Source organism: Lelliottia sp. RWM.1 (genome assembly GCF_016859735.1).
Lineage (GTDB): Bacteria > Pseudomonadota > Gammaproteobacteria > Enterobacterales > Enterobacteriaceae > Enterobacter.
The window spans coordinates 1-44,510 of the sequence record NZ_WLVC01000039.1; the positions used below are offsets into that span (position 1 = coordinate 1).

General features: G+C 51.1%; 63 protein-coding genes. 15 read left to right on the forward strand and 48 right to left on the reverse strand.

The window, feature by feature from the left end:
* Nucleotides 1-354 precede the first annotated feature (354 nt).
* Both GF617_RS20930 and GF617_RS20935 read left to right on the forward strand, forming a co-directional pair.
* The gene (locus tag GF617_RS20930; RefSeq protein WP_203452371.1) at nucleotides 355-663 is read left to right on the forward strand and encodes a hypothetical protein; all 309 of its coding nucleotides are present in this window, start codon (nucleotides 355-357) and stop codon (nucleotides 661-663) included.
* 2 nt (nucleotides 664-665) lie between these two features.
* Nucleotides 666-1,091: a tail fiber assembly protein gene (locus GF617_RS20935; protein WP_203452372.1), complete on the forward strand. Its 426-nt coding sequence runs from the start codon at nucleotides 666-668 to the stop codon at nucleotides 1,089-1,091.
* Here the strand turns inward: GF617_RS20935 and GF617_RS20940 are convergent.
* From GF617_RS20940 to GF617_RS20965, 6 genes are read right to left on the reverse strand one after another with little or no spacing between them, the layout of a single operon-like run.
* Complete coding sequence (locus tag GF617_RS20940) at nucleotides 1,078-1,302, reverse strand: hypothetical protein (protein ID WP_203452373.1); 225 nt, start codon at nucleotides 1,300-1,302, stop codon at nucleotides 1,078-1,080. The two genes, GF617_RS20935 and GF617_RS20940, sit on opposite strands and share 14 nt — an antisense overlap.
* A gap of 1 nt (nucleotide 1,303) precedes the next feature.
* Nucleotides 1,304-1,990 carry a carbohydrate-binding protein gene (locus GF617_RS27200; protein WP_239006564.1) on the reverse strand — a complete coding sequence of 229 codons (687 nt, stop codon included), beginning with the start codon at nucleotides 1,988-1,990 and terminating at the stop codon, nucleotides 1,304-1,306.
* Nucleotides 1,983-2,705: a DUF2612 domain-containing protein gene (locus GF617_RS20950; RefSeq protein WP_203452374.1), complete on the reverse strand. Its 723-nt coding sequence runs from the start codon at nucleotides 2,703-2,705 to the stop codon at nucleotides 1,983-1,985. The genes GF617_RS27200 and GF617_RS20950 overlap by 8 nt, the downstream gene beginning before the upstream one ends.
* Nucleotides 2,702-3,883: a baseplate J/gp47 family protein gene (locus GF617_RS20955; RefSeq protein WP_203452375.1), complete on the reverse strand. Its 1,182-nt coding sequence runs from the start codon at nucleotides 3,881-3,883 to the stop codon at nucleotides 2,702-2,704. The genes GF617_RS20950 and GF617_RS20955 overlap by 4 nt, the downstream gene beginning before the upstream one ends.
* Nucleotides 3,867-4,247 (reverse strand): hypothetical protein, encoded by a 381-nt coding sequence (locus GF617_RS20960; RefSeq protein ID WP_000637185.1) that lies wholly within the window; start codon nucleotides 4,245-4,247, stop codon nucleotides 3,867-3,869. Before GF617_RS20960 ends, GF617_RS20955 begins: the two co-directional genes overlap by 17 nt.
* On the reverse strand, nucleotides 4,244-4,861 hold the full coding sequence (locus GF617_RS20965) for a Gp138 family membrane-puncturing spike protein (protein WP_161623190.1): 618 nt from the start codon (nucleotides 4,859-4,861) through the stop codon (nucleotides 4,244-4,246). The genes GF617_RS20960 and GF617_RS20965 overlap by 4 nt, the downstream gene beginning before the upstream one ends.
* Nucleotides 4,862-4,976: 115 nt before the next feature.
* Here GF617_RS20965 and GF617_RS20970 point away from each other — a divergent pair, with 115 nt between their 5' ends.
* Nucleotides 4,977-5,510: a DUF4236 domain-containing protein gene (locus GF617_RS20970; protein ID WP_016156271.1), complete on the forward strand. Its 534-nt coding sequence runs from the start codon at nucleotides 4,977-4,979 to the stop codon at nucleotides 5,508-5,510.
* Here GF617_RS20970 and GF617_RS20975 read toward each other — a convergent pair.
* The 41 genes from GF617_RS20975 to GF617_RS21180 form a co-directional block, all read right to left on the reverse strand.
* Complete coding sequence (locus tag GF617_RS20975; RefSeq protein ID WP_016156270.1) at nucleotides 5,496-6,440, reverse strand: hypothetical protein; 945 nt, start codon at nucleotides 6,438-6,440, stop codon at nucleotides 5,496-5,498. The two genes, GF617_RS20970 and GF617_RS20975, sit on opposite strands and share 15 nt — an antisense overlap.
* Nucleotides 6,440-6,775 carry a hypothetical protein gene (locus GF617_RS20980; RefSeq protein ID WP_161623191.1) on the reverse strand — a complete coding sequence of 112 codons (336 nt, stop codon included), beginning with the start codon at nucleotides 6,773-6,775 and terminating at the stop codon, nucleotides 6,440-6,442. Before GF617_RS20980 ends, GF617_RS20975 begins: the two co-directional genes overlap by 1 nt.
* Nucleotides 6,776-6,778: 3 nt before the next feature.
* Nucleotides 6,779-7,582 (reverse strand): phage baseplate protein, encoded by an 804-nt coding sequence (locus GF617_RS20985; protein WP_203452376.1) that lies wholly within the window; start codon nucleotides 7,580-7,582, stop codon nucleotides 6,779-6,781.
* Entirely contained in the window at nucleotides 7,582-9,168 is a 1,587-nt protein-coding gene (locus tag GF617_RS20990) for a hypothetical protein (protein WP_203452377.1), read from the reverse strand. Before GF617_RS20990 ends, GF617_RS20985 begins: the two co-directional genes overlap by 1 nt.
* Nucleotides 9,155-9,313, reverse strand: coding sequence for a hypothetical protein (locus GF617_RS20995; RefSeq protein WP_172625554.1), 159 nt, complete (start codon nucleotides 9,311-9,313; stop codon nucleotides 9,155-9,157). Before GF617_RS20995 ends, GF617_RS20990 begins: the two co-directional genes overlap by 14 nt.
* An 8-nt stretch (nucleotides 9,314-9,321) precedes the next feature.
* A complete protein-coding gene (locus GF617_RS21000; RefSeq protein ID WP_203452378.1) occupies nucleotides 9,322-9,750 on the reverse strand; it encodes a hypothetical protein in 429 nt (142 codons plus the stop codon).
* 8 nt (nucleotides 9,751-9,758) lie between these two features.
* Entirely contained in the window at nucleotides 9,759-10,190 is a 432-nt protein-coding gene (locus GF617_RS21005) for a hypothetical protein (RefSeq protein ID WP_203452379.1), read from the reverse strand.
* Between the two features lie 10 nt (nucleotides 10,191-10,200).
* Nucleotides 10,201-11,703: a DUF3383 family protein gene (locus tag GF617_RS21010; RefSeq protein ID WP_203452380.1), complete on the reverse strand. Its 1,503-nt coding sequence runs from the start codon at nucleotides 11,701-11,703 to the stop codon at nucleotides 10,201-10,203.
* On the reverse strand, nucleotides 11,704-12,192 hold the full coding sequence (locus GF617_RS21015) for an LIC_12616 family protein (RefSeq protein ID WP_203452381.1): 489 nt from the start codon (nucleotides 12,190-12,192) through the stop codon (nucleotides 11,704-11,706).
* Nucleotides 12,189-12,545, reverse strand: a complete 357-nt coding sequence (locus tag GF617_RS21020) for a hypothetical protein (RefSeq protein ID WP_069721555.1) — start codon at nucleotides 12,543-12,545, stop codon at nucleotides 12,189-12,191. The genes GF617_RS21015 and GF617_RS21020 overlap by 4 nt, the downstream gene beginning before the upstream one ends.
* Nucleotides 12,542-13,114: a hypothetical protein gene (locus GF617_RS21025; protein ID WP_203452382.1), complete on the reverse strand. Its 573-nt coding sequence runs from the start codon at nucleotides 13,112-13,114 to the stop codon at nucleotides 12,542-12,544. The genes GF617_RS21020 and GF617_RS21025 overlap by 4 nt, the downstream gene beginning before the upstream one ends.
* 20 nt (nucleotides 13,115-13,134) lie before the next feature.
* The gene (locus GF617_RS21030; RefSeq protein WP_016156260.1) at nucleotides 13,135-13,497 is read right to left on the reverse strand and encodes a DUF4054 domain-containing protein; all 363 of its coding nucleotides are present in this window, start codon (nucleotides 13,495-13,497) and stop codon (nucleotides 13,135-13,137) included.
* Nucleotides 13,498-13,511: 14 nt separating this feature from the next.
* Nucleotides 13,512-14,480 (reverse strand): major capsid family protein, encoded by a 969-nt coding sequence (locus GF617_RS21035; RefSeq protein WP_001131969.1) that lies wholly within the window; start codon nucleotides 14,478-14,480, stop codon nucleotides 13,512-13,514.
* Nucleotides 14,481-14,483: 3 nt separating this feature from the next.
* Nucleotides 14,484-14,975, reverse strand: a complete 492-nt coding sequence (locus GF617_RS21040; RefSeq protein ID WP_032931181.1) for a hypothetical protein — start codon at nucleotides 14,973-14,975, stop codon at nucleotides 14,484-14,486.
* Nucleotides 14,972-16,120, reverse strand: a complete 1,149-nt coding sequence (locus GF617_RS21045) for a DUF2213 domain-containing protein (protein WP_174588382.1) — start codon at nucleotides 16,118-16,120, stop codon at nucleotides 14,972-14,974. Before GF617_RS21045 ends, GF617_RS21040 begins: the two co-directional genes overlap by 4 nt.
* Before the next feature lie 3 nt (nucleotides 16,121-16,123).
* On the reverse strand, nucleotides 16,124-16,975 hold the full coding sequence (locus GF617_RS21050; protein ID WP_203452383.1) for a phage minor head protein: 852 nt from the start codon (nucleotides 16,973-16,975) through the stop codon (nucleotides 16,124-16,126).
* A gap of 7 nt (nucleotides 16,976-16,982) precedes the next feature.
* The gene (locus tag GF617_RS21055; RefSeq protein ID WP_200011094.1) at nucleotides 16,983-18,275 is read right to left on the reverse strand and encodes a DUF1073 domain-containing protein; all 1,293 of its coding nucleotides are present in this window, start codon (nucleotides 18,273-18,275) and stop codon (nucleotides 16,983-16,985) included.
* Nucleotides 18,275-19,693 carry a phage terminase large subunit gene (terL, locus tag GF617_RS21060; RefSeq protein ID WP_203452384.1) on the reverse strand — a complete coding sequence of 473 codons (1,419 nt, stop codon included), beginning with the start codon at nucleotides 19,691-19,693 and terminating at the stop codon, nucleotides 18,275-18,277. The genes GF617_RS21055 and terL overlap by 1 nt, the downstream gene beginning before the upstream one ends.
* Nucleotides 19,659-20,657, reverse strand: coding sequence for a terminase small subunit (locus GF617_RS21065; RefSeq protein WP_203452385.1), 999 nt, complete (start codon nucleotides 20,655-20,657; stop codon nucleotides 19,659-19,661). The genes terL and GF617_RS21065 overlap by 35 nt, the downstream gene beginning before the upstream one ends.
* A gap of 276 nt (nucleotides 20,658-20,933) precedes the next feature.
* Nucleotides 20,934-21,389, reverse strand: coding sequence for a hypothetical protein (locus tag GF617_RS21070; protein ID WP_062778234.1), 456 nt, complete (start codon nucleotides 21,387-21,389; stop codon nucleotides 20,934-20,936).
* An 86-nt stretch (nucleotides 21,390-21,475) separates the two neighbouring features.
* Complete coding sequence (locus GF617_RS21075; protein ID WP_174588387.1) at nucleotides 21,476-21,994, reverse strand: DUF2514 domain-containing protein; 519 nt, start codon at nucleotides 21,992-21,994, stop codon at nucleotides 21,476-21,478.
* Nucleotides 21,991-22,539, reverse strand: a complete 549-nt coding sequence (locus GF617_RS21080) for a lysozyme (RefSeq protein ID WP_203452386.1) — start codon at nucleotides 22,537-22,539, stop codon at nucleotides 21,991-21,993. Before GF617_RS21080 ends, GF617_RS21075 begins: the two co-directional genes overlap by 4 nt.
* The gene (locus GF617_RS21085) at nucleotides 22,511-22,789 is read right to left on the reverse strand and encodes a phage holin (protein WP_001568784.1); all 279 of its coding nucleotides are present in this window, start codon (nucleotides 22,787-22,789) and stop codon (nucleotides 22,511-22,513) included. The genes GF617_RS21080 and GF617_RS21085 overlap by 29 nt, the downstream gene beginning before the upstream one ends.
* A 420-nt stretch (nucleotides 22,790-23,209) precedes the next feature.
* Nucleotides 23,210-24,040, reverse strand: a complete 831-nt coding sequence (locus tag GF617_RS21090) for an antitermination protein (protein WP_203452387.1) — start codon at nucleotides 24,038-24,040, stop codon at nucleotides 23,210-23,212.
* Nucleotides 24,037-24,177, reverse strand: a complete 141-nt coding sequence (locus GF617_RS21095; protein WP_176350150.1) for a YlcG family protein — start codon at nucleotides 24,175-24,177, stop codon at nucleotides 24,037-24,039. Before GF617_RS21095 ends, GF617_RS21090 begins: the two co-directional genes overlap by 4 nt.
* Complete coding sequence (locus tag GF617_RS21100; protein WP_103798105.1) at nucleotides 24,174-24,782, reverse strand: recombination protein NinG; 609 nt, start codon at nucleotides 24,780-24,782, stop codon at nucleotides 24,174-24,176. Before GF617_RS21100 ends, GF617_RS21095 begins: the two co-directional genes overlap by 4 nt.
* A 2-nt stretch (nucleotides 24,783-24,784) precedes the next feature.
* Nucleotides 24,785-24,991 (reverse strand): hypothetical protein, encoded by a 207-nt coding sequence (locus GF617_RS21105; protein WP_096321128.1) that lies wholly within the window; start codon nucleotides 24,989-24,991, stop codon nucleotides 24,785-24,787.
* The gene (locus GF617_RS21110; RefSeq protein WP_203452388.1) at nucleotides 24,991-25,587 is read right to left on the reverse strand and encodes a DUF1367 family protein; all 597 of its coding nucleotides are present in this window, start codon (nucleotides 25,585-25,587) and stop codon (nucleotides 24,991-24,993) included. Before GF617_RS21110 ends, GF617_RS21105 begins: the two co-directional genes overlap by 1 nt.
* A gap of 124 nt (nucleotides 25,588-25,711) precedes the next feature.
* Nucleotides 25,712-27,754, reverse strand: coding sequence for a DNA cytosine methyltransferase (locus GF617_RS21115; protein WP_203452389.1), 2,043 nt, complete (start codon nucleotides 27,752-27,754; stop codon nucleotides 25,712-25,714).
* Entirely contained in the window at nucleotides 27,751-28,008 is a 258-nt protein-coding gene (locus GF617_RS21120) for a hypothetical protein (protein ID WP_193146807.1), read from the reverse strand. Before GF617_RS21120 ends, GF617_RS21115 begins: the two co-directional genes overlap by 4 nt.
* 228 nt (nucleotides 28,009-28,236) lie before the next feature.
* Nucleotides 28,237-29,085, reverse strand: a complete 849-nt coding sequence (locus GF617_RS27205) for a DUF551 domain-containing protein (RefSeq protein WP_239006565.1) — start codon at nucleotides 29,083-29,085, stop codon at nucleotides 28,237-28,239.
* A gap of 10 nt (nucleotides 29,086-29,095) precedes the next feature.
* A complete protein-coding gene (locus tag GF617_RS21130; RefSeq protein ID WP_181219472.1) occupies nucleotides 29,096-29,851 on the reverse strand; it encodes a hypothetical protein in 756 nt (251 codons plus the stop codon).
* Nucleotide 29,852: 1 nt separating this feature from the next.
* On the reverse strand, nucleotides 29,853-30,203 hold the full coding sequence (locus GF617_RS27210) for an ead/Ea22-like family protein (RefSeq protein ID WP_239006566.1): 351 nt from the start codon (nucleotides 30,201-30,203) through the stop codon (nucleotides 29,853-29,855).
* A complete protein-coding gene (locus tag GF617_RS21140; RefSeq protein ID WP_200084537.1) occupies nucleotides 30,200-30,388 on the reverse strand; it encodes a hypothetical protein in 189 nt (62 codons plus the stop codon). The genes GF617_RS27210 and GF617_RS21140 overlap by 4 nt, the downstream gene beginning before the upstream one ends.
* Nucleotides 30,385-31,029, reverse strand: a complete 645-nt coding sequence (locus GF617_RS27215; protein ID WP_239006567.1) for a hypothetical protein — start codon at nucleotides 31,027-31,029, stop codon at nucleotides 30,385-30,387. The genes GF617_RS21140 and GF617_RS27215 overlap by 4 nt, the downstream gene beginning before the upstream one ends.
* The gene (locus GF617_RS21155) at nucleotides 31,026-31,337 is read right to left on the reverse strand and encodes a hypothetical protein (RefSeq protein WP_203452390.1); all 312 of its coding nucleotides are present in this window, start codon (nucleotides 31,335-31,337) and stop codon (nucleotides 31,026-31,028) included. The genes GF617_RS27215 and GF617_RS21155 overlap by 4 nt, the downstream gene beginning before the upstream one ends.
* 2 nt (nucleotides 31,338-31,339) lie before the next feature.
* Nucleotides 31,340-32,092, reverse strand: coding sequence for a DUF1627 domain-containing protein (locus GF617_RS21160; RefSeq protein WP_099531225.1), 753 nt, complete (start codon nucleotides 32,090-32,092; stop codon nucleotides 31,340-31,342).
* Nucleotides 32,093-32,103: 11 nt separating this feature from the next.
* Nucleotides 32,104-32,796 carry a replication protein P gene (locus tag GF617_RS21165; RefSeq protein WP_099531223.1) on the reverse strand — a complete coding sequence of 231 codons (693 nt, stop codon included), beginning with the start codon at nucleotides 32,794-32,796 and terminating at the stop codon, nucleotides 32,104-32,106.
* Nucleotides 32,780-33,772 carry a replication protein gene (locus tag GF617_RS21170; RefSeq protein WP_121581794.1) on the reverse strand — a complete coding sequence of 331 codons (993 nt, stop codon included), beginning with the start codon at nucleotides 33,770-33,772 and terminating at the stop codon, nucleotides 32,780-32,782. The genes GF617_RS21165 and GF617_RS21170 overlap by 17 nt, the downstream gene beginning before the upstream one ends.
* A gap of 184 nt (nucleotides 33,773-33,956) precedes the next feature.
* Entirely contained in the window at nucleotides 33,957-34,496 is a 540-nt protein-coding gene (locus tag GF617_RS21175; RefSeq protein ID WP_099531221.1) for a toxin YdaT domain-containing protein, read from the reverse strand.
* Between the two features lie 39 nt (nucleotides 34,497-34,535).
* Nucleotides 34,536-34,745 (reverse strand): helix-turn-helix domain-containing protein, encoded by a 210-nt coding sequence (locus GF617_RS21180; RefSeq protein WP_099531219.1) that lies wholly within the window; start codon nucleotides 34,743-34,745, stop codon nucleotides 34,536-34,538.
* A 109-nt stretch (nucleotides 34,746-34,854) separates the two neighbouring features.
* Here GF617_RS21180 and GF617_RS21185 point away from each other — a divergent pair, with 109 nt between their 5' ends.
* The 3 genes from GF617_RS21185 (at nucleotide 34,855) to GF617_RS27570 (ending at nucleotide 37,423) form a co-directional block, all read left to right on the forward strand.
* Nucleotides 34,855-35,556: a helix-turn-helix transcriptional regulator gene (locus GF617_RS21185; RefSeq protein ID WP_172751077.1), complete on the forward strand. Its 702-nt coding sequence runs from the start codon at nucleotides 34,855-34,857 to the stop codon at nucleotides 35,554-35,556.
* Nucleotides 35,557-35,577: 21 nt separating this feature from the next.
* Nucleotides 35,578-36,732, forward strand: a complete 1,155-nt coding sequence (locus tag GF617_RS21190) for a type I restriction endonuclease (protein ID WP_103285403.1) — start codon at nucleotides 35,578-35,580, stop codon at nucleotides 36,730-36,732.
* A 256-nt stretch (nucleotides 36,733-36,988) separates the two neighbouring features.
* On the forward strand, nucleotides 36,989-37,423 hold the full coding sequence (locus GF617_RS27570; protein ID WP_198579665.1) for a hypothetical protein: 435 nt from the start codon (nucleotides 36,989-36,991) through the stop codon (nucleotides 37,421-37,423).
* Here the strand turns inward: GF617_RS27570 and GF617_RS27575 are convergent.
* Nucleotides 37,359-37,634 carry a YdiH family protein gene (locus GF617_RS27575; protein ID WP_375290870.1) on the reverse strand — a complete coding sequence of 92 codons (276 nt, stop codon included), beginning with the start codon at nucleotides 37,632-37,634 and terminating at the stop codon, nucleotides 37,359-37,361. The two genes, GF617_RS27570 and GF617_RS27575, sit on opposite strands and share 65 nt — an antisense overlap.
* 106 nt (nucleotides 37,635-37,740) lie before the next feature.
* On the opposite strand from GF617_RS27575, the gene GF617_RS21205 reads away from it, so the two are divergent.
* The 9 genes from GF617_RS21205 to GF617_RS21240 all read left to right on the forward strand — a co-directional run bounded on the left by GF617_RS21205 (nucleotide 37,741) and on the right by GF617_RS21240 (nucleotide 44,407).
* Nucleotides 37,741-37,947, forward strand: a complete 207-nt coding sequence (locus tag GF617_RS21205) for a hypothetical protein (protein ID WP_016156718.1) — start codon at nucleotides 37,741-37,743, stop codon at nucleotides 37,945-37,947.
* An 11-nt stretch (nucleotides 37,948-37,958) separates the two neighbouring features.
* Nucleotides 37,959-38,120, forward strand: a complete 162-nt coding sequence (locus GF617_RS21210) for a YdaE family protein (RefSeq protein ID WP_057064861.1) — start codon at nucleotides 37,959-37,961, stop codon at nucleotides 38,118-38,120.
* A gap of 139 nt (nucleotides 38,121-38,259) precedes the next feature.
* Nucleotides 38,260-41,088, forward strand: a complete 2,829-nt coding sequence (locus GF617_RS21215; protein ID WP_203452391.1) for a RecE family exodeoxyribonuclease — start codon at nucleotides 38,260-38,262, stop codon at nucleotides 41,086-41,088.
* An 11-nt stretch (nucleotides 41,089-41,099) separates the two neighbouring features.
* Nucleotides 41,100-42,212: a RecT family recombinase gene (locus GF617_RS21220; RefSeq protein ID WP_203452392.1), complete on the forward strand. Its 1,113-nt coding sequence runs from the start codon at nucleotides 41,100-41,102 to the stop codon at nucleotides 42,210-42,212.
* A 34-nt stretch (nucleotides 42,213-42,246) separates the two neighbouring features.
* Entirely contained in the window at nucleotides 42,247-42,591 is a 345-nt protein-coding gene (locus GF617_RS21225) for a hypothetical protein (RefSeq protein ID WP_203452393.1), read from the forward strand.
* The gene (locus GF617_RS27225; protein ID WP_016156723.1) at nucleotides 42,584-42,778 is read left to right on the forward strand and encodes a hypothetical protein; all 195 of its coding nucleotides are present in this window, start codon (nucleotides 42,584-42,586) and stop codon (nucleotides 42,776-42,778) included. The genes GF617_RS21225 and GF617_RS27225 overlap by 8 nt, the downstream gene beginning before the upstream one ends.
* Nucleotides 42,775-43,017 carry a DUF4060 family protein gene (locus GF617_RS21230; RefSeq protein WP_016156724.1) on the forward strand — a complete coding sequence of 81 codons (243 nt, stop codon included), beginning with the start codon at nucleotides 42,775-42,777 and terminating at the stop codon, nucleotides 43,015-43,017. Before GF617_RS27225 ends, GF617_RS21230 begins: the two co-directional genes overlap by 4 nt.
* Nucleotides 43,018-43,080: 63 nt before the next feature.
* Nucleotides 43,081-43,353: an excisionase gene (locus GF617_RS21235; RefSeq protein WP_032170291.1), complete on the forward strand. Its 273-nt coding sequence runs from the start codon at nucleotides 43,081-43,083 to the stop codon at nucleotides 43,351-43,353.
* Entirely contained in the window at nucleotides 43,322-44,407 is a 1,086-nt protein-coding gene (locus GF617_RS21240) for a tyrosine-type recombinase/integrase (protein WP_203452394.1), read from the forward strand. Before GF617_RS21235 ends, GF617_RS21240 begins: the two co-directional genes overlap by 32 nt.
* The last annotated feature ends 103 nt before the right edge of the window (nucleotides 44,408-44,510 follow it).

Here is a 44,510-nt window from a genome sequence, read left to right on the forward strand (position 1 = left end):
ATAAAAAGAGACCGAATACGATTCCTGTTTACAATTCAAACCTCAATAATCCATATACTTCAGTAAGTTAACACCAAAAACCCACTAAAAAACACCTCCTGATACTTACTATTGCAATCATTCAAGATCAATCAGTTGCCATTGGTTTCGTGGCGCCGTCGGGAAATCTTCGGGATCAAAACTCCAGGACAGAAATTTCTACGGCACGCCGTTACGCATGCTATCTGTAATGTGAAAAATCAGGTGGCAGAGCTAATGCAACCAATATGACTGCACGCGCCCATTCCATCAAAGGTTGGTTTAAAAGAAGCAGCAGGGCGCGATGTCGGTACGGGTACAGATGAGATACCCGACATGGCTCTGTTTGGTGCCTCGCTGTCAGGCGCTGGCTGGCAAAAATTACCGAGTGGCCTGATTATTCAGTGGGGACAAGTTCTCTCAAATTCAGGCGGTTTTGCTCCGTGGACGTTTCCCATAGCTTTCCCAAATGCGTGTTTACAGATTTACGCAACTCCATTTGTAGGCGCATCAGCGCAAAACTTCGCGTTAACTATGATTGGTAATCCTACCAAAATTGGGGTAACGACAGCTTGCTACGTCAGCGGGGTGCAATCCAGTGTCAACGGTCAGGTTGGCGTACGTTATATGGCAATAGGGTACTGAGAATGCAAAATTATTTATGGTCACCAACTAATAATGCTTTTTTCCCTGCCGAAATGATTGACGATTATCGCGCCTCTGGCTGGGATTTTAATGATCTGATACCTGTTGAGGACGAAGTTTTTTATGAATATTCCGTGGCCCCTCCTGACGGAAAAATCAGGGGGATTTCGGCTGATGGATTACCCGATTGGATTAATGAACCTCCACTTGCAATGGAACAGCAAATCGGAATTGCGGAGCGACAAAAGTTGTCGTTAAAAATTGCCGCCGATTCTGAAATTACCTGGCGACAGGATGCGGTTGATGCTGATATCGCAACGGATAAGGAAGCCAGCGAGCTTGCAGAGTGGAAAAAATACCGGGTGCTTTTGATGCGGGTGGATACCGCGACAGCACCCGATATTAACTGGCCATTCAAGCCTGAATAGCGGGAACGTCAACATCATCCAGCGGTAGATCCATCCATGCCGGACGACCGTTAAATGCGCCAAGCATTTTCCCGTCCGGCGGTATGCGAAATGATGCAAATTCATCCTCAGTAATTTCTGTACCAGTTACCGGGAAATCATCACCATAATAATTTTTTAGTGCTTTCGGAAAAAACAGAAGGCGGTCAGCATCAAAAATATATTTGCTCATATTATTTCCCCAGTGCTCGCCACATAACCGGTTCTGTGACTAGGTTGCCAGTAGATACCGCGATAAATCCAGTTTTCGTAAAAGCTGGATTCACCCCCCATCCAATCGTCCCGTCACCTGGTGCCCCGCCAGAAACCTCAGTTAACTGAATACTTTCGCAGGCTGTCGGAAACGGGATCGGAAACGTTACAGTTACCCTGCCTGACACAGCACCGGCGGAGGTTCCCCACTGCTCTATATATCCATCGGCAGTTTTGCGCCAGTTTGCACCTGACATGGGTGTTACTAAACCAAGGTTTGCGAGACCGTTTTTTGACGTTAATACAGGAGTCCATTTTGCTGATGGCGGCTGGCTACCAATATTTGCATTTTGTAAGGACTGATAAGATTCACCGTTATGTGTGCAGATCGAACCGATATGATATTCCTGTTCTGCATGCCACTCTGGAACCCCCATTTGGTGCTGATACGCAATGAAATGACTCATTGCATACATTGCCGCATTGAAGTCCTCAAGCGAGGGGTGTTCAGAAGCGCCAACCATGCCCCATCCGCGAAGGAAAGATGCCGTGATCTGCGAGGTCAGGTCATCCGCCTGATTTGTTCCACCAAACACGGTTCTTTCCATTCCCTGTGCATCAGAGGCAAAAGCCCGAACATTTCCCTGATATCGTGCAATCTTAGACATGGATTTTCCTCGAAAAAAAACCGCCCTGGTAGGCGGTATTAAACTTGCTGGCGAATCCTCTGGCCGAAGGGTTTCGCGAGAAACCGAATGTCAGACCAGGAGTCACCTGATAAAAATAATCGCATCGAACGCCCGCAGGTTTCGGCAGCAGGCCAAGCTTCACAATCAGGCGTAACTCTTCAACTGATACCCGCGGCGAAACGTTCAGCGCAAGCGTCATGTCTTTTCTGTCGGTCACGTAAGCTTCGCCGTTGAATGCCGTCTGTATAACATCCTGCAGGCTGACCCGATCGTCTGACGCTATCGTTGAACCTGCGGCGTTTCGCGCAATTTTGACTCGGAGGAACCTGCGATACTCATTGTCAGCCAGTTGATAGTCGCCATATGCCGGCGAAAACTTGCTGTAGAAAGGTGCGCCGACATACGCCGCATTAGATTTACTATCGAAGCCTGCGGTATCCAGATGTCCGTCAAACCCGAAAAATACACGGGCAATTACAGCAGGCACGCTACGGGGAAGCCCAACTATCCGGCCAATCACATCAAGCCTGTATCCGGTAACCCGGTCGAGATCAAAGTTATCTGGGTTACGAATAAAATCGGCGATGATTTGCCAGTGCCGGAGCATGGCCTGTATCTCTGACCTTGCCCTTTTCTTTTCCCAGTACTGCTTAATCAGCATTAGCGTATAGCGGTTAATGATGTCGTCATTCACTGGAACACCTCATTAACGTCTATATTTTCCACACTCAATGTGAACTTCCCCTGAAAGCCCGGTGATAACTCAGCATCGGTGTAATCGACTCCATTGCTGCTAATTTGCAAATTAGTCAGCACGAAATTCACCCGTCCGACACCATAGCCATTCTCATAAAATTCGTTGGCATCCACAGACTCACCGATATGCATCGTGCGTGATACAAGCGATTTTTTGAGAGTATCGATATCTATAGGTTCGTTTTGTATTTTCCGGCGGGCAGTTAGTCTGATATGAAGCGGCTTGTAGATAGGCCGATCAAGCTGAAGTTCATGTGCTATAAGAAATGAAGTACCGTCAGGCCGAATCAGGGTTTCGGTGTAGCGCCCGGTTATGCTGCCTTTCGTTCCCGTACCACCGCCTTTTTGTTTGACCATGACCTCCACTATTTCTGAGATCGCACCACCTTCCACGACAAGCCATATAGAATTCGCAGGAATACCCGTTGTTTGATCATCGATTTTCGTATCGTTCTCACCGATATTTAGATCAATTACGCCTGGCAGTTGGGCAACTTTAGCGAAAACCGCACCAGTGCTACCTGTTGCAGGGTTCTCAAGTGACCGGTTCCGGCGTTGCCTGAATTCTTCAGGCGTTTCCTCATCCCGACCGACCACAACCGCGGAATCAGAGATAATGCTCACAATTCCTGGTTCTGGTGTGAGTTGAGTGAAGGTATCGTTCACAAGCCCAGTAACTTTCCCAAAGTTTTGAGCAAAAAAGGTAGCTGTTGTGACGCCCGCCGGAACAGTCACGTCCTGTCGGATAGCCCAGACCTGATTTGCCTGGTCCCGTATCTTGTACCCGCTATAGAGAAGCACCGGCCTGTCTGTTGTGACTTTAAGGTCGCGCTGAGAACGGGATCCAGGACGAAGGAAAAGCCCGTGGAGTTTGGCGATAATCTGCTGCATATCACCAGTATTAAAATCGGGGTCCATTTGGGAATAAAGCCATTGCAGCGCGGCTTCAATATCTGCCCGAGCCTGAGCTTCGATTGCCACGCGTTGACCGTCGGGAGATTCCTGGTCTAAATCGATATCCTGACCATAAATTCCCTTATATCCGTCGCTCAGTTCCTGAAATAACTCCCGGAGAGTGCTTGTCTCAAGGCCGTTGTCGCTAAACTGTAGTACCATTCTTCAACGCTCCGTTGACCGGGAAGGTGATCGTCTGCTGGTCATAGACGGTCTCAATGCTGAGTTCGATTTTTTGTGACCGGGTGGCCTTATTGACCTCCATCGCCAGGGCGGTAATGCGCATAACCCCATCCGTCGCCAGCGTCACACGCTCTATCTCCCGCAAAATCTCCTGCTCGGTGTTTTTCTCTGATAACAGGTAAAGCCAGTCGATGTTGTCATCCATGTTGAGAGGATTATCGTTTTTGAACGAGCGGATCCGGCATTTGGCTTTCTGCGCGATAGCAGCGCCGCCGGTTATATAGTTTGCCTTCCCGCGCCCAAATCCCCAGTCGTCATTTTTATCAAGTGCTGAAACAATCATGAGATCTCCGTGACAATACCGTTGGTAACTGTGATTGTTTTCCCGTCATCGCTTCGAAATGAACCAGACACCCCAGACTTACCGCCTGTCTTTACCTGTGAATATTGGAGTACATTTAGAACATCGCATTCTTCCAGAGTCGTCTTACCCTCTTTCTGGGTAATTTTTCCTGTGAGGTTTAAATCACCCTCGTGGTCAGAATCCCCCTTCATCATCCTGTTCTTCTTAGGGATATTGATCGCGGTAGCCTGTGGGTTAACCCCACACAGAGCGAAGCCATCTGAATAATCGTGCATACGCATTTCAAGTGGTGAAACAAAGTCGCTACCCGCATACCAGGCGTCATAACAACGCTCAGAGATAAGGACGAGGCAATAGTCACCAGCCGCAATTGGTTCGGCGATATAACTATCACCGCCTTGCAAAATTACCGGGGGGACTTCAATGAACTCTGGGAGTTGCTTGCTGCTCCCTTTCACAACCCGATTGATAACGGGAATGCAACTGATTGTTTTGTCATTTACAGACGTTATTTTTGCGACAACAATGGTGTGAACATCGGCCAGAGCAAATTCAACACCCAAGCCGATAGTGTCGTGAAGTTCTTCGATCATAAATTAAGCCCATAAAAAACCGCCAGAGTGGGTTCAATGGATGGCTAGATAAATACTCATACTAATCGCCGTAGAGCGAACCTGCGCCAGCGTTTAACACTAAGGAGAGACACTCATGGGATTCAAATTCAGACAGCGCATCAAAATTGCACCAGGCATTCATATAAACATAGGTAAAACAGGCATAACTAGCGCATCAATTGGTAAGGCTGGTGCTACCCTGAACGTTGGTAAAAAAGGGGTAAAGGCAACCGCAGGCATTCCCGGTACCGGTTTGTCTTACACGAGTGGAAACTTGCTCGCGGGTCAAAAGAACTCCACCGGGAAACACGCTGAGAACGTAGAGGAACAAGCACCTGAGCGGCTTGGTTTCTTTTCGGAGTCAACGTTGTTAGAGGATGGTCAGGAAGATATTCAACCACCTCGCCCATTGGTCATGGTATTAACCCATAAGCAATTTAGAAAACTATCAACCGAGGAGAAAACGGCATTTAAAAATGCAGGTGGTAAGGTGAAGTTTTCAATAGGCGAGAAAATTTTTATTCTCACAGTCATTATTTTTGCTCTTGGCTGGCTTTCAGATCGCCACCCACCAGAAAAAACCAATTCCAGCGCAACGCAAGAAGTAAAATCTTCAGTTAACAACTGAGTAATTTCCGGCAGGCTGGCATACCACCTTCTGATACCAGGCTGCCCCGTTGTTCTGCCCGCTGGTTTCAATCTGGTATATCTTATAAACCCCGTTTAACGCGGGGTTCGTCACGCTTTCAACAGCGCAAAGCCCACCGATCACCAGCATAGGATTCAGTTTCGTTTCGAATACGATCTGCCCTTTCGAGGATTTGGCTAAGGTACTCGAGTCAGTATCTTTTTTGCCTGCCGGATCCGTATCAGGCTCATTGGTTGGCATCTTGGCTTTCTTCCCCCCGTCATCCTGTGCGCTAATCTTCGTTGCCTGAGGCGTATTTAGAAGACCGCTACGCGCATTCACGACTGGAATGTTACCCGATGTAACCTCATTAGCCTTGAGGATGTGGACGCGCTCATCTTTGATGAAAAATGACTCGTCGGGCGCAAGGGTATCGGTAAGAATTTTACTGGAGCTACCTACCAGAACCTTCGGCCTGATGAGTGCTTGTTGCTTCGTCACAGAGCCTTTTTTCGTGTTTGGCATATCCTGCAAGACAGAATCGACGACCTGATCTTTCCCGCGTACCGTGCGCGATGTGAAGGCGTTGATATAGTCGTGGCCACCGTCTTCACATTCCAGGCTGACGATGTGGATCGCCCCCTCACGCTTTACTGCTCCGCTTTTAACCGAACCCTGAAATACCTGGCGCAGCTTGCCGTCGTAACCAACCTCGAGTCGAACGGGGATATACTTCTCTTCATCTTCGGACTTGAGCAATTGCAGACGCGTGGAAGGCTTTAGCCCGTTGATGGACACACTCAGCTTGCCGAGTGACTTCTTGTCCACCGTTTCCAGCGACTTGAATGACACGGTGATCGGTGGCTCGATAATCACTGCTTGATTGCCGATCCCCACCGTCAGCCGATAATCACGGTAAAAAGTATCCATCACGGCACGTCTCCCCCGCGAATATCAATCATCTCTTCCGGCGTGACCAGATACATTTCGATGCGACCACTGGCGAAGTCGTCAGCCCGATATGGGTCAATGCCGCTGCCGTCCGTCGCCTTGGTCATAATATCGAAAGGCCAGTTTTTGTGACGAAAATGCAGTGTAGCCAACGACAGCTTCACGCCGTCGATGTAGTCATCGTTGTATTCCACGCGCATTTTCCACATTTCAACCGTGGGCAGATAACGAATAGTGACCACAGCCTCACCACGGTCAAAAATCAGGATATGACGCTGGATGGGTTCATCAGTTATGTTTGCTATCAGATCCAAAGGCTACCTCCCATATAGTGATTTCACCGCATCGACTGTCGCCTTCCAAGCAGATTTCGATTGGCCGGTTTTCCTAGAGTTATCTGCCGGGGTCTGCGCCCCCTTATTTGCAACGCCCGCCGTTTTTGATTTAGCAGCTACCGAGGGGGATTTGAAGTGCTGCTCTATCGGTGCGGTAGTCAGTTGCGTGAAGGTGATTTTTGTAAAACTGGCTTCAAACTTAGTTTCCATCGTTTGATTGTCGGTACTGATGATAAGGCCGCTTAATGCCATATTTTCATGAGTGCGATAATCCACCTCCACAGAAATAAGCTGCTTGCCGTAGCACACCCCCTCAATGAAGTCGAGAAATTGCTCACGTATACCTTTAGCGCCACCAGTAGACGGGTTGCCCACCAGCCCAAACAGGTCGGCTCCTTTATCAGCCAGGCGTTTTGCCTTTAAGATGGCCTGCTCTGCGCGGTCGGCAATCTCATTCATTTTTTGCAACTGCTGCTGCGTCTTTGCGGGGATGTACTCCAGCACCTCACCATACTTCGAATAATCTGGCATCAGGCTAAAAGAAGAGTTTGGTTTCGCATCGACAAAAATATCGGCAACAACACCGCTGATTTTTATCGTCAGCGGGCCATTGATAATATCGTCAGACGCGTTACTACCGTCCTCCAGCACGTCTACCGGAACTTGAGATGGGTATTCAGTAGCGTCGCTAACTCGCGCAAACATTGAGAACCCGCCGATCCCTACCTTTTTAACAGTATCTTTGCCAGAAGATTGCGCCTGCATGAGGCCGTCTAGAATCCCCATTACCGACCTCCTCTGCCACTCAACCGGTTGGCATCCTTCATGTTTTGTTGCAGGCTATCTACCGCAGTATTCCCGGCGACAACCGGATCGGATGTGTTGATGTGAATAGTGTTCTGCTGGCTGACGCTTGAATTGCTTGTCACGCCACCACCAGCGATCCCCACCGCCGCATTCATGCCGTAAGGAATACCACCAGGACTCATGCCGCCGTTACCGCCGCCAGTTACACCCTGCTGCTGTTCATCCTCGCCGAATCCGAAGAATGACTTTGTCGCATTCCAGGCATTTGAAGCAGCGTTGTTGATCGTGTTTTTAATCGTCTCACCGAGGTTTGCGAACAGCCCCATTACCCACTGCATAAATTCATCAAACGGCTTTCTGAGCAGAGCGACACTTTCAGTGAAAGATTTCACAACATCATCCCACGCCCCCTGAAAATCGCCTGTGACCAGCTTACTCAGCGCGCTAAAGAGCAGTTTGATATTCTCAACACCCTGCTTGAATACATCGATGATGTAATCGACCACCACCATGACCGCGTCTTTGATCGCCAGCAAACCGGGGACGATATCTATCCCCCATGTGTCTTTAAAGAAATCAGCAATAACGCTTTGGCCGCCTTCCATAGCCGTTAACAGGTCATCTATGACAAGGATAACGCCCAGGATTGCTGCAGTGATAAGGACTACTGGAGACATCAGCACGCCCATTACTGTTGCAAGCCCGCCAGTGACAAGCCACCAGGCAGAGAAAGCGATAGTGATAGCAGCGACAATCGGCAGGAAGCGGCGGATCATACCCATAACGGAGAAGATAATTTCCCCAAGATGGGCCAGACCGTTCTTGATGAGATCCTTGTTAGCAATGAGAAAGTCTGTAAACCCATCCACCAGGTCTTTCAGCACCGGTACAAATCCGACGGCAACCTGAAACTTGATACCATCAAAGCCTTTCCCTAGCGTGGTAAGAGAATCGTTATAGGCAGCGAACTGATCTGCCTGGTCTTGCGTGACGACACCAAGCGCCTCAGCCTTGTTCTGCAACAAAGATATTTCTTCGCCAGTCATGGATAACAACTGAACCATGGAACGGTCGATACCCATCTTATCCAGAACGGAAAACTTCTCTGCCTGGCTCATGCCGTGCAGCTTGTCGGCCAGTTCACGAAATATCACATCGGAGTTTTTTACCTGCCCGTTCATATCCTTGAACTGAAGTCCCAGTCTTTCCGCAACGTCTTTAGCTTCCCCCTCTCCGGTAGAAACGAACTCTCCCACTCTTTTTGTCATCTCACCGAGCGAAGCCTGCAACGCATCGACACTTGAGCCATTTACGGATGCCGCATAGCCCAGTGTCTGAATGGTCTCGATTGCCACGCCCGTTTCCCGGGAGAACTGGACCAGCGGATCAATAGACTGACTGACAGACGTCACCCAGCCAGCAACTCCTGCAGCCGAACCGGCGATAGCAGCCCCAAGACCGGCAAGCAGACCAATAGACGCTTTCAGATTCGCATTGAAGGTTTCCTGTGGCGCCAGATCACCGATAAAACCGAATTTGGTAATAAGCTCGTTAACTATCGCCATTCCGGGCCTTCTCCATCTCGTGGTGTTGAATGTCTGCGCTGATATTCTCGAACTCAAGCATGTCAAACAGCTCTGGTGTGTCTAATTTAACAAGTTCGTGATAGGGGCCGTATCCGGCCTTTGACAGCGCCAGATACATGCTCATGTCGTCGCTTATGTTCGAGGATTTAACGTAAATTTCTGAACGTCTGGAGCTTCTGAACGTGAGTTCATATTGCTCCCGCCCATAAAAGGCAGGCTGATAACCTGAAGCGCTGTTGTGATTAGCATGACGTAATCACCAGGGTAGGATTCGAAATGATCGGCCTGCTTTGACAGCTGCACGCCGTCATACAGAACGTAATCGAACATCAGCCGCTCAATTTCTTCGAAGCGCTCAGTATCGAGGAACTCGAGCGACTGCCGCGAAAGCTCACTGGCAATGCCCGTGAAGAATGCAAAAACCTTGCGCCGCTTTTTGTGCGTCATCGCGGCAAAGTCGTAGCGGTTACCGTTAATCTCCGCAAAGCCGTCCTGGTACACGGCCTTGATCATATCAAGGGCTTTCTGCTGTTTTTCTTTCAGTTCTTTGTCGTTAACCATGGGATGCCTTACACGTTACGGACGACATTGCGGAACTCGATGGTGTACTCCATGAGCGCATTAACGTCCTGGTTGTTTTTGGTTTGTGTCGGCTGCGTGGTGATAGAGCCGACCTGCAGGTCGTAGGTTTCTTTCAGTGCAGCCCCATCGCGTACAAACGACTCTTTAACCGAACCGTCAAAGACAAACGGGATATCGGCATTGATCTTCTGGCTCAGCCACACATCATCGTTTGAGTATTTTTGGACGCGCAGCACCATGACATGCACACCAGCATCAACACGCTTTGCAATGGTCACGCCATTTTTCGCGCTGTTAGCCCTGCTGGTTAATGGATTTGAGGGGGTTAACGTGATGTAGTCACCCGCCGCGATATCCGTGATGATTCGCCCGTTTAACACGGTGGTCGCGGTATCTGCACTAATAAGAATCTGAGACATTTACCGCCCCTTATTTATTGAAATTGATAATAATGTCTTCGCTATGCACTGCACCTGCGTTCTTCACGGCGATTTGCAGAACCGGAGACTTGCGCGCCTGGCGATCAGCCGTTGATTGATCCGCAAGGTCACCGGCCAGAACGTAATACCCGTTTTGCTCGATGTTGCGCAGGAACATATCCCGATCACCGAAGAAGTCCGGAAGTGTCCAGGTGCCCGGGTTGAAGACGCCAGCCTTAACAAAGCCGCGAGTGGTTTTTTCTGCACAATCTTCTAACTGGTCCACGCCGTAATAGGTTTGCGGAACCTTAGTTGGCGTGGTTTTCAGGAGGTTGAAGGAGTCAGTTTGCACCGCGTCAACGTAAGCCATCAGGTTGTAAACGTTGTCCACGAAGTCATTCGCGTCGCTGGTCAGTACGCATGGCGCGTCTTTAATCGTGGTGTAAATATCCAGACCGACCGCTTTCGCCTTATCGATCTCAGTCTGAGAATATGACTCAGCCGCGACATTTAAGGTCTTCAAGTGCAGGGTTATGGCTGTGCGCTCACCGCTGAAATTCACGGTGTGAGTACGGGCCATATAGCTGACGCCGAACTTACGGTTGCCAGCCTTGCTGTACAACATGCGGAAATTTCCCTGACTGGCGAGAGTCACCGCCCAGGCGGGGTTTCCTGGATCAATTTCAAGCGCCGCCGCACCGGTGAACGTCTCGAAGACAAGAACCGAATTAGCTTTTGCCCAGGCTGCAATCAATGGCACCTGCGCGCTGAGGATCTTATCGATGAAGGCAACACCCTTAACGTTGACCTGCGCCTTGAGCTGGCTCAGGCAATCCAGTTGCTTTTCCGGATCGACTTGAGACTCAGCTTTACCGTTAACCTGCGTGGCGCCAGAGCCATCAGCAATTGCCAGAACATCCCCAATAAACGAGCCGCTTTCCAGCGCCACCGGGAAGCCCACAACCGAAGATGCCCCGGTTGTTTTGCTGGTGAATACGATTTGAGAACCATCAAACACGACCGACGCAACCGCCGGCGTAATAGCAGCCTGGATTTTAGCGACCACATCCGACAGCGTGGCCGCCGTGGTACCGTCAATCCCGGTGACTTCGTGGTCAGTGCCGTCGATAGTGATACCGAATGACCAGTCGGCTTTCTGGCGTAAAGCTGGCAGCGCTACAGCCTGGGAAATCTCAGCGCCGCGCAGCAAGCCAGCCGTTTCTGGCAGGGTTTCCCCGGCGGCGTTCCAGAAACCAATTACCAGCGTCCCGCCAGCAGAGATAGGGTTCGGACTGGTGCCAAAGAAGGCATTAGCAAAGGCGGCAGTTACCGATGATGCGCCCCAGTCTTGCTCTACTGCTGAGGCGCTTTTGTAGGAGCGCCAGCGCTCGACGGTGCTCAACACTCCGGTTTGACTGGTCACGATCGCGCAAACGTTGATGTTATCGCGCGCAGCAGCCTTTCCTTCTTCCAGAAGCGTCACATTAATAACGTTATTAATTGATGCTGACATTTACTTATCCTCTAAAAATTGAAACTGCGGCGTATCGATACGCAGCGTTTGAACATCGTGCGCCGGGGCATACTGAACGTTAAAACTGAGGTTGACGCGGTTACCGTGAGACTGACCAAGCAACTGGCCCACATCGATGATGTTTGATACCGCCATAATGGTTATTGCGTGCTGACGCCTCAGCTCGTTCGCTGCCTGGCTCTCACTCAACATCAGGAAGTTTTCAGCGTTGCTGTATGCCCCGTCCCCGTAGAACTCCAGCACAATCGCGTGGCTCACTGAGGCGGTATAAGTCATCACCTCCGCGTCACCGTTAAAGCGCAGGCCTCTGGCCAGCACTGATTGCGGTAGTGAGCCGTTTACCACGATATAACTGGTGGAAAAGTCGGACGCCTGCACGTTCCGACGGTCGAACTTGATCAGTTGCTCGTCGTAGTCCAGAAGGTCACGCACGAAACGCGCGACAGCTTTCAGATGGGGTTGTGTCATGGCGTTGGCACCAGTAGCGGGAGCCGGGTTTCCTCGGCGATGACAGCGCAGAATCCGTAATCCATAAAATCGGCCGGGGACACGACTTTGTAGTCCTTGCCTCCCTTCTCAATAAACTGACCGGTTTCAATTTTCAGCCGTGCATGAATCAGCAGATATTCTTTCGACCAGTCCAGGCTATCCAGCGTCAGATTCTCTTTGTTCGCACTTTGCACCACCGCCAGAATGTCCTGGCTGTTAACAGTCACGACCGGTTCAAAATCGATGGTGGTTTCAGTGCGGGTTTTGAGTTTTACAGGCTGTTCCCAGCCGATTAACGCTTCGCTCATATCAAGGTCTGATAAGTCGCTCACTTACGAACCTCCCACGTTATGGCACCACGCAGGGCGCCTGTATCAATTAACGGCGCAGACGATCCTTTAGCCTTTTTAGTTGCAGCAGTGATATCCGGCCACGTGCCATACCCGGCAGTCTCAAAGGCCTTCACGCTGATATTTCGCGCCGTCGCGCCTATCAAATTTAAAGCGGTGTCAGCATCCATACGCCCGGAGCCTACGGCTTCACAGGCCTTTTCGATTGCCCGATTAATTTCCGACTTTTTGAGGGTGAAAGGAGCGCGAAGAAAGGAGCGTTCGGGAATAGTTATCTTGTGGGCTGCCGTAAAGCCGCTAACCGGTCCCATGAAGGTCTTGCGGGTAAACGTAGCTTTTCCACCGGTTGCCATATACCCCGTCCCGCCAGGGTGATCGATTTCAGCACCGAACTCGTGAACCGCCCCGATCTCAATTATCGATGTCCCATCATCATTGGTTTTATTTCCCACCTTGCCCGCTGGCAAACCTACTGCAACGTAATGCGTTTTCATCGCCTGCAGGTTCTTCAGGTATTCGGTGGTAAGCTTTAGCGTTTCTTCCGGAGTCATAAAAAACCATTCCCTGATAACTACCGTATTGCCAGTACATGCACACCTACCAGCTTACGAAGCCTCAGGTACTCCTGACCGAATGAGCTTGAGCCGTATCCATCATGGCTGGTCCCAAACCCGGCATCGGGAGCGGAAAATCCCAAAGAGACCCCGGCGACTGAGCGGCTTGTCATGCTCTGGACAGGCTTGCCATTGCGGCTGCCGGAGGGAGTGAGCGCGCCAGCCGCATACAGCAGATGCGCCGCTAAAGCATGAAGCCCTTGCTCGTAGAGTTTGTTCCACACCTTGCGGCTCATCTGGTTAGCTGCATCCTGTAGCGCCCCCTCTATGCGTGCAGGGGCAACACTGGCGAACTCGGGGTAACGAACGGTGAATTCCATGCTACCCCCTGTGATTACTCTGCCGGAGAGGATTTGTAATCCACATACACCGCGGACTGCGGCTGTTTCCACATCGCGCCACCGAAGGCAGAACGATAGCCACACTCATAGGTCAGCAGATCACGCTGTCGTGCCGCCAGCAGCTCCGGCATATGAACTTCCATTTCGACGTAATCGGCTTCGTAGGTGTAGATTGCCAGGCGGGTTTTACCCGATTTGATACCTACCGCGTAATTGCTCGGGACTTTCACGAAAGTAATGTTGAAGGACTCATTACCAGAAGCCTTACGCAGCGCCGCCATAATGCGATCCATCGCCGCAATCGGAAGCAGGTCAGTACCCACAACAATCGGATTCGGGTCGAATTTCTGCATGGCGAGCATAAAGTCGCTGGCGTCCATGGCGATATGCGTTGGCTGAATACGGTAACTGGATTTGCGCCATGCCGCGTTGTAAGCATCCAGCACCAGTTTCACGAACCCATCAGAGGTCATTTCGGCAATGGTTTTGCCTGACGTGTCGGTGATAAGCTGAACCATCGTCCCTGTCAGCAACCCTTCCTGACCTTTAACGCCGCGATGGCCGACGTAACCCGCATACTGGATGGTTGCAAGGGCGTTGGCATACAGATCATCCTGCTTTTTGGTCTGCAGGTTGATGTTCAGACGTGCGATTTTCTCCAGTTCCTGTTGAGTCCAGGTAGCGGCTTTAGCCCACTGGCCGACAGGTGCTTTCAGCCATTCGATATCACTATCAATGGTTTTCAGGCTGTTTGTCTTGTTACCAATGATGCCGTCTTTAACCGAACCGACCACTTCGGATACACCGAAATCCACATAGTCCCGAGAGAAATCGAGGCCTTCTTTAACCGGGAGGGCTTCACCGATGTTGATCTCTGGCAGTTCTTTTTCCTGCAACTGCATATCACGCTCAGTTAGCGCTTCCTGCAGCACTTCTTCGAAATCTGCTGATTCCATAGGCATTGGTTATGCTCCTTCCGTCTGCTGAACTGCCTGTTGTACGTAGCCCAGGGTGATAGCCACGCAGTTATTACCCGCGCTTACATCTTCCACCCAGTAGCCTAAATCAATATTGCCGGCTGCTTCTGTCGTCACCTTTCCGGCATCGGCGCCCGTCGCCACGATGTATGCCGCCGCGCCACGAGTAAAATCAGCGTCATCGACTGTCAGCGCGCCAACACAATCGCCGTGGGAAAAATGCCCGACGTTGACCTGCTTGTTGTGCGGTGCACCATCACCGTAGATATCACGCACCACAATCCCATGAATGCGTTTGCCAGCTGCGAGAGGCATCACGCCGCCGTCCGGGTTGACAGCTACAAACGTGCCGTAGGGCAACTTCGTTTCGGTCAGGTTCTCTTCCCCCCAGACTTTGTCGTTAGAGCTGGAGGCGCGTTTGATTGAACCCGGTTTAATAGTGCCGTCGGCACCATCCCAGTCAGTAAAAGACATAGTTATTTACCCCCAAGGCGTTGAGTTGCGGTTTTAGTGCTTTTGTTCGCTGAGTCGTTAAACAGATGAGCGCCGATTTCACTGCGTGGCTTTGAGGTAGCCTGGATAGCTGCATAAGCCGCACGGACTTCACTGTCAGTCATTGCTTTGACCTCAGCATCATTAAATGCTTTAGTGCTCACCAGTACAGCGGCGCGCACGTCACGCGCTGATTTGGCATCATTGAAGCTGACTTTAGGGAAACGGGCTTTCGCGTCTGCCAGTGTGGTGCTGGTTTCATTGCCGGATTTCAGCTGCTCCAGTTCTTCTTCCAGCGTTTTAACTTTCGCTTTCAGATCGGCGTTTTCGGTTTCCAGCGCGGTGATTTTCGCGTCCTTGTCGTCACCACCACCGGCACCGGAATCTTCATCATTCGGCGCTGGTGTACTCGTCGCGCCTTCCAGTTGCTTTTTCAAGTCTGCGAGCTGCGCCAGCACTTCCTGTGCTTTAGCAGTGGCCTCTTCAGTCCCTTGCCCCTGTAGTTCTTCCAGCGCCTTTTCCAGCGCGGCAATCATGCCGACCAGCTCATCGGCAGTCAGCGCTACGCCTTCCGCATCCTTCAGTTTTTTGCCCTTCAGAAACGCCAGGGCGTCAGCTAATTTTGCAAACATTGGCTTACCTTTTTTGTCGTTTAACTTGCACTGAGGCCCGTAGCGCCCCTCTGCCACTCCCGCGACGTGATTGCCGCGAATGTTGATGTGGTAAAACTTCCCGCCTCTTTCCTCGAGTTCAGCAGGCTCATATCCAACGGACACTTCACGTATCCCCGTTTCTTCCAGCGTCTCGATTCCCGCGGCATCCGTCAGAAAAACGTCGCAGACCACTTCATCGCCCTCGATGCGAGTGTTGGCGATGTGTCCGGATGCTTTGTCTTTGTGGTCTGCTGCGGTGACCTCCCCGTCGTCGGGGTGCGTTATGGTGAACGGGAGGCCATTGAATGAAGCGAGGGTTTCGGGTTTTGATAGTTCGTCGAGGGTGCGAACAACGGTGATTTTTTTGTTGGCATCGCTGCCAGTTAGTCCCAGCTCATGACCGTAATACTCAATCGGTCCGGCGCGGGTGATCGTCGCAGTGGTAATCACATACCCCTGCGCTGTTCGTTTCCACTTCATTGATTAATCCCATGAGACGTAAGGGAGGGCCAAGCATCGGCATTGGTAATCCTCGCCGGGTTTACCGATGAATGCCCCGATGGTTGAGCGTTTCTTCCACGTTTTGCCGCCGTCGTCTGAGTAGACCGTCGGATCGGAGTATTTACAGAGCATGCCGTTTAACGCGGAATGGCTGTCTCGTTCCCGTTCATCGCCAGTGCCGCCCCACTCATACAGGTCAAGGCCAAGAGCCACATTGCGCGCTTCAGTCAGGTCTGCGTTCAGTTTTGAGGTCTGGTCGCGAGCGATGAACCTTGCACGATTGCGGGTGACGTTCCCGCGCTCCTTGATTATGTCGATCAGGTTTTCATGTCGGCCGCCGTCTTTCATGTTCTCGAAAACCGCCGCGCCGATATCGTGGATAAAGTCGGTATGGATGGAGGTAATCAGGTCAACGTTGTCACTGACTGCCTTTTCCATTTCTGGCTTTATCGCGCCATCGCCGAGCATCCCGGTCAGGTCAATCCCAAAAGCCTGAGAGAAAGTGCGCTGCGTCTGCTCTTTGTTCTGCTGGTTTGCCCTCGTAACGAATCCGGCAGAGAGTCGGGCGGCAACCTCCTGAATTGAAATGCTCGCCAGACGCTGCATGACAGCGGCAAGACGCGTCGTAATCGAGAGAGGCGTGCTATCAGGGGTATCGGCAAGCACAGGCTTACCCAACTCGTCAATAAACGCCTGGACCATGCTGTCGATAAAATCCGTCAACCTGTCCCGATACCATACCTCTGCTCGCTTACTGGCGGTCGGTGGACGCATTCGCCGACGGCGCGGTTTCAAACGTCCCTGCTTACGCTCAAGAAGCAGTTTTAATTCCATAATCCCCTCAGAAGCCAGCATTCGCCCCGGCGCTGACTATCGCCTTGATTTCAGATTCAGTAACAGTCTTCAGCACGCCGCGGTTTACCATCTCCCTGATGGCAACCTCTTCCGTCAGAATTGACGACGTTACCAGCGTATTGAAGCCCGTCGCATACTGGCTAAACCGGTTAGCTTCGTCAGCCTCATTAATGCTGTCGATTGTCGGGTATTCGTAGGTAAGGCTTTCCGTTATGGCGAGTTTGTCCAGTGTGAACTGGTCGGCGAAATCCTGCATAGGGCGAAGCCTGGACTCCTGCAGGCCGTTAATCGTCTCGTAATAGGATTTGTTATCTTCCTCGCCGCTGCTGAACCCGCTGGCCGACTCACCAAACAGAACCGTTATCGGTCTGTCCAGCGCCCCGGCCAGTACAATCGCCATTTTGCTGATCACATCCGACAGTCCGGTAAATTGCGCGTTTTTTTGCTCATAGCGCCCCTGCGCCTGAGTATCACCAGCATCAATCAATAACATCCCGGTTGAAGATTTGGTGTCCTTCATCACCCTGGCGTACTCGCGCACCTGTCCTTCCTGACCCGCTGCGATCTGGTTATTCATGCCGGGGATAAACAGAACATCGACATTCGCTTCCTGAATGGTGTCGCCGGTGCTCAGGATTGCAGTGTCGAACGTTTTGATGTGCTCGTAGGGCGCCTGAAGGTCTGACGTGCCAAACTTCGCGCGATCCTTAATACTGTGATTACCCAGTTTTGTCCGGCAGCAGCGGGAGTGGTGAAACCTGAGTTGCTTTGTCCCGACATCAAGTTGATACGTCAGCGGCTCACCAAAACAGTCCGAACGTATGTCGGTGATGACATTACTGTCCGGCGTGTACTCCCCTTTACGGAACACCAGGAATTTAACGATATCTTCGCTTTGCAAATTGAGCGGCAGGGCGATCTGGTCATCAGCACAATCAGTGATAGCCACGATTAGCGAATCTCCCAGCAGGGAGGCCCACCCCAGCGCGCTGTGAAAAACTGCGTTCAATTTCAGTTCTTTTTCGGCATCAGCGATGCGCTTGGTTATGGAGCTATCGACATCGCCAGAAAATTTACGGGGCAACTTCAGCATGTCGTCGGCGGTTTTGTTGATGTACTTTTTCACCACCCACGATTTTTTATACATCGCGAGCAGCTCTTTATCAGGTACGTCAGGCTTACGGCTGCTATACCGTACTGCGCCAATCTTCTCGCCGAGCGAGGTCATTAAGCTAACCAGGCCATCATTCAGACGACCAACGATATTTTTTCTCGTCATTACATGATGTCCAGTGGGCTGAGTGTTTTTCTCTGATACAAATCGCGTAACCCCTGCGTCATTGCATCGACAACGTCATCGTTCGCACCGACAGGGAACGTGGTAATTTCCTCGACCGTCTCGGTGATCCACGGTGCGATGTCTTTATGGGGAAGGAAAACGTTACCTGCTTCCCATACAGCGGTGATCGCATGCGCCCGGGCGACTTTGCTGCCGTCCGGTTCAACGGGAACGAGTCCTGCTACGGTGCTTTTCAGTGAATCAATAACCGCCGGGCCGTTGGCTTTATCCTCCACCAGCTTACGTAAGCCTTTGGGGTATTCGTCAGCCATGCGTTTAACGGCTTTCAGCGTTGCGGTAAAGCTCATGCGCGCGCGTACCTGGTGAAGCAGATAAGCATTGGCGCCCTTTTTACCCCACACCTGACCGACAACGTAGTCAGTGCCTTCGCTGTCTTTAAACGTCATATCCCAGCTGTGGATGACTATGTCGAAGTTGGTCGGCAAGTCTTTCGGGAGGTAATACTTGATCCACTCGTCTTTGAAGATTGAGCCGCCAGCCTGCTTCGGTGACTGCTGATACATCGCGGACCAGAAGTAATCCCCCAGGATAGCTTTTGTCTCTAACAGCTTGTCGATCGGGTGCAGGTCTGGCACCAGCGCTTCGCCCCGTTCGTTGATGGCGGGGAACGCCAGCACTTTAGCTTTCGGGGTTTTCTCCACCACTCGACCGGACAGGTCATCTGTCGCCCAGCGGGTCGCCATGATGATTTCGCCACTGTTTTTGGACAGACGCGTTTTGAACGTGGATACGTACCAGTTCCAGATCGATTTTTTGGTAGTCGGGGACAGCGCCTCTTTGGAGTTTTTTATCGGGTCATCGATGATACCGAGATCGATTTTCTTACCTGTTAACGGACCGCCTACGCCAGCACAAACATACGTTCCCTTATGGTTGGCTATACCGAATTCGTCAGTGTTACGCTTGACGGCAACACCATCGTCGGGTTTATTGCCCAGCCAGGCGTCAGGAAATATGTTGCGGTATTCAGGCGTAGACATAATGCGCTGAACGTCGGCGTTCATGTCCCCGGCAAGGTCAGCAGAGTACGACAGCGCACCTACGCGCATTTCAGGGTACTTGCCGAAGAAATACGCTGGCAAATAACGAGAGACAATATCCGATTTACCATGCTGCGGCGGCGCGCCGAGAATAAGTATCGGGCGCAGCCCGTTCATCATATCCAGCAGGAACTGATCCAGAGCATCGCAGACCGTCTGAGAGAACTTGCTGGTGATGTATTCGGGATTAATGTACTGAATGAAGTCGTGGAGGCTGGCCCGGGCGTTGCGCCGCTTGAGTAACTCTGCCGCTGCTTCCTGCTTACTTACCAGCGATAATTGCGGCGAGCTGCTCATCAGTCAGATCCTCCGCGCTTACTGTGTGATTATGCTGTATGGGCTCACCATTCGGGCCACTTAACTCAGTTTTGGTTTTCAGCATGCCGAGGTGCTGCGCGACCATCTTCATAGCCTCATCCTGATTGCGGGTGATCATTTCAAGACCAAATTTTCCCTCTTTAATCCCGGCAAAAAGGCGGCGCTCTGCCCCCTTCAAATCTCGCGTGTCGTGGAAAACAGGACGGCTCAGACCAACGCCATTGCAGCGGGGGCAATCCGGGTTCGGATCCAGTGTGCCGTCGTAGCCGTAGCCGCCTGTATCCTTAGGCAGTATGGCACCTTCCTTCCCCTTAACCTTTTCTTCCGCTTCCTCAAACTCAACTGCATCGCGCCACTGGTAGTTAAAACCTAGCCCCCAGCAGTAACGGCAACAGCCGCGGTGATGTTCAGTCAGTTGCGTAGCGTCTGCCGTCGCAATGTCCCACCACCATTTCAACACTTCGTCTTGTGTAACTTTCACTCTTCGCGAACGTTCATCCAGCGCGTCGCGAATTGCCTGGCTGACCTTAGCATTTCTTAGCAGGCGCGAGGCGTTAACGTAAGCCGTATTTCCTTCACCTTTATAGCCAGCTCGCTTGTATGCAGCGGTCCTGTTCAGATCGAGAAGATACTCTTCGACAAACCTGATCTGCATATCGTTAAGGCCGTAATTGCGCAGGTTGAAGGGTTGCGCACTTTCCGGTATATCGGTCTGCGCATCAGTTGGGGATTGCTCATACTGCGCAGTGGTAGGGGCTTGTTCAGTCTGCGCATTGCGCACTTTCTTTTGCGCAGTTTTTTGCGCAGTTGGCTTTTTGATGTAGCGCCGCGCAGATGTGTAATTCAGTCCCTGCGCTTCACACCAATCCTTTGGTGATACGCCGGTTGCGGCATGTTCGGACAGGAACCGTTGCTGAAGCTCGCCCCAGTCCGGTTTTGTCATTGCTTACTCCAATAAAAAAGCCACCAGCGGATGCCAGTGGCTTGGGTGTGGTAATCAGGAATGGATTCGGACCATTGAGCCAGAAGATATTGGTCGTCTGCACCATCCTCCAACTTATAGCAGCGTCACGCTTCGTCCGGACCGGTATTACCCGACACTCGCGCACCTGATTAATGAGTTTCGACATTATCACAGGAACTCGGTGAATGCCTGTTGTAAAATCTAAACTAATAGCAACTAACAGGAGGTGGTGATGAAATCATCACGCGAAAATAATCAATCCTGCAACGTATTAACTACGCTTCGCAAATCATTTTTAAGCTGCTTAGTTATGATTTCAATATTAGTATCGAACCAACCCGCATCCTGATCAGAAAACTCATAACCAGGTGAAATGAGCCCAAGCATACCTTTCTTAGACTCTAACGGGGAACGACCTTCCACCCCTTTCGTTATGGCAAGCACCTGATACGGAAGATAGCTTAAATCCTCTTCGGTCATGCCTGCTCTAGCCGCCACATCAGCAACACATGTCATGATTATGCCACTACAAACTTTTGCCTCAGTGATTGCAGTGCTAATAATAACAAGGCTAATTCTGTCTAAATCCTTCTGGTCAATATAATTTCCTGCCATAGAATTTCTGAATGTAAGCGACATAACTTCCATCCAGTGAGCTATATACTTTCTTACCTTTGCAGAAGCAATATTGCGCCTGAATTGCTTGAACATTAAATTCTCCATTTTATGAGAACTAATACTTTAACCTAAAGACAACAAAGTCAAAAGCCCAGTGGTCACCTCTGTTAAAACCCCTTCTATTGCGAGGCTATAGGGTTATTGTTTGACTCTCTCACCGAGTCGTAAATCCGCTCACACGTCATCCCGGCGCGGTAGCGTTCGTCAGCGATTCCAGCATATCGCTGAGCTTCTGCTGCAATATCTCCGAGCATGTTGGCGAACATTCTGGCGTCGGCGTCGGTTGTTTTGCTTCTGACGGCAGCGGCAAGATCTGCGGTATGCTTTGCGGCGTCCAGGCGGGTAGCGAGTTTTGTTGCTTCGGTGCGCAGCTGGCTAACAGTGGCAGACAGACCAGCAGCAGTGGCAGCAGATTTAGCGGCTTGCGCTTGTGCATCTTTTACAGCCTCATCACGGGCAATAATGCGCCCTTGTTCAATCATGCGGGCAGCGGTCTGTGCGTTCGCTGTTTGCGATGATTCCACGCTGTCACGTTCCGCCCACTTTTTTTCCCACCCGCGACTGCTCCATACACTGCCGGCGATAAATGCGACGGCCACCAGCACCGAAATGGCAATGAACTGATAGCGCAGGCTCACTGGTCTATCCCCCAGCACGTCAGCGCGCTTTCCTGGTCTCGTCGTTCTACCTGGCCATAGCAGCCATTTTTCTGGCCTTTGGTCAGACGACAGTCGCGGCCACCGTCTTTAATCCACCAGCGGATCGCTTCACAGGCTCCTTTACGGTCGCCAGCATTGATGCGCTTATAGAACGTAGACGGGAAACATTTCCCGGGGCCAATGTTGTAAGGGCAGAAAGAAGCGATACCAGCTTTCTGCGGCTCGGTCAGCGGAACTTTTATATTTCGCTCAACCCACGCCAGTGCCTTATCACGCTCAATGGCGTTTACCTGAGCGCATTTCTCAGCAGACAGCTTCATACCCTGAACTACTGGTTTGCCATCAACCATCGTGGCGCCACGGCAAATCGTCCAGAGCCCGCCGCCGTCACGATACGCCGTCAGGCTGTTACCCTCTTTCTCATCCAGAAACTGATCGAGAATCACGGGCGCTGAAGCCCCCGCAAGAATTAAACCAACGACCGCTGCACTCAGTTTATTCTTCAGCTTTGGTGGCATAGCCATTGCGCCGATCCTCCCGTTCTTTCCAGCGGAAATACCAGTTCACTGCACAGGTGATAACGGTGCATGCGATACCGACAATAATTGCCCAGTCGCTCAGGCTTAACCCTGCAATTCTGTCGGCCAACATCCAGGACACCTCTTTTGCTGTTTTAGCTGTTTCGGCATATGCCTTCGCTGATACACCGCAGCCGGTCAGCGTGGTTCCTGTTCCATATGAAAGTCTGCTGTAAATGGTGCTCATTCTGGTCATAGCCTCACCTCCGATTCTTCGGATGGCGCTGTGTGTGTGATGAAAAGGTCAGGCTTCACGGGCTGGATTTATCAACAAAGCACGTAGCGGATGATTCCCGTGAACCTGAAATGAAAAATGCCGCCAAGCGGCAGCCCTGTTTTAATGAAAAAAAACCGCTGACATCACGGGAAGCAGCGGCTAATAGGCACGGTCAAAGTTTTACTTATAGTTATTCGTCAAATATTGCATGAATGAAAAAACACATCAAACGCAAAAATTGAACACTTTTGGACAATGAGCTGAACACTCACGCTCCAGAAACGCAAAAGCCCCACGGTGTTATCCGCGGGGCTTGAAACGAAGGCATTAACCCATCGTTGGGATAAAATTAACACAGATTCGGGAAAAGTAAATAGCTGGAATTAACTTCCATAACCGTTATCGTGTTATTTGTTTCAGTTGGTTCTCTGCCCATGCCTCTTCAATATCGAATTTCGTAATCAGCTGATCATAGAACGGTTTAACGGACTTCTTCCACGTATCCAGGCTGATTACATCCGTAATCTGGCAAATAGCTGCGTGGGTCTCAGTTGACGGGATGCGCTCATATCCGCGACCGCCACAGCGCTTGCAGGTGCTGAATACTGGAACGCCTTGCTGCTTCGTTTCCTTCTGATTCACCGCTTTCCCACGGCCACGGCAATCACTACATGCGCAACTGATGGCTTTTTTCCCTTTGCACTGAGGACAGAGAACGCGCGTTATCTCTTTTACCTCACGCCTGTTTTGGTGCTGCGAAGGTATCACCTTCAAACCAAACGCTTTTGATGCCTTAATGATTTCTTTTGCATGTGCCGGCGTATTGGTTTTCATACTGAATACCTCAGCATCAATAAAGCCCTCACCGTTGCAGCAATCGCACCGTTTTACACTGGCTGCGCTGCGGGAATAATCCTCAAATGCGAAGGTGGCCAACTGGTGCATCACCTGAGGCTTAACCCCGAAATCCAACTTACGCAGTGCGGCAACCTTGTCACATTTGGTCATCGCGTACTCAGCCAGCAGTCCGATCGCCCGATCCCGGTCATTATTACTTATGCCCATCTTGCCGAGGAAGGCGCTGTAACCCATTGCGGCGCGTTCCTGCGTCATGCCCATGGCAGCCATTATGTCGGTACCGGTCAGTGAATCGGAGGCGGTAGAGCGCGGAGAATCGCTAATCAGTGTGGATTTAGCGAAGTGGTATTTCACTGTGTTTTCAAGGTTCATAGCGCTTCTCCAGCATAAGTTTTCACGTAATTCTTCAGTATTCGGTAGTCCGTCAGCACAGAGCCGGGAAAGTGATATAAGCGCAATCGTTGCCAACGAACGCGGAGGTGATCGGCAAAACAGGATTCAAATGTCATGCAGCCTCCCTTGCTTTGACGAGTTGTCGCCTCAGCGCGCTGTAATGCTTTCTGATGGCTTCGAGTTCTTCGATGGTGTATCGGTGCGGGGTGTTATTGTTTTCGAGCGCCTCAACGCGTTCAGCCCCAATTTTCTCTATAAGGCCAAGGCGGTACTGCTGCTGATTGCCCGACAGCTGAACGTTACAGTGGTGGCACTGTTTACTGATATTGTCTTCGTGATAGCGGAGATGTGACGCTTTCCCACGTGAGCGGTAATGCCCGGCTTCCCACTGGACGGTGTCGAACGTCCCACAACTGATGCATGGCAAATCATGGTCACGCTCGCGAATATAGTCATTGACGACGCGCTGGGTTAAATCCTCCCAGTGCTTCAGCGGCTTAACTGCAGCTTTACGCTGGCGCCAGGCGGCTCGCTCTTTCTTCTCAGTAGCGCGCTGTTTGGCGGACTCTTTGCGCTTAGCGTCTTCACGGGCTTTTCTGGTCTGCTCTTTCCCGACGGCGCTGGCGCACTCATAACCGCAGACAGTCTGCGTGTCGCGAACCGGGTGGAACCACTGCCGGCATTCTTTGTTGGCACACTTGCGGCGAGGTAATTTAGCCATAATCACCCCCAGACCTTTTGGCGAAAGGTTCTTGGTGTGCGCGCCGGATGCTCGCATTCAGGCAATTTTGCGCTGACAGTCCAGGTGATATTGTCGCGGTTCAGGCTGCGTTCTACCGTGGCGCCGCGGCGTCGGTAACAGGCAATAAGTTCGTCGGCCTGTTCGGTTGTGCATTCGTGATGGTGGAACCAACTTAGTTTCATCGCCATCACCCCGCAAAGCTCATGAGCTGCGCAGCGGCATTCTCGGCGTCATTCGCTGACCGAAATTTTCGACGCAGTATGTAGTTCCAGAGAACGTTGAGCACCGACTGATAGACGCCGTTAAATTCGGCATCATCCATGCTGGCAAAGGAGATTGATTTAGCGATTTTTCGACGGGATCCATCGGGCATGGTGTATTCGTCGTAGAAACCAGCCTGAATGGTTGCCCACTCGCGGAAGGATTCGAAGTGCTTCAATAGTACGGTTTCGCGGGAACGGGCCAGACCGATGCTGTTGAGGTACATCTCAGCAGAATTGTAGAGAGCGTCACGTTGTGTCGGGTTTGATGACAGGAAATCAATATACCCGGAGATTAGCGACCGCTCTGATTCCTCAACAAGTCCGCCGGTTGGTGTCCAGTAGTGATAGCCAAGTGACAATAGCTTGAAGAATTTTTTGTGGAAGGCGTAATTGCGCGGTTTGCGGAACTCGCCAGTAAGCACCTGGCCAGTTGGCAATAGTTGCAAAAATTCGCTGGTTCCGGGATCAAGCGGAATCAGAGCGTTCTGGAAGGTCTTTTCAAAATACAGTGGTTGCGCCATGGTTTCTCTCCGTGGCGCATCAAGTTGTCAGTTGTTCAGGCTGACACTGACATTATGTACAGTTGATAATAGAAAATCAATACAAGAAATCCCCGCCGTAGCGGGTTGAATTAGCGATGTTTTATTACGCCGCTATTTGTTTCTGCTGACAAAGCTCCGGCAAATTAGCACGCACCAAAGCCTCGGCAAACGGCGGGGGAACCGCATTACCACATCGCGCAACCTGCTTGTCCTTAGCATACTTCTTACCCCGATAGTCCTGGTCGATGATGTACCACTCAGGGAATCCCTGAGCGCGGTATAGCTCGTGCGGTTGCAGCATACGCATGCCAATATCAACTATGCGGTAAGTTATGCCGTCAACTGTCACCAGCCCGTCGCAATCCTCGCCGCAGTATTTCCGCAGAAACTCAAGCGTCTGCTGCGCGCGATGTTCGTCGTATTCATCGACAGCAAGAGTGGTTTTTACCTCCCCTACGTGCAGCCCGCCCGCCGTCACCGTTGGCATTGGCTCGCTGGTTGGCTGCCCATCGCGGCATGTTCCACGCAGTTTCACCAGATGAGAGGCAACTACTGCATGATGGTCGACAGTGGTCACTGAGTGCGCGGGTTCATCCATACTGACACCCGGCCCCGTATAGTTACCGCCGTAGTGTTTAGCCAGGAACGCGCTCACCGTCGCGAATTTATTTCCACCTGCAGTAACGGTCCCCAGCGGGTTATCCAGTCGCAACACACGCGGTTCTTGCCCGGGACGTTCACCATATCCCATCTGAATCAGCGTAGGCGTCACCAGTTGAGATTTACCGCCACCACCAGCTGTGATGGTTGCGCTCGGTTCGTCTGCCCGGTGTCCGACACTGGCCCCAAACTGGCGGGCTATCACTGGCGCAACCAGACAGGCGCGGGATTGCTTCAGAATGGTGTGAGCACGTTTATCCAGCGGGCGCGGTTTAGCCTGGTATTCACTGCCACCATTACCGGCCAGGAACGGCGTCAGTGCAGCTTCAACAATCCCGAGTGCATGCCCATTCCCGCCCGGGCGTTTTGATGTACCAGCAGTTACCGTCGGTACCGGTTCGGTAACGGGCTGCCCGGTTGCGCCGGTACGGAACTTTGTCAGGTGTGGAACGGCTAACGCGTAGCCATGGGTTTTGGTAATGGTCTGCAATGGCTCACTCAGTGCCTGCCCACGGAAACAGTCGTATTTCCCTTTGGTCGTAGTGTGGTTGCATTTCACGATGAACGGCGATGCACTGTCGATAACAAAGCGCTGTATACCGCGCGCGATGCGCTTCAGGGTATTTTCTGCCAGCGGTTTTTTGCGGTCGAAAATCGACGGTGCCGGAATTGTCCAGTCGATACACTCCGCAGCTGTACGCCATGGTGCCAGCCTGCCAGCCTGAACCGCAGGTGATTTCGGATCCCCATGCGTTGGTTCCGGCCACACAATCGGCTTCCCATCACGGCGCATGACCATGAAGAAACGTTTTCTGATTGTCGGTGCGCCATAGTCGCAGGCGCGCAGTTCGCGATACTCCACGACATAGCCCAGACCTTTAATCAGCCGTGCGGCATCCTCGCTATCAAGCGAAATATTCAGAAACTCACAACATTCAGCCAGCGCCGGATGTGATGCAGAAATACCTGTCGTCAGCATTGCGACAAAGGCGTTAAAGGTCTCACCGATACGCGCCGGGTCAGGACGCTGTTCGACTGGTTCAGGTGGTCCGATAAATTCATCAAGGAAGCGATCCGCGTGACTGATGAATGGCATTTCGCGTAATAATGGCCCCCACGTTTTAAACTCTTCGACGTTCTCCAGTTTCATTACCCGCGGCTCAACATCCAGCCCCCAGCGTAATACTACCCAGGCCAGTCCGCGGATCGCTTTCTCAACAGGTTTAGCGCCTTTTGCTTTAGAAAAGTGGCGGCAATCAGGAGAAAACCACGCCAGCGCCACCGGACGACCCGCGGTAGCTACCTTTGGGCGAACCTCATACACAGACTCGCAGTAGTGCAATGTATCAGGGTGGTTCGTTGTGTGCATCGCCACGGCGTTCTCGTCGTGGTTGATAGCAATATCAACGCTGCGACCGATTGCCAGCTCAATTCCCGTACTCGCCCCGCCGCCGCCGGCAAAGTTATCAACGATGATTTCTCTCACGCGTATTTCTCCATAGCGATGGCCAGTGACCGGGCCGCAGCGATTATTGACGGTACCGGCATTTTCTCCAGCCACATGCGGTTGATGTGATGCTTCAGGCGGCGCTGGTGATGTGCCGGAAGATCCCCGGCACTTTCAATCTGGCTATATACCATTCCTACTTCGGCAGGCCAGACAGTTTCCTCAACATTCACCAGCAGCAGGTTTTCCAGCTCAATTATCCGGTTCGTGGCATATTGCAGTAGCTGATCCATCACTTCGTCTCCCGCCATGCCCGCTTATTACATCTCGGGAAGCGTTCTAGCCTCCATATCCAAATCATCCACAACATCTTATTAAATTCAGGTAGTGCCCGATAATCATCAGCACTCATTTCGAGGGCCTTGAATCGCCACTTTGCCACCTTGACCACCCGCCACAGCATCACCATAAAAAACAGAGTGCAAACAACAAGGAAACCGAAAAAAAGATAAGTACTCACCTCACTCCTCCTGCTGCGGTGCTGCTGGCAGTGGCATCCAATGGGTTACCAATATGTGCTCTATACAGCATGCGGCGGCCACATCTACGCTGTCGAAAAACAGCCCTGAATGCTCATCAAAGAACGATACAAAGCAATGCCCCATCCTGTTCCTGGTTAGAACCTCCTGCTCGTCTTCCGGCATCCGCTCGCTGCACTTAATCCAGCCATCCTGAATCACCGGAGAGTTGCCATCGGATAATGGCATATCCGGCCCCTTGCGTATCGCCTTTGACAATTCGATAGGGTCATCGTAAAGCCAGTCGCCAGTTTCCGGATGATTTGCTTTTGCCAGTTGTGCTGCCCATTCCAGCCCGTCTTTGTGCCCTTGCAGGTAGTCCAGCGGTAATTCATCGCAATTACTTGCAGGTTCGGCACCCTGAAGCAAGGCGGCGCGGCAAGCGTTCCAGCCCTCCCACATCCTAACGAAATCATGGGCTAACCATGCGGAATATGCCGTTACTGCATATCCGGTACCGCAGCGGGTGACATGCTTCGGCATTTTGAATGTTCGCTCGAATGCATCTCGCGGATCTTCATCCGGCACTACCGGCGCTCTCGGCTTGCCCTGGCTATCTGACGGCGCTAACGGAGCGTTTCTCAGTACAGTGGCCAGCATTTCAATATCTACTGGTGCAGGCTCAGCACCAAATGCCGCAATAGCCCCATCAATAACCTTCACAGCATCAGCCATTGCGTAGCCGAGATTACCGCCGTCGCTTTGTGCTGCTGCTTTGCTGAGTATTTCGCTTATCTGGTGCAGGCGATCGAGTGATACAGGATCGTGCGCTGGGTGGTTGTTAGTTGTCATGGGTTATTCCTTAAACTGCTAATTGCAGTTGCATGTCGAACCGGTCACGCTGCTCGCAGTACGCGAGAGAGCCGGGGCTGTTATGCGATTCAATGCGCTCTACCATTAACGCGGCGCGGGTTTCTTTTGAAGCTGGCGCGTAAGCACCAGACCATGCTTTATCGATGCCGATGTTACGGGCGACATTTGTACTATCAGCGCTGGCTAACGGTAACTTTGTGAATATCAGCGGGTTTAACATGCGCAAACCGTGCAACTTCGTGACAGGCTGGCTGTGAGCATCAACAACATAACGAATCAGGTCTTTCATTCTGGCTACAGCAAGGTTGGGACGCTTAACGTCATAGTCACCACATGAACCTATTGCAACGCGGGGATACTCATTGCAGAGCCTGATAAAACGCTCGTCGCTTTCATTCATGTGCCAGACAGGAACGCCGAAAAACTCCCCATGCGGCCACTCATCAAGAAGCGCTTCGTTTTCTTCCTCGCCGCCGTCGATAACATCCGGGATGATGGCGAAATCAAAGCCAGGATGATTTTTCCAGCGGGCCACAAACTCGTAGTAATCGCTCCAGTCGATTTTGTTTTTGCCAGCTGCTTTCCACGCAGTGAATGCACCGTTGTCCAGCGCGAATGACTGGCAGTATTCAGCCGCGAGGTTAATTTGCCCGGAGTGCGCGAAACTGATAAACGCATGGCGTCCTTTCCACGCTTTCATAGCGCACGTATCCGGCGTTATTGGTCCGCCGTGATAGTGAATCATCTCACTCCCCCTTCACGCCAATGCCAGCGGCGGTCAGTAGCGCGATAATTTCGGATTCCTCATAACATGCCACCTTGCCAGCCCACAATTTAGTAGTTGGTAGCTTCACAACAGGCTTATTACGCTCCAGTTTGCGAATAATTTCTGCCGCAGAATCGTGAGCCTCGCGGAAAGAGCGAGCCTGACGCAGCATATCCTCATAGCGTTCCTCTGCGGCTTCCAGCTCATCCAGCAGCGCCAGCACAACCTCTGGGGTTATAGCATCATTGAATTCGTCGCGGTCATAACCCCAACTATCGGATGCTGCTCTCTCCGCCATTTCACGCAGCGCCTGTTTGTTGAGTGCTGTCATTGGGCTGCCTCCAGTTCGGTTGCTGCTTTTTCCACGGCATTTCTGACCCAGGAATTTAGTGTGTAATGGTCTTCTGCGGTCAGCACACCAACTTCATTCTCAACAGAGTCGATAACCTCAAATACATAATTTTCAATGCTGCTGAGCATTGCTTTTGCAACTAATTCACGCGTTAACTTGCTCATAGCGCGGCTCCTTTGCGAAGTTGGGCGGCGAACTCTGCTAACGACTTCTCGGCATACTCTCCAGACAGACCGTCTGCTGCTGGGGCGTTTGCCAGGTCTTCTTTTGCAGTCAGAATCATGCGCACCACGTCGTAGACTTCTGCCAGTGGATTATCAACAAACCCGTGGTTGTATGCGGCTGCGAGGCGGCTGGCCGCATAGTTGATGCCCTCATTACGCGCACTGGCCCGCACTTCAGCCATGAAAGCGTCGGTCGCTGGGGTTTCCATTGCAGCCTTCAGCACGTCGACATACCAATCGACATAGCGGTAATCCAGCATGCCGTCAGATTGTTCAATCCACATGTCATCAGCAATAGCGAACTCAGCCGCTTTTTTCAGCCCCACATTCTCCGCCGCCAGCTCCCTGCACTTGCTCTCGGCGTTAGCGAGCTGTACTGCCATGTCTGTGACTTCGGTTTCAAGTTTTTCAGCGTATTCAATCAGGAGATCGATTCTTTCTGGCGTTACGGTTTTAACGTATTTGCAGATCGATGACACATAATTATCATCCTGGAGTGTGCCAGCCAGGCCATTGCAATATTTCCGATTCCCTTTTGTCGCCTTGATATCGGCGATAATTTTTTTAACGTCTGGTTTCATGCTGATGCTCTCCCGTAAAACGCCAGTACACGCTGCATAGCCGGACTTGTGCGGCAAACTGATGTGACCATGTTTTTGCTCATGTTCGATTTGAGCTGCTTGATGTTCAACTCCCCGCCGGGTTGCAGCGAATAGACCGGGCGATGCGGCTCACCAGTGCGGATTACTACCGCTCTGCGTACCAGGTGAAGCAGCAGGTTGTGTGCTTTCTTGCAGTCGCATCCCAGAAGGTTCTGAACCTGACGAGGGGTTATGGTCTGGTTAACCCGAAGAAAATTGACAATTGCCCACAGTGATTTACTTGCCATCGTTATTCAGCCTCCCCGACAAATAAGCGCAGCACACGGCGATTCCGGTTCACTTCACGAACAGCGTCTCGGAGTTTTTCCAGGCTATCGAGATTGGATTTTGTTTTGCGGATTTCATTACTGATTTCACGCAGTGTCGGGACCAGTACTGGCTGACTCGCCTTTTTCAGCACAGGGATGCTGTCCAGAAACTCTTCAACCTGAACACGGTCCGTATCCGCCACGGCTGGCGCCGCAACCTTCGGTGTGATTTCGATATCTGGCAACTCTGCAAATTCCGGCACCACGGGAACAGCCTTGTCGTCGGGAAGTCCCCATTTAACACCTTTCCCCTGACCGATTTTTTGGATATATCCGCGCTTTGCCATCAGGCATAGATTTGATGCTAAACCTCTGGGATCGCGTCCCACCGCCGACGCGAGTGCTACGGTGTCCATATTCCCGCTTTCAGTCAGTAGTGCGACTATGGCCTCAGGTTTTATCGGTTCGGCAACTTCACCACGCAGCGGCTTTTTTGGAGTGTCGTTCAAATTTTTCGCACGCAGGACAGTTTTAGCTGGTTCTGCTGGTAGCGCTTGTTTTTTGTCTTCTGCACTGGCAACTGACCAGTAACCGTTAACAAATTTTACCGCCCCCTGGTCTTCCATGTTTTCCAGAATCTTAAGCATGTCGCGTACGTCTTTATTCAGCCTGGCGGAAATTTCGCGACAGGTAGATTTGCCCATTGCTTTCAGTGCGTAAATTACAGTTTTCATAGCGTCTCCCGTCAAATCAGACCAGCGTTTTTGCGTTGTTTGTACTGAGCCATCAGCATCTCTGCCGGTGTTGGCCCGGTTACTGGTTTAGGCGCAGCCAGAGCGCGTCGTACTGGTGGTATCGGTTTTCCTGACAACACACGGCGTTCCCACATTTCCAGCACCTTCACAGCTTCGCGCTCCAGTTCCTGTCGGCTCAGTTGCCCTTCGGTGCTACGGTGACGTAGTTCGAGACAGATGTGATACAGAACATCCCTGGACCATGGATATTTCTCACTGCTCGTGTAACGGAAAACCAGCTTCTGCCACTTCCAGTACTCAGCCATGACATCAGCAACCGTGATACCGAGCACACAACGCCCTTCCCTGCACCAGGCAACAAATTGCCCAGGAGATGGCAGAAACGGGCGCTCCTGGCGACGCGCCACACGAAGACCAGCGTTGACCTGCTCCATGGTTGTGATCCCGTTTTCACTGAAAGCCAGCAACCACTGGCGCCGCAATTCGTCGAACTCAGCCTGATTATTGAAGCTGTGAGCGCTGGCCGGGAACGCAGCTCGAAGGGCGCTGAACAGGGAGTTGAAGATTTCCGCAGTTTGCTCAACGTCGGGAGCCTGCACGTCCTGCTGTTCCTGCATACCGTGAGCTACACGTACAAAGTTTTCGCGGTCGAAGTTGACCATCTGCTCAGAAAGGTTTTTCATCGAACACCCCGTTGATCCAGTCTGTGTTGTTGTAATCGACCTTGTTTTTCCCGGTTGCCGGGGCCGCATGGTCACCGCAACGTATACGCCTGGTCGTCAGTTGGTCCCACTGCTTGCGCAGGCTTGAAGGGCTCAGAATGTTGTCTTTCCAGAAATCATCTTTGTTGGCCCATTTGAACAAATCGCAAATGTCGAAGTGCGTACGGTTGTCCTGCACACGCATCAGGCGGATTGTGTTAGCCCATTCGACCCAATTTGGTTCGCTCAGGCTGGCATTGACAGTCAGGCGCAGGGTATGTATCCAGCGTGCCGCTTTGAGATCATCGGCTGTTCCCCAGGACTTACCTGCCGGGGTGTAGATTCCGTCAGCAGCTTCCGGGTGACGAGAGAGGAATTTTTCAGTCGCCTCGTTTCGGGATTCTTCAGAATTCCGAGACGAAGAGATCTTATTATTTATATTGTTGTTATTATATTGTTGTTCATGATGCGCGGGGAATTGCGCGGCCTTATGCGCGGGTAAATGCTCGGCATCGCCACCGGAAGCACCGCCATTACTGGCTTCGTCATGCGCGGCGTAATGCTCGCCGTAATGCGCGGGGAATTGCGCGGGTAAATCGTCTGTTTTTTGAGCATATTGCACATAATTTGTGATGGTAATCACAGTGCCTTTTCTCTTCTCCCCGGCGGTTGAAATCATCCCCTCTTTCACAAAATGAGCCAGCATGCGTTCCACTGCATGACGGCTGGTTGGCTCCCCATTTCGGTCGCATAATTTCAGCCCGAGATCTGCCGAAGTGGTCACCAGTTGTCCGGTTTGTAACGGCCACTGACGGCCTTTAAAGGTGGCCGTATAGGGCTGACGGGCAGCGCCCAACAGAAGGTTTTCCCACAGCGTGCGCAGGAATACATCTTTCGCCCAGGGCTTCTTCAGTACACTCCGGTACAACGGGATGAATCCGGTCTTCTGGTTCTCCATCCGGTTGCTCCTGACGGCGGTACGCGCCGCAAAATCGGCGTAAGCAACATTCGACATAGCTATGCTCCTTTCGCCTGGTGTTTTGTACATGCGTTTGTCATAATGACCTCGTAATTTCTGCCTGGAATTACACCGAAGGTCGGTTCCGTTGGCGCGGTCCGACCTTTACCTTTTTTTGAGCCCGTCATATAGCCCCCAGCATCATCTGCACCATCTCCATCAGCGGGCCAGTTAGCCCAGGGTCAACGCGGTACATCTCCACGATCCCCTCGCTCAGCTCTTTCAGCTTCTGATGACGCGGCGCATCCATCGCGACAGCTATCTTCGCTTCGCTGGTTTCCTTCTCCATACGTGCCAGGCGAGCCATGATGTTGTCTTCTGGCAGCAGGCGACTGCGGTACACAATCGGCAAGACAGCGAGAATTGCCGGTGTCAGCTGGCGGACGTTCTCGCGGTAACGCTCGCTGTTGAAGTGGTTGTCCAGGAAGCGAAACAGCTTCTGGCGCTTTCGGCAGAGATCGCCAGGGAAAGTGATGTCATCACCACCCTGCGCCTGGTACTCTTCGATGATCAGAGCAGAAACGACATCCTGACCATCTACACCTGCCCATGAACGAACGGCATCTCGAATATCTTCGTGACACGGTCCCTTATAGGGTTGAGCGCGATTTATCACCGCTTGTTGCGGTACTCCTGTATCCTGGTAAAACGTAAGTGATTGCATTTGCAGCCCCCTGAAGGTTAGCGCCGCCGGTCAGACGGCTTAATGTGGAAATAAATCGGATAAGTCAGGCCTGATTTCATGGGCTTTGACCTCACCATTAGTAGCCTTGACGATTGATAGAACGTGCTTTGGGGATACAGATCCTCCGTTCAACCACTTATGAACGGCTGGTTGAGAAACTCCACAGGCGTCAGCAAGCCTTTGCTGACTCCCCACGATTTCCAGTGCCTTGTAAATAACTAAATTCATAAATCATTCCTCGAATGGTGATTAACAATGAAAAGATAACCTAAGTTATGCCAGCAGTCCATAATATTTGTTATTTTACTTTCTATAACCACGGTTATAAATTGACGACATGAAAACCTTCGCAGAACGATTAATCGCCGCCATGACCGCAGCAGGCTTGTCCCAAGGGCAGCTAGCTGAACGTGTTGGACTCTCACAACCGGCGATTCAAAAAATGACATCAGGAAAGACAAATGGCAGCCGTAAGATGGTTGAGCTTTCGCGTGCGCTAAGCGTCAGACCTGAATGGCTGAGCGCAGGAAGCGGTCCGATGCGTCATGAAGACAACATCCCACCAGAGAAAGAGTGGGGGAAAATTGACTCATGGGACAGAAACACACCGCTTCCTGAAGATGAAGTGGAGATCCCCTTTTTGAGAGATATAGAGTTTGCTTGTGGTGACGGCAAGGTTTCTGACGAGGATTACAACGGTTTTAAACTGAGGTTTTCGAAAGCGACTCTGCGCAAGGTAGGTGCTAACACTGATGGCTCAGGTGTTCTATGTTTCCCTGCGAGAGGAAATAGTATGGAACCCAATATTCCTGATGGCACTACGGTCGCTGTAAACACAAAAGATAAAAAAATCGTTGATGGGAAAATGTATGCCATCAACGAAGATGGGTGGAAAAGAATTAAACTGCTTTATCGCACAGGACCCGAGATGATCAGCATTCGCAGTTACAACAGTGCTGAGTATCCATCTGAGGATAAAAATCTAGGAGACATAGAAATTATAGGCAGGGTTTTTTGGTGGTCAGTTTTAGACTATTAACACAGATATGGGACACCCCAAATGGATGCATTTAAAAACAGGTTAAAGCTTCATAGTGATCATGTTAAAAACGTTGGACTGCATTGCACTACTGAAGAAACAACAAAGCAGGCACTAATTTTACCATTTTTGGATATTCTCGGTTTTAGTCCATACGATCCACAAAAAGTAAAAGCTGAATATGGTGCTGATTTTCCTGGGGTGAAAGCTAATGAGCGGGTTGACTATGCCCTGTTTTGTCAAGGGATTCCAGTCATGTTCATTGAAGCCAAAGCCTATAAAGAAAAAATTGATAATCACTGCCCGCAGTTATCAAGATATTTTAACTCAACCCCAGAGGTAACAATCTCAGCCATAACCAATGGAGTTGAGTGGAGATTTTTTACTGACCTAAAAGAGAAAAATATTATGGACCCCACTCCATTCTTAAAAATAAGAATGGATGAAGCTACAGACGCTGATGCTGAGCAACTGTTTAGATTTAGACATGACAAGTTCAAGCCCGAAGCCTTAAGAACCCTCGCAGAAGAAAGCGTATACCTTTCCGCTTTTACTAAAACAATAAGTTCAAGCCTTCGAGAAGTTGACCAGGAATTTGTTAGATATGTAGCAAGCAGATCTAATGTAGAAAGACAATTGAACCAAAGATTTCTTGAGTCGATAACACCATTAGTTAAACAAGCAGTAGAATTATCAGTAAGTGCCATGGTAGTTTCTGGGCTATCTGGAAAAAACCCAACAGAATCCTTGCACGATGAAGTTCATGACGAGAACGAACAAGAAAAGTCTGATGCACAAGCGGATGTTGTAGACCCAGATAATCCTAATATTGTTACTACTCATAACGAAAGGCAGCTCTTTGATAAAATCGTATCAATCATTGGATTTGAGCACGACATTCAATACAAAGACACTGCATCGTACTTCGGTGTTCTCTTCCAGGGTAAAACGAACCGCTGGATAGTTCGCTACTATGATAAGAAATCGAAATCATCGATCCAACTACCTATAGATTTGAATGACATAACAATTAATGAAATCTCTAGAGCAGGATTAACCTGCGATGCTTCAAGGATTTACATGGATAATCCTGAGGATATTTTGAGGATATCGGGATTAGTTCTTGATTCTTTTGAGTACGTAAAAAACGACGAAAATTTCCGCAAGAAGCAATAACATAACCGGCCTCATGGCCGGTTTCTCCTTCGCCATCCTAAAGCAATAAATCCACTTCTGCTATCCATACCCCATTTTTATAAAATTAAATTCCCTTTGTTATTATGCACATATAACTAAATTCCCATTTTTATAAGTTAAGTTATGGACAATATCGATAACTATAGTTATTCTTACCTCATAGCGAAACACTAAGCGCATCAAGTTCAAACGTTCCGCCAGCCTGGCGACAAGGGCAAAGCACAGGAGCTGTGAGATGGAAGAGTTAAAACACGTAATCGCATTGTTGCTGGAAGACGTCAAACGCTTGCAGCAGATTAAGCCAAACGCAGGTACTGAGGCCCGCATTACACAGGCTATAAAAGTGCTTGAACCTGCCTTTAACGCCAAAATCGAATGCTCAACAAGAAAGGCATCGCTCGAAGCCCCAAAAAAAGCCGAAGAAACCATTATTTTTGATGGCGTGCTAGCTAATGAACAGTTTGCAACTCATGTGGTGGATAAATTTCACCCTACCATTTCTCGAGTGATTGAAGAGATGGTTTTGAATGGCAAGCCGGAAGATCAAATTAAAGAAGCCGCAGCAACAACCGGCAGAGCAATCGTTGCTGGGGTAAGGGAGTTAATTAGAAGTGCCTCCACTCGTTTGAAGGGTGAGCCTTCGCCTCACGCTCAAGTTCAGAAGGACTAAGTTCGAGAAGGTCGGCAAATCTGGCCCTTAACCTTTGAACTTCGCAAAGAAACTCAGCTTCATTGCAACTATTTTGGGGTGGATTGTGGTGAAGAAACTGAAATGCGAGTTGGGTTATATCAATATTATTTTTCATTTTTGAATTCCTTGCTGGCTGTGTGAGAACTACCAGCATACCACCGAGCCTGAAGTGGATAAAAGACAGGCACATAAGAGTGGGTTTCGCGGTGGTGAACTGCAGAGTTAAAACGCTCAACTGTGAAGATCAGCGTCACGGCACCACCAGCGAAGTTCACTCAGCAATAGTGGAGAACATCATGGTTCATCAGCACTACGGTACACAGACGGTAAACCGCGGCGCAGTTCAGCCTGGAATGCTCGTCAAACACAAGGATTCAACCTGGACGGCATCAGCTAATGCTCGTGGTCGTTTGTATCTGCATCGCGGCGTTGAGATGACTTACACCAGGGATTTGCTGGTTGAAGTTTATCTGAACGGTCTGGGGAATGGCCTCAGCCATTAACGGAGAGTGTCATGCAAGACAAGAAATGCGGTTATTGCAGCAAACCGGTTAAACCGGAAGAGGTAATCAAAAGCACCCTTCTCTATCGCAACGGCTCACTGCTGGCGCGCAAAGAGAAAGAGTACTGTTCCAGACGTTGCGCTTCGCACGACCAGATGGCTCACGAAGGCTAACGTACACCCCGCGCAAGGCGGGATCTACGTCCGGTGCCACCGACCAAAGTTACACCGGAAACAACATCAAAACCAAAGTTAACCCAATGGGCGCTATCAATGGTCCGGGGATTCTAACACCCAAAAATGAGGATCTCACATGGAATTCTTTTATGTGGTTAAAGCCACTCAGAAATCCGGAAAGCAAGATGCAGTGATTTGGTTCACTGCTAAAACCGAGGCTCGCGCCAACCTGCAGCTGGATGTTGCACTGGAAGATGCAGGCATCGAAACCGGCCGTGGTAAGGACTACGCCAAACCTATTCGCACTGATTTCCCGGTGTACAACGACCTGCCAGAAGAAGGCGAAGTTGATTTCACATGGTGCGATCGTTACGAACTGGCTGAAGACCAGCGCACCTGGAATGTTAAACAACAGGCTGAAGATGAGTCTGTCGACGACGCGGATACTGAAGACAGCACCGCAGAAGAATCTCAGCAGTCAGAGCAGCCGAACCTGATCGTCGTTGCCACCCTGCCATTCCGTCAGCGCGTACTGGCTCAGTTCATCGGTGATGGTGAATATCTCTATCACGTCGACGCTGGTCAGAAAAACGAGATTGTCCGCCTTGAGATGGACACTGATAACGCGTACGCCCAAAACCTGCTGCTGGCTGCTGAGAATGTGGAAGCATTCAAAAAAGCCATTGAGCACGATATCCATAAAGTCGTGAATGCCGTTAAGAAAGCCTTCCCTGTCGACGGTAAAAAACCGGAACTGGCAACAGTTATCCAATTCCTGACAGTGTGGTTCAAAACTGATTACATCGATCGCGGCCTGCTGGTTAAAGAGTGGAGCCAAGGTAATCGTGTAACAACCATTAATCGCACACCTTCAGGTGCGAACGCCGGTGGCGGCATTGTCTCTGACCGTAAATTCCCGCAAACCATTCTCGGTCTGGAGCATGAGATTGCTCTGGCGCTACGTGCCCGTGACCGCGAATTTGATATTTACAACGTCCCTCTGGATATAGAACTGCAGGCAAACTCCATTATGAATAAGATGGACGATTCCGAATGGCTGGCGACTCGAGAGAGGTTCGTTTCAATTCCTGGTGGCCTGGACTACTCACGTGCCTGCATCATCGCAACAGTAAAAACCACACCAGAAGGGCTTTATGCTGATCCTGTAAAACACCAAGAATATTTGAATAGAGTACTTACGGAAACCGACCACGCCAACCCAGATCCATTGCTCGTTGATATAGCCTGCGGTCGTTCGTCTATGCCTGTACCTATGAAACAGGAAAAAGTAACGGCCGAAGAGGTAAACAAAATTCTTGCAGCTTCCCGCGGCGAATATGTCGAGGGGATTAGTGACCCTACAGACCCGAAATGGATCACAGAAAACCTCGCATTAACCGCCCAACAAATAGATGACCGTTCACCACTTAATGAGGAAACCACCAGCGATGTGCAGATGGAAGAAACTGTCAGTGATGAAGAACAGGCTGGTAATGAAGTACAGTCAGGCGAAAGCAGTCTGGAAACTGGTGAAGAGTCACATACCAGCCAGCAAGCCGATGTAAACCAGAATACAGATTCTGTCGCCCAAAATTGCGGTTCTGTAAACCAGACTAAACCAGTTTTGGCGCAAACCGAACCCGAAGCGCAATCTGACGAACCAGCTGTTGTTTACCCCGCTTACTTCGAGCCAGGCCGCTATGAAGGTCTGCCGAACGAGGTTTATCACGCAGCCAACGGTATCAGCTCTACCCAGGTGAAAGATGCGCGTGTGTCGCTGATGTACTTCAATGCGCGCCACGTAGAGAAAACCATTATCAAAGAACGCTCTCCTGTTCTGGACATGGGTAACCTGGTGCATGCGCTGGCGTTGCAGCCAGAGCAGCTCGATGAAGAATTTAGCGTTGAACCCATAATTCCGGAAGGCGCATTTACCACCACGGCAACGATCCGCGAGTTTATTGATGAGTACAACGCCAGCTTGCCAGCGCAACTGAGCGCCGACGATATCAAAGCTTTGCTCGAGGAATACAACGCTACTCTGCCTGCACAACTGCCGCTCGGCGGGTCGCTGGAAGAAACAGGCCAGAGCTATATGTCGCTGCCCGAAGAGTACCAGCGTATCGAAGCAGATCAGAAACAGACCGCCTCAGCGATGAAAGCTTGCATCAAGGAATACAACGCCACTCTGCCTGCACAGGTGAAAACCAGCGGTAGCCGCGATGCGTTACTCGAGCAACTGGCAATCATCAATCCTGACCTGGTTGCACAGGAAGCGCAGAAGCCTCAATCGCTGAAAGTCTCCGGTACCAAAGCAGATCTGATTCAGGCCGTGAAGTCTGTTAATCCGGATGCCGTCTTCGCCGACGAACTGCTGGATGCGTGGCGCGAGAATCCGCAAGGGAAAGTGCTGGTCACCCGCCAGCAACTGAGCACCGCACTGGCCATTCAAAAAGCACTGCTCCAGCACCCGACCGCCGGCATGTTGCTTCAGCACCCGAGCCGAGCCGTAGAGGTCAGCTACTTTGGCTTTGACGATGAAACCGGGCTTGAAGTCCGCGTTCGCCCCGATCTTGAGATCGACCTGGACGGGGTACGCATTGGTGCCGACCTGAAAACCATCAGCATGTGGAACATTAAGCAGGAGGGACTGCGCGCCAAACTGCACCGCGAAATCATCGACCGTGACTACCACCTGAGCGCGGCAATGTATTGCGAGACAGCTGCGCTGGACCAGTTCTTCTGGATTTTCGTCAACAAAGACGAGAACTACCACTGGATCGCCATCATCGAGGCATCAGCCGAACTGCTGGAACTGGGCATGCTCGAATACCGCAAGGCGATGCGCGCTATCGCTACCGGCTTTGACACTGGCGAATGGCCAGCGCCGATCACCGCTGATTACACCGACGAACTGAACGACTTCGACCTGCGCCGCCTTGAAGCGCTGCGCACTCAGGCATAAGGGGACAAATCATGGAAAACACCAATATTGTTACCGCTGAACAGCAGGCACCGAACACCATTTCTGCCAGTAACGCGATTTTTAACGTTCAGGCATTAACGCAGCTTCAGTCAGTGGCGGGCCTGATGGCACAGGCTGCCGTCACGGTTCCCGAGCATCTTCGCGGGAATCCTGCCGACTGCATGGCAATCATCATGCAGGCCATGCAATGGGGCATGAACCCTTACGCAGTGGCGCAGAAAACACACCTGGTGAACGGTGTGCTGGGCTATGAAGCGCAGTTGGTAAACGCGGTGATCTCAAGCTCTAACGCCATCGTTGGCCGCTTTCACTATGAGTACGAAGGCGACTGGTCGAAATGCGCCAGCAGCCGCGAAGAGATCGTGAAGAAGCCTGCAAAAGGCGGTGGGACTTACGACAAGAAAGAAATGGTACGGGGCTGGAACAGCGCCGATGAGCAAGGTTTGTCGGTTCGTGTGGGCGCCGTCATTCGCGGCGAAAGCGAGATTACCTGGGGCGAACCGGTATTCCTCTCCAGCGTGATTACACGTAACTCTCCACTGTGGATTTCGAACCCGAAACAGCAGATCGCATATCTGGCCCTTAAATACTGGGCGCGACTGTACTGCCCTGCGGTCGTTCTCGGCGTGTATACCCCGGATGAAGTCGAGCAGCGCACAGAGAAGGAGATTAACCCGGCGCCGCAACGCGTTAGCCTGGCGGATATCTCAGGTGACACCGTCACAACCACGCAAAGCGCACAGGAATCGTCGGTAAATATCGACTCACTGGCCGATGATTTCCGCGAACGCATCGATGCTGCGCAGGATGTTGATAGCGCCAAAGCACTGCGCGCTGATATCGAAAGCGCGAAGGTCACGCTCGGTTCTGCCCTGTTCACTGAGCTGAAGAACAAAGCGGTGAAGCGCTATTACCTGGTTGATTCACGTAACAAGGTTGAAGCCGCGATCAACTCTCTACCGTCTCCGGATGAACCGGGCTCAGCAGAGCGATTCGCCGAAGTTGAGCGAGTGCTGGCAACCAATAAGCGTCACATGGGCGACGAGCTGCACGATCAGTTCAGCATCACCCTGGCGGATATGAAACCGGAATACGTGGGCTAAGGGAGGCGGGAGGGTTCGCCCTCCCGGTAACGACATGAGTAAATCTTTAAACGCACGCTGCATTCGTCGCTGGAAAATTGAGTTCAAAGGCCGTTGCGATTCGAAAGTAAGTCCTTGGTGGCGCAAACACCACCTCCGCGGTTACATCCGGGAATGCGCCCTGACAACTGCCGACTGCATGGTTGAGCGTATGGCTGAGGACAACGCTCTGGTAGATTTTCAGGGTAATGGTCGAGGCTGGTCACCTGAGTTTTCAGCATGGTACAGCGAACGCCGCGCACAGTATCGGACAGAAGCTCTCACATATCTCAATCATGATGCCACCAATGACGAGATCGACGAGGAAATTCAGAACGAGCTGGAGGCCTGGAATGACTGAGCTGAATTATAACCCGGCAGACCCCGACAAAATGAAACTCCCGAAGGGTAAGACTTGCGGCGACTGCGCCCATATCCGCCGCTGTAAGACAATTTTCGGGCATACCGAAACTGATACATATTGCGATTGGTCGCCGTCTCGAGCAATTTTCCGTCAATCATCCAACCCAGATGGCGGTGAAGCATGAAACTGATTAACCGCGGCAATCAGCAATCCCCGATAGCGCGTCAGGCATGCGACATCGCGCTGGCCACTCATCACGAACGTTACGGCGACTACGGACGCAGCAAGATGAAGGAGACATACACGGTGAGAGTTGAAGGCGTGAAGGTCTGGGTTGAGGTGGTTAACCGTAAGGCGAGCTATGTAGCCACGGCAATGACAGGTATGCGCAGGCTGCGCGCACTGCCGGGTCAGGTTTCTTGATATCGATATTTCATTAACAGTTTTCCGGCAGCTCTATAATGAGTTGCCGGATCCGGAGGTAGTATGGCCAAGCTTCTTAATCTGCAGGAATGGGCGAATTCGACTTATTCAACCCCGCCGTCTCTTTCAACACTTCGCCGCTGGGCGCGGGAGGGGCGCATTTACCCTGCTCCGGAACTTCACGGAAAAGAATATAAGGTTCAGCCTGACGCCATCTATGTGGATCCGAGCAAAAAGAACCTTCGTCCCAAATCAAAACGCTTAGCGCTGCCAACTGGCGGCACTCTACTGGAGAGACTGACTCATGGCGAAAAGGCCAGTACGTTACGACGCTAACCTGCCCCGTAACCTGACCTATCGTAAAAGAGACAGGCTTTATAGCTGGCGAAACCCGATTACCGGTCAAGAATTATCTCTTGGCCGGATCGACAGAAAGGACGCCATTTCTCAGGCCATCGAGGCCAACAACTACATCGACCAAAATTACCTTCCGTCAGCGCTGCTTGACCGCATAAAGGAAACACCAACGTTTACGGTTAAAGCGTGGCTCGAGCGCTACGAAGTAATTCTTGAGCGAAGAGAATTGAAGCCCAACACGATGAAGGTCAGGCGCAATCAGATCGCCACTATCAGTGATGAATTCGGACGTATGCCGCTATCGTCGGTCAGCACGAAGGATGTATCTACTTTCCTGGAGAGTTACATACTCTGCGATAAGAAGAGCATGGCCTCCGGCCTGCGTTCGGTATTGTTGGATATTTTCAGAGAGGCGATCGTCGAGGGACATCTTGAAAGGAATCCGGCAGAGCCGACAAGAACGCCGACACCCAAAGTGAAGCGCGAGCGTCTTCTACTTGAACAGTTCGAGATAATAAGGGATGCCGCAACCGCCCATTCCGAATGGGCTGCAAACGCATGTGATCTGGCACTTGTCACCGGGCAAAGAAGAGAGGACGTATCGTTGTTCAGATTCAGCGATATCAGGGATGGAAGGTTGTTTATCACGCAGGAAAAGACAGGTCACAAATTGGCGTTGCCACTTGATTTGCGACTGGACTCTGCTGATTTGGTATTGCAGGATGTTATCGATCGTTGCAGGAAAAACAACCCGTCAGACTTCATGCTGTTTTCAGCGGTGAGACGTGGAGGCAGGAAGCCTGGTCCGTTAACTCCGGACGGAATTACCCAGGCATTTTCTGACATCCGGGATTCTACAGAGTTAAAGTTTGGTCCCAACCCTCCTCCTTTCCATGAGATCAGGAGCTTGGCGAGCAGACTGTATGAAAGGGAGCGCGGAGAGGATTTCGCACAGAGACTGCTGGGGCATAAAAATTTAACAATGACCAAAAAATACCTGGACGCACGCGGTGCAGAATATGTTATGGTTTAGACAGGATATGGAAATTTCGAGTAATTTTCGTGGGATTTCGTGATGGCACCGAAAAAACCCAACGAAAACAAGCACATAAAAAGAGACCGAATACGATTCCTGT

Excerpts from the sequence above, each read along its gene's own strand:
- GF617_RS21065 (WP_203452385.1), bottom strand. The coding sequence starts at position 20,657 with ATGACAAAACCGGACTGGGGCGAGCTTCAGCAACGGTTCCTGTCCGAA.
- GF617_RS21010 (WP_203452380.1), bottom strand. The coding sequence starts at position 11,703 with ATGTCAGCATCAATTAATAACGTTATTAATGTGACGCTTCTGGAAGAA.
- GF617_RS21035 (WP_001131969.1), bottom strand. The coding sequence starts at position 14,480 with ATGCCTATGGAATCAGCAGATTTCGAAGAAGTGCTGCAGGAAGCGCTA.
- terL (WP_203452384.1), bottom strand. The coding sequence starts at position 19,693 with ATGAGCAGCTCGCCGCAATTATCGCTGGTAAGTAAGCAGGAAGCAGCG.
- GF617_RS21110 (WP_203452388.1), bottom strand. The coding sequence starts at position 25,587 with ATGGCGCAACCACTGTATTTTGAAAAGACCTTCCAGAACGCTCTGATT.
- GF617_RS21215 (WP_203452391.1), top strand. The coding sequence starts at position 38,260 with ATGGAATTCTTTTATGTGGTTAAAGCCACTCAGAAATCCGGAAAGCAA.
- GF617_RS20970 (WP_016156271.1), top strand. The coding sequence starts at position 4,977 with ATGGGATTCAAATTCAGACAGCGCATCAAAATTGCACCAGGCATTCAT.
- GF617_RS21070 (WP_062778234.1), bottom strand. The coding sequence starts at position 21,389 with ATGTTCAAGCAATTCAGGCGCAATATTGCTTCTGCAAAGGTAAGAAAG.
- GF617_RS21100 (WP_103798105.1), bottom strand. The coding sequence starts at position 24,782 with ATGGCTAAATTACCTCGCCGCAAGTGTGCCAACAAAGAATGCCGGCAG.
- GF617_RS21050 (WP_203452383.1), bottom strand. The coding sequence starts at position 16,975 with ATGGAATTAAAACTGCTTCTTGAGCGTAAGCAGGGACGTTTGAAACCG.
- GF617_RS20960 (WP_000637185.1), bottom strand. The coding sequence starts at position 4,247 with ATGATTGTTTCAGCACTTGATAAAAATGACGACTGGGGATTTGGGCGC.
- GF617_RS20975 (WP_016156270.1), bottom strand. The coding sequence starts at position 6,440 with ATGGATACTTTTTACCGTGATTATCGGCTGACGGTGGGGATCGGCAAT.
- GF617_RS21180 (WP_099531219.1), bottom strand. The coding sequence starts at position 34,745 with ATGAATTTAGTTATTTACAAGGCACTGGAAATCGTGGGGAGTCAGCAA.
- GF617_RS20955 (WP_203452375.1), bottom strand. The coding sequence starts at position 3,883 with ATGGTACTACAGTTTAGCGACAACGGCCTTGAGACAAGCACTCTCCGG.
- GF617_RS21175 (WP_099531221.1), bottom strand. The coding sequence starts at position 34,496 with ATGCAATCACTTACGTTTTACCAGGATACAGGAGTACCGCAACAAGCG.
- GF617_RS21105 (WP_096321128.1), bottom strand. The coding sequence starts at position 24,991 with ATGGCGATGAAACTAAGTTGGTTCCACCATCACGAATGCACAACCGAA.
- GF617_RS21085 (WP_001568784.1), bottom strand. The coding sequence starts at position 22,789 with ATGACCAGAATGAGCACCATTTACAGCAGACTTTCATATGGAACAGGA.
- GF617_RS27215 (WP_239006567.1), bottom strand. The coding sequence starts at position 31,029 with ATGAAACCAGACGTTAAAAAAATTATCGCCGATATCAAGGCGACAAAA.
- GF617_RS21000 (WP_203452378.1), bottom strand. The coding sequence starts at position 9,750 with ATGGTTAACGACAAAGAACTGAAAGAAAAACAGCAGAAAGCCCTTGAT.
- GF617_RS21030 (WP_016156260.1), bottom strand. The coding sequence starts at position 13,497 with ATGGAATTCACCGTTCGTTACCCCGAGTTCGCCAGTGTTGCCCCTGCA.
- GF617_RS20930 (WP_203452371.1), top strand. The coding sequence starts at position 355 with ATGGCTCTGTTTGGTGCCTCGCTGTCAGGCGCTGGCTGGCAAAAATTA.
- GF617_RS21235 (WP_032170291.1), top strand. The coding sequence starts at position 43,081 with ATGGCCAAGCTTCTTAATCTGCAGGAATGGGCGAATTCGACTTATTCA.
- GF617_RS21220 (WP_203452392.1), top strand. The coding sequence starts at position 41,100 with ATGGAAAACACCAATATTGTTACCGCTGAACAGCAGGCACCGAACACC.
- GF617_RS20985 (WP_203452376.1), bottom strand. The coding sequence starts at position 7,582 with ATGGGGATTCTAGACGGCCTCATGCAGGCGCAATCTTCTGGCAAAGAT.
- GF617_RS21120 (WP_193146807.1), bottom strand. The coding sequence starts at position 28,008 with ATGGATCAGCTACTGCAATATGCCACGAACCGGATAATTGAGCTGGAA.
- GF617_RS21080 (WP_203452386.1), bottom strand. The coding sequence starts at position 22,539 with ATGGCTATGCCACCAAAGCTGAAGAATAAACTGAGTGCAGCGGTCGTT.
- GF617_RS20990 (WP_203452377.1), bottom strand. The coding sequence starts at position 9,168 with ATGGCGATAGTTAACGAGCTTATTACCAAATTCGGTTTTATCGGTGAT.
- GF617_RS20935 (WP_203452372.1), top strand. The coding sequence starts at position 666 with ATGCAAAATTATTTATGGTCACCAACTAATAATGCTTTTTTCCCTGCC.
- GF617_RS21015 (WP_203452381.1), bottom strand. The coding sequence starts at position 12,192 with ATGACACAACCCCATCTGAAAGCTGTCGCGCGTTTCGTGCGTGACCTT.
- GF617_RS21140 (WP_200084537.1), bottom strand. The coding sequence starts at position 30,388 with ATGAGCAAGTTAACGCGTGAATTAGTTGCAAAAGCAATGCTCAGCAGC.
- GF617_RS21190 (WP_103285403.1), top strand. The coding sequence starts at position 35,578 with ATGGATGCATTTAAAAACAGGTTAAAGCTTCATAGTGATCATGTTAAA.
- GF617_RS27210 (WP_239006566.1), bottom strand. The coding sequence starts at position 30,203 with ATGACAGCACTCAACAAACAGGCGCTGCGTGAAATGGCGGAGAGAGCA.
- GF617_RS21095 (WP_176350150.1), bottom strand. The coding sequence starts at position 24,177 with ATGACATTTGAATCCTGTTTTGCCGATCACCTCCGCGTTCGTTGGCAA.
- GF617_RS21185 (WP_172751077.1), top strand. The coding sequence starts at position 34,855 with ATGAAAACCTTCGCAGAACGATTAATCGCCGCCATGACCGCAGCAGGC.
- GF617_RS21205 (WP_016156718.1), top strand. The coding sequence starts at position 37,741 with ATGGTTCATCAGCACTACGGTACACAGACGGTAAACCGCGGCGCAGTT.
- GF617_RS21160 (WP_099531225.1), bottom strand. The coding sequence starts at position 32,092 with ATGAAAACTGTAATTTACGCACTGAAAGCAATGGGCAAATCTACCTGT.
- GF617_RS27570 (WP_198579665.1), top strand. The coding sequence starts at position 36,989 with ATGGAAGAGTTAAAACACGTAATCGCATTGTTGCTGGAAGACGTCAAA.
- GF617_RS27200 (WP_239006564.1), bottom strand. The coding sequence starts at position 1,990 with ATGTCTAAGATTGCACGATATCAGGGAAATGTTCGGGCTTTTGCCTCT.
- GF617_RS21225 (WP_203452393.1), top strand. The coding sequence starts at position 42,247 with ATGAGTAAATCTTTAAACGCACGCTGCATTCGTCGCTGGAAAATTGAG.
- GF617_RS21055 (WP_200011094.1), bottom strand. The coding sequence starts at position 18,275 with ATGACGAGAAAAAATATCGTTGGTCGTCTGAATGATGGCCTGGTTAGC.
- GF617_RS21170 (WP_121581794.1), bottom strand. The coding sequence starts at position 33,772 with ATGGAGAACCAGAAGACCGGATTCATCCCGTTGTACCGGAGTGTACTG.
- GF617_RS20995 (WP_172625554.1), bottom strand. The coding sequence starts at position 9,313 with ATGAGCATGTATCTGGCGCTGTCAAAGGCCGGATACGGCCCCTATCAC.
- GF617_RS20940 (WP_203452373.1), bottom strand. The coding sequence starts at position 1,302 with ATGAGCAAATATATTTTTGATGCTGACCGCCTTCTGTTTTTTCCGAAA.
- GF617_RS21240 (WP_203452394.1), top strand. The coding sequence starts at position 43,322 with ATGGCGAAAAGGCCAGTACGTTACGACGCTAACCTGCCCCGTAACCTG.
- GF617_RS21165 (WP_099531223.1), bottom strand. The coding sequence starts at position 32,796 with ATGAAAAACCTTTCTGAGCAGATGGTCAACTTCGACCGCGAAAACTTT.
- GF617_RS21210 (WP_057064861.1), top strand. The coding sequence starts at position 37,959 with ATGCAAGACAAGAAATGCGGTTATTGCAGCAAACCGGTTAAACCGGAA.
- GF617_RS21005 (WP_203452379.1), bottom strand. The coding sequence starts at position 10,190 with ATGTCTCAGATTCTTATTAGTGCAGATACCGCGACCACCGTGTTAAAC.
- GF617_RS27225 (WP_016156723.1), top strand. The coding sequence starts at position 42,584 with ATGACTGAGCTGAATTATAACCCGGCAGACCCCGACAAAATGAAACTC.
- GF617_RS21025 (WP_203452382.1), bottom strand. The coding sequence starts at position 13,114 with ATGACTCCGGAAGAAACGCTAAAGCTTACCACCGAATACCTGAAGAAC.
- GF617_RS21130 (WP_181219472.1), bottom strand. The coding sequence starts at position 29,851 with ATGATTCACTATCACGGCGGACCAATAACGCCGGATACGTGCGCTATG.
- GF617_RS21045 (WP_174588382.1), bottom strand. The coding sequence starts at position 16,120 with ATGAAGTGGAAACGAACAGCGCAGGGGTATGTGATTACCACTGCGACG.
- GF617_RS27205 (WP_239006565.1), bottom strand. The coding sequence starts at position 29,085 with ATGACAACTAACAACCACCCAGCGCACGATCCTGTATCACTCGATCGC.
- GF617_RS20965 (WP_161623190.1), bottom strand. The coding sequence starts at position 4,861 with ATGATCGAAGAACTTCACGACACTATCGGCTTGGGTGTTGAATTTGCT.
- GF617_RS21090 (WP_203452387.1), bottom strand. The coding sequence starts at position 24,040 with ATGAACCTTGAAAACACAGTGAAATACCACTTCGCTAAATCCACACTG.
- GF617_RS27575 (WP_375290870.1), bottom strand. The coding sequence starts at position 37,634 with ATGTGCCTGTCTTTTATCCACTTCAGGCTCGGTGGTATGCTGGTAGTT.
- GF617_RS21230 (WP_016156724.1), top strand. The coding sequence starts at position 42,775 with ATGAAACTGATTAACCGCGGCAATCAGCAATCCCCGATAGCGCGTCAG.
- GF617_RS21155 (WP_203452390.1), bottom strand. The coding sequence starts at position 31,337 with ATGGCAAGTAAATCACTGTGGGCAATTGTCAATTTTCTTCGGGTTAAC.